Here is a 57,671-nt window from a genome sequence, read left to right as displayed (position 1 = left end):
GATCGCTTCCCAGAGACCGTTCTCATTGGGCAGATCGCCCGCTACCAGAATCCAGGCCAGCATCAGGATGCCACCCACACCAAAGGCGATTCCTATGGCGCCGATCAGTGCAATAAAGCCTCGCCAGCCATACCAGCGATCCACCGACAGCAGGCTGTTGGAATTCATCTTCACGACGCAGAGCTGCGCCAGCAGCGGCACATCGAGACGCTTCTTTTGCAGCAAGCGATGCTCGCGGTCGAACTCCGAAAGCGGACGATCGTTAGGGAACCTGGACATCAGTCCCGTAAAGTCCATCACGACCCTCCCAAGGCCACGCGCAGGCTGTTCATCTCTTGCTGCACCCCATAGTAGTAATCGGCCCCGGCCTGTCCCTGCAGTTTCCCCCACAGACAGCGCTTCAGCCATTCATCGATCTTGTTGCCCTTGAACTTCTCTATCAATATCGCCACGATGATCAGGAGCACCGCCGCGATCAGGCCCACGACCGTGGCCGACAGGGCGAACGCTCCGATGACAACCAGGCTGAGGATACCCGAGGCAAGGTAAAGCCCGCCCATCAAGCCGTTCTTTTCAATCGTGAATTGGTCCGCGGCAGATTTGAAATCGAACACGGCCATGATGACGCCAGTGACGACGCCTATGCGGCCGCCCCATCGCACCAGCAGAGAACCGGTGGTTTCAAGTCCCACCCCAATCCCCAGCCGCATACCCGCGGCCTGCCGGCTCTTGAGCGCCACGCCCAGTACGTCGGCCACCGAGCCGCCCGCCGACGCGATGCCGACCACGAACTTCCAGCTCGCGTCGCTGCGTTCGTGAGGCATGGCCGATTCCAGGTCGCTCCAGAGCTTGTACACCGCCACAGTCTGGAACAGGCAGCCGACGACGCCGACACGGACGTCCGTGTTGATCGCGGTGCGCCAGCGCGACAGTTCCCGGGCTTCGTATTCCTCGACCGTCATGGTGGTCTGCGCCAAGGCCCTGGCCCTATCCGCGGCCCGCAGGTCCGTTGACACATTGGCGGCAGCGTCCCTGTCCACCAGCATGAACCAGCGCTTCTTGTCGGTGCCCTCCAGCTGTTCGCCGCGCACCTCCAACCGCCGCAGCTCGTCCGCCACCGCCTGCTCCATCTGGCGCATGCTCACCTGGCTGCCATGCTGGCGCAGTACCTCGCGGATCAGCGCGGCGCGGAAAGCCTTCTTGCCGCCCTCGACTTCCACGATCGCCACGTTCTGCCGCGCCAGCAGGCCCACGTACATCGCCAGCTTGCGCGCGATGCCGCTATCCACGCCCAGCCTGAGCACATGCACAACCGGCCCCATGACCTGCTCCAGCAGGCGCGCGGTCTTGTCCATCTGACCTTCGCTCAGCACCTTGAGCCCGGTCTTGTAGGCCTCGTGCAGATTGCCCCAGGGGATGGCCTTCCAGTCGAGCGCCGCTTCGTGCGCCTCGACCACCTTCTTGACCACGAAATCCTGGTTGTGGAACATGGCGCGCAGCAACAGGTTGCGCGTGTCGTCCGGTTCCCCCTGTAGCCAGTCCGCGTACTGCTTGAAGCAAATGCGCTTGTCCTGGGTTCCGTCGATGCACAACGCAAGGACCGTCTGGTAAACCGCACCGCTATCCGCGTTATTGGAGTCGTAGTTGCATTCGAACGAATCGAGCGTTTTCTGGCAGGTGATCCACGCCACGTGCGCCTTCGCCAAGGGCACGATGGTCGCCGCGTCGAATTGCGCCAAGCGCTCGTCGAATCCCTTCTGCCATGCCCTGCGCGCGTTCTCGTCGTAATTGTCGAAGTACTTCGACCAGGCTTCCCAGCGCACCTTGCCGCGCTCGGCCTCGGTCGGATGGCGATAGTCCTCCGCCTCGGCCATGCGCTGCTTCTTGTTCTCCGGCATCAGCCAGTCCGCCAGCATCTGGCCTACCGCCAGCCCCCCGGCCCCCGACCCTCCCGGGCCGGCTCCCATACTCGGAGTCGTGGTCCCATAGACCGTATGGTTGGTGGCATCCCGGCCTCTTTGCTCCAGGAACTCGCTCTCGGCCGACTGCATGATGATTTCGCTAAGAGACTCGATGGACTTCGACACGGTCAGGGGACGCAGGTCCTCCTTGTTCGATACGAAGTCGTCGAAGCGTATGCGCATCAGCCGCGCGAGATCCTGCAGGATTCCGGTGCTGTCCGGCAGCGCCAGCATCAGGCCCTTGCCGGGCAGGAAGGCCTCCGCGGCGTTCTCGATCATTTCCCCCATCCAGCCCTTCACGTCGTAATAGCCGACGGTGCTCCAACCCAGCAACTGCTGCTTCTGATGTTGATCCAGGTCGCGCTTGCGATGCACCTGGTAGTCCGCGGCCGTATCCTTCAGGGTGTTGATGCTCTTGGCATTGGCGTGCTTGCCGCTGCTGAGCCAGGCCTGCACATCGAACTTGAACATGTGCCGCTCGCGCATATCGGCGCCCTTCTTGCCCTTGTGCGCCTTGCACACGTCCTTGGTCCACTGCACGTCCGAAAACGCCAACCATACGAATGTCGCTTTTTTGGCGTTCGGAATAGTCAGCAGCGAAGCCTTGGCTTCGTGGTCCATCGTGCAAGTAAAGGTCCGGTCGCAGTCCTGCACCGGCTTGTCGAGATCAAAGTTGTACAGCGTGGCGTTTTCGTTGACGTAGTAGCCCTTCAGCTCAGAGCGCGCCTCGTCATAGACGTACAGATAGCCCGGACGCAGCAGCCGCACGCCATAGCGCGCGCTGTCACCCAGGGGCCGCTCTGCCAGCTGCGGCGTGTTCAGGTCGCCGTCCAGCGCCGCAAAGGCACCGTCGTTCTTCAGCACCGCGTAGCGCAGCGGCATGATGGGCAGGCCGATCCGGTGAAACGGGCAATCCTCTCCGCAATCCAGCGACGAGCGCTTCTTCCCGCAGTTCTTTGCATCATCGGCCATCGGGCTCTCCAGTTCGTTCCATATCCGCGCGCACGCTGGACCAGTCCTCATCGGACAGGTCCTGGACCGCAGCAAGGTAGGGGTAATCATCTTCGGGCTGCATTGCTGCCAGGCAGGCGCGGACCCGCTCGTGGCGGTGGAAGGCGGGGTGCACGTCCAGGGCATGCCGTGCAAACGCCTTGCGTTCCAGCGCGGTCGCCAGGCCCAGTTCGCGGGCCGTGCGGAAATGCGCCATCACCTTCTGGCCCAAGGCGACGCGCCCTTCGGGCTCCAGCGTATCCAGGTCCGACAGCACTTCATTCAGGGCCTGCACCTGGGTCAAGGCGAAGGACTGATCCACGCTCAGCTTCGGACGCGCCGCCCCCTCGGCGTCGGGGCGCGCCACCGCACGCCATGCGCCATCCAGGTGGAACACGAAGCGCTGCACCGGCCCGCAAAGCCAGACCAGCTGCGCCGGGTCCAACATCCATGGCAGCTGGACCAAAACGCGCGGATCAAAAAAGCGGAAAAAGCACGGCCCCTGTCCCGCGATGTCGACGATCATCCGCGAGCGCAGATGCGCGGCGACGGCATCGGCGGGCTGATCGGACTGCAACAGCAGCCCCAGCCAGAGATCCTCGCCATCGAGCAAGGCCTGGTTCAGGCTAGCCAGCGCCTGCGCCTTGTCCGCCGCTGGCATTGCGGTCAGGTCCACCAACCGGGGCATGAGTCCCGGCATTTTCCGTAGCGCCGGCGGCACCAGGGCTTCGGCCTGGACGCAGGCCGGCACGCCGGCCGTCCGCTCGTCCTGGATGAGGCCAAAGCCATGGGCGCTGAAAGCCTGGTAATCGAGCATGCCGCCTTCCTCCCGCCTCAACCCAGCGGCACCACGGCGCCGCCGCGCTGGGCCGCGCCGCGCACGCGCGCTTCGCACAAGGGGCTGGCTTCGTTGAAGACCAGGTTCGCCTGGCTGCTTTCCGGGCCGACCCAGTTATGCACGCCGGCCTTCAGCTCGACCTTCCCCGGCGCATGGAGCTGAATGCCGCCGCCTTCCACCCGCACATAGGCGCCGCCGGCCGTCGCCAGCACGCGCTTGGCGGCCTGCACCGTCACGCCGGCCTGCGCCGACGCGAAGGTCACCGCCTTTTCCGCGGACAGAGTCATCTTGGCATCCTGGCTGTGCAGGCGCAGCTTGCCGCCCGCCGCATGCAGCAGCAGCCCCTGGCCCTGCACCGGGCTGCCGCCGGACGCCTTGCGGCCAAGCGTGAACAGCACCGCGCCGCCGGCCACGCCCATCGCCAGGTTGGCGCTGCTGACCCAGTTCACGTCCGGCGCCACCTGCGCCAACGACGCCCCGGCCGCCAGGAAGGCGTCGGCCGGCGTGTATTGGCCGATGCCGCTGGGCGCGCTCACCTGCAACTGTGGTTCGCTATAGGCGGCAACGGGCTCGCCCTCGGGCGCGTCCTGCTTCGCGTCGATCACCTCCAGGACGTGCTTCAATGCATCCTGCGCCGGCAGTGTTTCCGGATCGTCTTCCAGCACCGCCTTCTGTCGCGCTGCCGCCTGCGCCAACTCCTCCGCTGAACGCGCCGCCCGCTCGATCTGCTTGGCCGCTTCCGAGCTGTCCAGCAACGCACCCTCGGCGTTCCCGCGCAGGTCCGCGCTGATCAGCAGACCGGAGCCGCCGCGCAGCGCCACCGCCTCTCGGGTCGACAGTTCCGCGCCGTGGCCCAGGTCCTGCAGTCTTTCGTTGTCGCGCTGCTGCTTGATATGGCCCAGGTTCAGGCGGCTCTCGGCCTGCGTGGTCGAAGCCGTCAGACGCGACTGTCCGGGCGTGTCGTCGTGCACCAGCTGGTTGTAGCCGCCGGTGCCCTGGCCGCTGCTGGCCAGCGCCTGCGTCTTGAAACCGGACATCACCACGTTGTGCGCATGACCGTCGGCGCCGCCCGCGAACCAGGCGGGCGCGTTGCCGGTGGCGTTGGCGGCGCCGCCTTGCACCTGGTTATGCGCGGCGTCCTCGGCGCCTGCGCCGTTGTAGAGCGCGCCCACCACCACGGGGCGGTCGATGTCGCCGTGCAGGAACTCGACCAGCACTTCCTGGCCGACGCGCGGCACGAAGTTCCCGCCCCAGTCACCGCCCGCCACGGACTCCGCCACCCGCACCCACGTGCCAAGTTCGTCCTTGGCCGGCGCGTTCTCGTCGCCCGAAGGATGCTCCAGGCGGCTGCTGGAAGCCTTGCCGCGTTGCCAATGGAACTGCACCTTGACGCGGTGATCGCGGTCGGTGTGCACCGGCGCCTCGGCGCCCACCACCAGCGCGGTCTGCGCGCCGTACACGGTGGGCCGCGGATGCAGGCGTTCGCCGTGCCCGTCGCGCGTGGCCTTGCGGAATTCCGTATCGATGCCGATGCAGGTAAAGGTATTGCGGTAGAAGTCGGCCTCGGCTGCCTGCGGACCGGTCTCGCCCAGCGCCTCGCGCACGGCGCGGCCCAGGTCCTCGTCGAAGTTGTTGCGGGCCTCGTGCCGCACGGCGATCGCCACATAGGCGGCCCCGCCCTGCTGATAATGCCCGGTCAGCTCAAAGCGCTGGCCCGGCGCCAGCGTGCGCACCGTGCCCGCGCCTTCGCAGCTGTCCTGGCCCACGCGCAGCGCGGCCAGCGCGATGTGCGCCAGGCGTTCGCCCTGCGCGCTGTCCTCGTAGGCGTACTGGCCGGGATAGTCGTTGACGACCAGATCCATTGCGCCCTTCGCGCCGCCTGCATCGACCTGCGCTGCCACCGGCCTGGCCTGGGCGCTGCGGTAGTCCCAGCTGGCCATGCGCACCGCATTGGTTTGCCAGCGTGCGCGCCGGCTCCATTGCTGGATGCTGTCCTCGGTCTCCGTCACGTCGGCGCGCGCGAAGCGCACGCTGGCCTGCGGGCCGGGCTGAAAGGCGCCGTTGTGGTCGGCAATGATCAGCGTGTGGCTGCCCTCGCCTTCGCCGGCCTCATGCTCCACCCAGTAGAACAGGCCTTCTTCGGCCAGCAGGCGCTCGACGAAGGCATGATCGGTTTCGCGATACTGCACGGTGAGGCTGCGCTTGGGGTAGGCGGCGCGGTCCTTCACCACCCAGCGCCATTGCGGCGCCAGCCCCCCCTGGTCCTTGTAATCGCCGAAGATGCTGTCGACGATTTCAATGACTGTCTTGTCCTGATAGGCAAAGCTGTCGCGGCGCGCGCGCAGAAACGCGAGCCAGGGCTCCAGCGTCAATCCATAGCGCGCCAGCCCGCCGTTGGCGCCCTGGAACTCGGCCGCCATGATGTAGCCATTCCAGACACGGGGCTGTTCGCGGCCCAGCGCGGTCTGCAGGCGCAGCGTCGCCGGCTTGCCCAGCAGTTCGGACAAGGGGATGCCGGCATCGTCCGACAGCGCAGTCAGTTCCAGCCGGAACGCGCCGTCCGACAGGGTCTCCGTGGCGGACAGCGTTTCCGCGACGAGCCGGTTGGCGCCCAGCGGCGTGCGCAGGTCCAGCAAACGGTTGGCCTGGTCGACCGACGCGATCGACATTCGGGAAAGGCCGGCATTATCCATCGGCATGTCAGGCTCCGGCGTCAGGCAAGGCGGTAACGGAAATCGCCGTTCTTGCCGGCGGTAACGCGGATGCGGGCGATGGCCTCGCCCTGCGCCATGCGGCCCAGCACCTGCTCCGCGATTTGCGGCAACAGCGTGCCATTCAGGATGTGGTCGACGTTGCGCGCCCCCGTATCCACCTCGGTGCAGCGCGCCAGCACGGCCTCCACCAGCGCCTCGTCCCATTCGAAGACGGCGCGGTGATTGGCCTGGACCCGCTGCGCGATGCGGCCGAGCTTCAGCCCGATGATGCGGGCCAGCGCGTCGTCGTCCACCGGGTAATAGGCGATGGTCTTCATGCGGCCCAGGAAGGCGGGCTTGAAGGCCTTGTACAGCTGCGGCGCCAACAGTTCCTGCAAGGCCTCGGGATCGGGCCGTTCCTCCGCGCTCTTGTTCAGGCACGCCTGCATGATGGCCGAGGACCCGACATTGGAGGTCAGGATGATGAGCGTGTTGCGGAAATCGATTTCGCGGCCTTCGGCGTCGTCCATCACGCCCTTGTCGAACACCTGGAAAAACAGCTCCAGCACGTCGGGATGGGCTTTTTCGATCTCGTCCAGCAGCACCACGCTGTAGGGCTGGCGGCGCACCGCCTCGGTCAGCACCCCGCCCTCGCCGTAGCCCACGTAGCCCGGCGGCGAGCCCTTCAGGCCCGATACGCTGTGGGCTTCCTGGTACTCGCTCATGTTGATGGTGACCAGCTTGCGTTCGCCGCCATACAGCACGTCGGCCACGGCCAGCGCGGTCTCGGTCTTGCCCACGCCCGAGGGGCCAATGAAGAGGAACACGCCCTTGGGTTTGTTCGGGTCCTCCAGGCCGGCGCGCGCGGTGCGCACGCGCTGCGCGATGGCGTGCAAGGCATGGTCCTGGCCGATGACGCGTTCGGCCAGCAGGGGCTGCAGTTCCAGCACCGTGCGGATTTCGTCGTTGACCATACGGCCCAGCGGAATGCCAGTCCAGGCCGACACGATCTCGGCGATGACCTGCGCGTCCACGAAGGCCGGCACCAACGGCGCCTCGCCCTGCAAGGCGCGCAGTTGCTGCTGCAGTTCGGCCAGTTGTGCCTGGCCGGGCGTGACGGGTTCGGCCGCCTTGCCCGAGCGGCGCTTGCCGGCGGGCTCCGGCGTCACGTCCGTTCCCGCCGCTTCCAGTTCCTCGCGCAGCGCGTGGATCTGCCTGACCAGCTCGCTTTCCTGCTCCAGCCGCGCTTCCGCGTCCGTCAACGCGGCGCGCGTGGCGTCCATTTCCTGATCCAGTTCGCGCAGGCGCGCGGATTGCGCCGCGCCCGCCGCGGCTTCGCGGCGCAGGGCGGCGCGTTCGGTCTCCAGGCGCGCCAGGCGGTGGCGCGCGTCATCGATCAGTGCCGGCGTGGCGCTGCGGCCCAAGGCCACGCGCGCGCAGGCCGTGTCCAGCACACTGACGGCCTTGTCCGGCAGCTGGCGGCCGCTGATATAGCGGTGCGACAGACGCGCGGCGGCCACGATGGCCTCGTCCAGCACGCGCACGCCGAAGTGCTGCTCCATCAGCGGCGCCATGCCGCGCAGCATGCTGGCGGCCAGTTCCTCGCTGGGTTCTTCCACCTTCACGACCTGGAAGCGGCGCGCCAGCGCGGCGTCCTTCTCAAAGTACTTCTTGTATTCGCTCCAGGTGGTGGCGGCGATGGTGCGCAGTTCACCGCGCGCCAGCGCCGGCTTGAGCAGGTTGGCTGCGTCGTTCTGTCCGGCCTGCCCGCCCGCGCCTATCATGGTGTGGGCTTCGTCGATGAACAGGATGATGGGCGTGGAGCTTTGCTTGACCTCGTCGATCACATTCTTCAGACGGTTCTCGAATTCGCCCTTGACGCTGGCGCCGGCCTGCAACAGGCCCATGTCCAGCGTGCGCAGGGCCACGCCCGCCAGCGCCGGCGGCACGTCGCCCGCCACGATGCGCAGCGCCAGCCCCTCGACCACCGCGGTCTTGCCCACGCCGGCCTCGCCGGTCAGGATGGGATTGTTCTGGCGGCGACGCGTCAGGATGTCGATCATCTGGCGGATTTCGGCATCGCGCCCGATCACCGGATCGATCTTGCCTTCGCGCGCGCGCTCGGTCAGGTTGGCGGTGTATTGGTCGAGCGCCGGCGTCTTGGACAGGCCGGCAGCAGGGGCCGCGCCGTCCTGGGCAGCGTCCGCCGCCGGACTGTCGCCCAGCGCCACCGACTGGCCCGCCTCTTCGGAGCCCGCCGTCAGCGCGGCGAAATCGTGCTTCAGTTCATCCAGCCTGAACGATTCGAACAGGCGCGAACCGCGGCGCGCCAACTGGGCCAGGTCGGGCTCGGTCAGCAAGGCCAGCAGCAGATGGCCGGAGCGGATGCGCGTGGTCTGCGTGTCCAGCGACGCGATCAGCCAGGCATGTTCGAACAGCCGCGGCAGATGCGGCGAAAACACCGGCGTGCGCGTGTTGCCATTCTTGAAGCCGCGGATCTCGGCATTCAGGTCCGCTTCCAGCACCGAAGCCTCGATACCGCTGCGCCGCGCCACGATGCTGAAATCGCTGGCCGGCTTTTCCAGCAGCGCCAAAAACAGGTGTTCCAGGTCCACCTCATAGTGCCCCTGGGCCATGCACAGGCTGGCGGCGCGCTCGGCCGCCTGGCGGCAGGTCTGGTTGAGCTTTCCAATCAGGGTCTTCAAGGGTGTGGCCATATTCCAGGTCGTCTAGTCTCAATGTATGGTGTGCAATTCGTAGCTGGCGTCATCGCGGTCCGATGCCACCGCTTCGGTGCAAAGAAAGGAGTTCCAGCCCAGACGCGCGCCGCCGCCTTCGCCCAGCACGCTGCCGCCCACGTCTTCCTTGGCCATCACCAGCCGCACTTCGTATTCGAAGCTCATGCCGCCGAACATGGTCAGGAGTTTCTCCAGCGCCTGGGCACGCGCGCCGCCGGGCAGGAAGTCGGTGAACGCGCCCTTGGACAAGGGGCCGATCCACAGCCGGATGCGCATGTCGCGCTGCCAGATGCGGTCGCCGGCCATGGCCGACACGCCCAGCACCGCGCCAGGCATGCCCAGCTGCGTGCGGTTCTGCGGCGGCACGTGATACCAGCGCCCGACGAACTGCTCCACCCGCAGCGGCACCTGGAAGTAGTCCGCCAGTACCCGTTGCAGGTAGGCCGCCGATACCGGCCGTTGGCGCGCGGCCGCGGCGTAGTGCGCCAGCGATTCGTCGAACACCCGACCCTGCCCCGACTGCAGGCGGTCGCGCAGCGCCGGATGGCCGATGCCGCCCAGCGCCAGCAGCAGCGGCAGGTAATGGTGGTCCTGTTCGGTCTCGTGCCGCACCGGCATGCGGTACTTCTTCCAGGCCGCGTAGAACAGCGCCGCCGCCCGGTTGGAGAAGATATCGAAGAAGGCGCGGGCGCCGCGGTCGCGCCGCGAGCTCTCGCGCGTGCTCAGGATCTCGGTGTAATGCAGCGGCATGGCGCCCTGTGCGCCCAACAGGCCAAAGAAGGCCGGTTCGATCTCCACTCGTCCCAGGTTGCCCGCTGCCAGCGCCGCCAGCCGCGCTTCGGTGTCTTCCAGCGCCTGGCCCTGCTTGTCATAGGCTGTCAGCGCGGCGATCTCGCTGGCGGGAAAGCCCAGCGAAGACGAGTTCAGGAAGCGCAGGTGCGCGGGCACAGCGTTGCGCGCGCGGCTGCCTTCCTGCCGCGCGAACCACGACTCCAGCACGCGCACGGCCTGGAAAAACTTGAAGCGCTGCGGCTCGGCCAGCAGCGATTCGATTACGCTAGGATCGCGTCGCCGTTGCATGGAGCGCACCGTAGGATTTCTTCCGCGCCGCGGCGCGACAGCACAACCAGCTGCACGAAGCTGTTGGCATGCACGTATAGGCCGAAAAAGCGGTTGATCACCGCCACGAAGGCATGCAGGCTGGTGCCGACGAAGTTGTCTTCGTTGATCGTCAGCCGGATCTCGATGCCGCGCACGAAGGTCGCGAACGGCTCGCCGGGCATCCAGTGCGTGGCAGGCTTGTAGTCCAGGCCGACCAGCCCTTCTATCTGGCGCGCCGCCACCGCGGAGTGCGACAGGTCATACAGCCGCAGCGTCTCTTTCAACGCAGGCAGGCCGCTGTGGACCAGCGACAGGTGGTTCAGAGCCAGATGCGAAATAAGGCGCCAGTGCGCCGCCCGCCCCTGCTGGAAACGATGCGTGTGCGTCGGCCGGCGCAACATGCGGATCTCACGCGCGATCGAGCCGCCCTCCAGGAACAGGTCCCCGCCCGGCTGCCCCACCGCCAGATGCGCGGGCAGGTCACGGTTGGTGCAGGTCAGTTCCAGGCTGAGGGTCTCGGTCTGCGGCAGCGAGGGATCGAAATCGATGTCGACGATGGACAACTCCATTTCGTAGCCCGGACTGCGCTCGGCCACCATGGCATTGCGTCGCGCCGTCCAGTAGTGACCGGCGCCCTCGGGCGTTTCGCCATGATGCAGCGAATAGAAGGGCCGGAATTCCACCACCGAATCGCCCTGCATGTTCTGCCGCACCTGGCGCACGCGGTCGATCGAATAGATCTCGTAGCCATAGGCGCGGCGCGCGTCGGCCACCACCGGATAGGACGCCTGCGCATGGGTGACGCGGATGGGATCGGCGCGTTGCGCGAACAGGTTGACCACGGGCGTGCAGCCCAGCCGGAAATTGTCCGCGGAGGCCGACTCCAGCAGGCGCGCCGTGTTCGAATCCGCGCGCACGCCCTTCAATGCCAGATGCAGGGTGATTTCACGCACCGGCCCTGCCGCGCGCCTGAGCGCCGCGAGGTCGATGTCCACGAAGTTGAATTTCTCGGAGAACGCGAAGTACTCCGCCAGCAGCCGGTAGGCGGGATGCGAGCTGGCCGGGAAGTCGATCAGGGCTTCGTCCTCGGACAGCCCCACCTCCGCCAGCGGCACGTCCTGCATGCGGTTCCAGCGGCCCGGCTGCGTTTCAAGATAGGCCGCGGCGGTGCGCAGGAACAGGCAGTCCCGCAGCGCGGCTACGAATGAGGGCTCGCCATGCAGGTATACGCGCAGGCGGTCCACCGCCAGGGTGGAAAAATTCTGGGTTTCTGCCAGGCAGGCCAGCGTCAGCGACAACCGGCCCGTCACGCCCGCCGGCAGGCTGGCTGCAGACGGTGCATTGGCCGTGGCCGCGAACACCGCCTGGCGTACGCTCACCGGCGCCAGGGTCACGTCATACGCCGTGCGGAAACGGCACGCCACGCCGCGCACGGGATGCGACTTCAATTCCGTGCCGCGCGCCATGCGCACCGGCGCGGTCAGCTGCGAGACCATGCCGCCCATGTCGAACTGCGCCACCGAGCACGAAGGGAACGGGCGCAGGTAATGCGGGTACATGACCTCGAACAACGCTTCCGTGAATTCCGGATAGTCGTCGTCCAGTTTCTTGTTGATGCGTGCGCCCAGCAGCGCGAACGATTCGATCATCCGCTCGACGTGCGGATCCTCGCAAGTTTCGCCGGATAGCCCGAGCCGCGCGGCGATCTTGGGATAGCGCTGCGCAAAATCGCGCGACGAACCGCGCAGAAAGCCCAGTTCGCGTTCGTAGTAAGGCAGCAGTTCTTCCATCTTTCCCTTCTTCGCCGGCGGCTTGCCGCCGGCGCCCGCGTGCATGGTTTGTTATCAGGCGGCCGCCGCGGCCTTGGCCCGGCCCTTGCTCACCGAGTACTGCAAGGTGGACGGCTGCAGCGTCGCGTCGAACGTGACCGGCTCATGCGCAGGCCCCACGTCCAGCATCGCGGTAATCGCGAAATACAGCACCGAGGTCGCGCGGCTGTCCACCTGCAGCAACACCCGCACATGCGTCAGGCGCGGCTCATGGCGGGCGATCGCCTGCTCCAGCGACCGGCAGATGAACTCGCGGTCGTAGTGACTGGCCAGGCTCAGGCCGGAAAAATCCGACAAGCCATAGGTCAGGATGGACCGCTGGCAGTTCGGAAAGCGCTTGAGCGCGTCTTCTGTGAAGACCATGCGCGTATTGAGCAGGGCCTCGATGTCGCGCGCGACCGTTTCCTTGATTTCTTCCACCGACAGGCGTCGCAACGCATGCGGTGTCTGCCCGTCGCCGTCGAACAACTTGTCGAACAGGCTGGGTTCGAATCCCTTCATCGCGGCCTCATTGAGCAAAGGCGCCGGGCCGGCCGGGGCCTTTGCCGTTCATGCGGTCAGGTTCAGACCGAGTACGTCTTGTCGTTCTTGGTGAGGCTCCATGCGCCCTGGGCGTTGCCGCCCTGGTTGCCGCCCACCTTCTGCTGCGTGTACTTCCACTGCACGGCGGCGTACTTCAGCGAGAACGATTCGTGCGGCAGGCCTTCGCTGACGACTTCCGGCGCCACGCGCGAGATGATCACGTACTTGAGCTTGATCTCCAGGTACTTGACGCGGTTGCCTTCGCCGTCGGCGCGCAGGAAATCGATGGTCACTTCGTCGAACGTCGTGCCGCCGGAAGCGTGCTGATACAGCAGCGGGCTGACCACGTCCAGGTCCTTGGTGAAGACCATCTCGCCATGCTCGGTGCGCTCGGCGGTGTGGCCGCCGGACGTGGAGGCGGTAGCCGAACGCGGCTGGATGATTTCATGGCGCCACGATCCGACTTCGATCCAGTCCGGATGGTCCTTGTCCTGCGACTCTCCCTTGAGTGCGGGGTTGCCGAATTTGACGTAGATGTCCTTCATTAATAGCCTCTCTGGTTAAAAATCGTCGAATCCGACGGTGGTCACGACTTCTGGGCTTGGGCGGGGAGTTCCGCGACCAGGCGCAACGAAATCGAAAGCTCATCGAGCTGGAAGTGAGGCCGTAGGAACGCCACGGCCCGGAACACGCCGGGACGCCCCGGCACCTCGGCAACCTGCACCGATGCTTCCCGCAAGGGGAACTGCGCCTTCTGCTCCTGGCTCGCGTTGTCGTCCAGCAGCACGTACTGCGAGACCCAGCGGTTCAGGAAGCTCTCGACAGATTGCGCGGAGGCAAAGCTGCCGATCTTGTCTCGCATCATGGCCTTCAGGTAGTGCGCCACGCGCGATACCGAAAAGATGTATTGCAGCTGGGCCGACAGCACCGCGTTGGCGTTGGCGCTGTCGGTGTTGTACTTCTTGGCCTTCTGCACCGACTGCGCGCCGAAGAACGCGGCGTAGTCCGAGTTCTTGCAATGCACCAGCGGAATCAGGCCCAGGTCGCTCAATTCCTTTTCGCGCCGGTCGGTGATGGCGATCTCCGTCGGGCACTTCAGGGCGATTTCGCCGTCGTCGGTCTTGAAAGTGTGGGTCGGCAGGTTCTCGACCAGGCCGCCGCCTTCCACGCCGCGGATCGCCGCGCACCAGCCGAAGTCGGCAAAGGCCGCAGTCAGGCGCGCGCCGAAGGCCCAGGCGGCGTTGCACCACAGGTACTTGGCATGGTCGGTGCCGTCCACTTCCTCGACGAAATTGAAGCCCTCTACCGAAGTGCCTTCCTTCGGGTCATAGGGCAGGCGGCCCAGGAAGCGCGGCATGGTCAGGCCCACGTAACGCGAGTCTTCCGAATCGCGGAAGCTGCGCCACTTGGTGTATTCCACGGTATCGAACACCTTGGCCAGGTCGCGCGGGCGGCCCAGGTCGGCAAAGCTGTCCAGGCCCAGCAGCTCGGGCGAGGCCGAGGCGATGAAGGGCGCATGCGAGGCCGCGGCCACGTGCGACATCTGTTCGATGAAGTACATGTCCTCGGGCTGGCGCGTGATCTCGAAGTTGCCCAGCAGCGCGCCGAACGGCGAACCGCCGAAGGTCCCGAACTCTTCTTCGTAGACCTTCTTGAACATCAGGCTCTGGTCGAAGTCGATGGCGGTCTGGAAGTCCCGCACCAGATCGCGCTTGGTGACGTTGAGCACCTTGATCTTCAGCATCGGGCCGGTGTTGCTCTCCTGGCACAGGTAATGCAGGCCGCGCCAGGTGCTTTCCAGCTTCTGGAACTCGGCGCCGTGCATTACTTCGCTCAGCTGGGCCGAGATCAGGCGGTCCAGCTCGGCCACGCGGGCGTCGAGCATCGCGGACAGGTTGTCCGAGACCACGACGGTGCCCTTCATGACTTCACGGGCCAGCTCGCCGATGAGATCCTTGGCGCGGTCGTGCTCGGCCGTGGACTTGGCCACGCGGCTCTGTTCGACGATCTGGTCCAGCAGGCCCGAGTCGGCCTCGGCGGCGGGCGCGGATACGTTCTGCGCGGCGGCGGAATTACTCATTGCTGCCTCCCTTGCCGTTCTTGCCGGCTTCGCTGGTCAGTTGCTGCAGTTTTTCAGTGCTGCTGAGCACTTCGCCCAACAGGTCTTCCAGCTTGTCGTTGCCCGCCAGCTTGTTGCGCAGGTCGGCCAGCTTGGTGCGGATGTCCAGCAACTCCTTGAGCGGCTCGATCTGCTGCACCACGGCCTCGGGCCGGAAGTCCTCGACCGAGCGGAACTTCAGGTCCACGCCGAAGGTGCCGCCTTCGTCGGTCAGGCGGTTCTTCACGCGGTACGCGGCGCGCGGCTCCAGGCCGCGCATCACGTCGTCGAAGTTGTCGACGTCGATGTTGACGAACTTGCGGTCTTTCAGGCGCGGCAGCTCGGCTTCGGACTGCGCGCTGAAGTCGCCGACCACGCCCACGACAAACGGCAGTTCCTTCTGCTCGATCGCGTCGCCCTTCTCGACGTCATAGGTCAGCTGCACGCGCGGCGGACGTACTTTCTGGAGTCTTTTCTGAACGCTTTCTTTCTTAGCCATGGGGGCTCCAAGCGAAGTGCATAGTGAAGAGGCCGTGGGGCCCGATCAGGGTTTGAGGAGGTTGCCGAACGGATCCGGCGCGCGGCCGGCCGGCGCGGCGCCGGAAGCAGCCGGGGCCACAGGCGGCTTTGCGGCGGGAGCCGCAGCGGAATTCGCCGCGGGGGCCGCAGGCGTAGCGGGCGGCGTCGCCGCCGCCGCGTTGGCGGCAGGCTTGGCCTGTTGCGCGGCGGCCGCGCCCTGCGCATCGTTGCGCCGCGGCTGGCGCGGGCGCGGGGGCTTGTAACCCTCGGGGAACAGCACGTCCTGGCCCAGGGTTTCACGCATGGCGGCAGCCAGCGCCACCGCATCAGTGCGGGCGTTGCCCGCCAACAGCGCGTTGGCGCGCAGATCGGCCAGCGATTGCATGGCCACGCGCAGGCCGCCCACGGCCCGCACGGTCTTGGCGGTGAAGTCTTCGGGGTCGCGGTTCAGCGCTTCATCGGCCGCGACGATGGCCTCGCCGTACTTCTGCTCGTCGAAGCGGATCTTGGCGATGTACGACCACGGCTCGCCGCGCGCGGGATTGAGCTGGGCTATTTCCTGGAACTCGGCAACCGCCTGATCGTTGCCCTTGGCAGCCAGCGTCTGCGTGGCGTGCGTCATCGACTGCTTGTACTCGGCGTCGGTCTGCGGCTTGGGGGACGTGGCGCAGCCCGCGAGGAAGGCCATCATTGCGCCGATGAGGAGAACCCGGGATATGTGCATTTTTTTGGTATGTAGGAGGGTGTAACCAAGGCCGCGTATTTCAACAACCTTTTGTTAGCGCAGCACTACAGTGCATTACTTCATGTAACTCACGCAGAAACTTCGCTCATCGTGCCGTGATCTGTATGTTGTCGCAGGCTTCCGGTATAAAGAGCCATGTCAAAACATCTCTATTTTTCTCGGTGCATGGCAGCAGCGGCCATCATCGCGGCAAGCCCCGTAATCAGCGGTTGCGCAGCGGTTTCAGCGATCGGAGCGGTGGCCGGAATGACCGGCGGCATGATGGATATGGCGGGCCTGAAAAAAGACCCGAATGCGCCAATCGATGTGAAATTGGCGATACATGCCGGAGAAAATTTGAATGCGAGTAGCGGACAGCCAATGGCTGTGGTTACGAAAATATACTATTTGAAGAATGCCGAGGCATTTCAGCGCGCACCGCTCACGCAATTGGTTGATACTGACGCCGAAAAGGCGGCGTTGGGTGACAGCATCATCGCTGCACGCGAAGTCACACTGACGCCGGGACAGCGCTACGAACACCTGGAAAAAGTGCCTAAAACCGCTGCCTACATCGCTGTCGCGGGCTTGTTCTACGCGCCCGCGCCGCAGCGTTGGAAATACGTATTCGAAGTGAAGACCGCCGAGGACACCGGCATCGTCATGGGCGCCCATGCCTGCGCGATGACCGTGGTCACCGGACAGATAGTGTTGCCACCGGGCGTGCCCGGCTTCGATCCGGCCCGCCTCGGCTCGGTGCAATGCCCGAACTGAACGCAAGCCGCGCCTAGCCGCCGTCATCGACGCCCTCTATATATAAGAAGCAAGAGCCAGCAAACGTGAGCCATTCAGCGAAGATACTGTGGGGAGAGGGGCTGTTCCTGCGGCCCCAACATTTTCAACGCCAAGACGCGTACCACGAGGCCCGCCTCGCGGAAATGAGCCGCGCGCTGCATCCCTATGCATGGGGCCTGCGCGCGGCGCGCTTCGACGCGGCGGCGCTTGCCAACGGCATGCTGCGCGCCACCGAGCTCTCCGCGATATTTCCCGACGGCGAAATCTACAGCGCCCCCCATAACGACGACCTGCCGCCCGCCGTCGCGCTGGACGGCCTGGACGGCGCCAGCACGGCGGTGTTCTACCTGGCGCTGCACCCGATGAAGGACATCGGGGGCAACTATCGGGACACGCGCCAGGAACAGGGCTTCGATGCGCGCTATGCGCACCAGGACAGCCCCGCGCCGGATCTGTACACCAACGCCAGCACGGCCGAACTTGCCTTCCTGCGCAAGAACGTGCGCCTGCTGTCGCAACACGAGCCACGCGACGCGCTGCTGACCATTCCCGTAGCGCGCGTGCGCCGCACGGCCAGCGCCGGCTACGAGCTGGACACCAGCTTCATCGCCCCCAGCGTCACGGTGCAGGCGTGCAGCGCGCTGTTCGAACAGCTGCGCCGGCTGCTGGACGCGCTGCAGGCCAAGGTCAACGCGCTCTATGGCTTTCACCGCGAACCGAACAAGAACATCATCGAGTTCCGCTCGGGCGATGTGGCCTCGTTCTGGCTGCTGCACACCTGCAACGAAGCCTATTCCGCGCTGTCGCACCTGTTCCACAACCCGCAGCTGCATCCCGAGCGCCTGTTCCAGGAAATGCTGCGGCTGGCCGGCGCGCTCATGACCTTCTCCAAGGTGCACACCCTGGCGGACCTGCCGGCCTACCAGCACGACGCGCCGGGCGCGGCCTTCGCGCAACTGGACGAAATCCTGCGCGACCTGCTCGACACCGTCATCTCCACCCGCTACTTCTCCATCGTGCTGGAAGAGCTGCGCCCCTCGTTCCACGTCGGCCGGCTGGATTCCGGCAAGCTCGACGAGACCACCGCGCTCTACCTGTCGGTATCCGCCGCCACGCCGGCCAGCGAACTGGCCGAGACCGTGCCGTTGCGCTTCAAGGTGGGCGCGCCCGACGACGTGGAAAAGCTGGTGCTCTCGGCCATGCCCGGCGTGCAGCTCGTCTACACGCCGCAGGTTCCGCCCGCCGTGCCCGTCAAGCCGGGCGCTTGCTACTTCACCCTGCAAACACGCGGCTCGCTGTATGACCGCATGCTGCAGGCACGCAGCATCGCCATCTATGCCCCCTCGGGCATACCTGAACTGAAACTGGACCTCATCGCCGTCACCCGCTAGAGCCTGCCCATGACCGCCGCCGCGCCTACCCTGATGCCCGGAGCCTCGCTCCCTCCCCGAGCCGCCGATTTCTATGGCTCGCGCCCCGCGAAGTCCCTGCTGGACCTGCTGTACGACGGCTTCCTGATGCTGTTCCTGCTGAAAAGCGGCCAGGAACCCGTGGACGCCGCCTCGTTCTCGGCGCGCGTGCAGCAGTTCCTGGCAGACTTCGAGCGCAGCGCGAAGAAGATGGACATTCCGGCCGAGGACGTCTACGCCACCAAGTACGCATTTTGCGCCGCGGTGGACGAGACCGTGCTGAATTCGGGCTTTTCCATCCGCGACGCCTGGATGCTGCAGCCGCTGCAGCTGACCCTGTTTGGCGAACAGCTTGCGGGCGAGAATTTCTTCGCGCGCCTGGAAGACCTGCGCGCGCAGGGCGCGCCGCGCCTGCAATCGCTGGAAGTGTTCTACATGTGCCTGCTGCTGGGCTTCCAGGGCAAGTACATGATCGAAGGCCAGGAGAAGCTGGGCTATCTCACGGCGCGGCTTGGCGATGAAATCACGTTGCTGCGCGGCAAGCGCGCGGGCTTCGCGCCGCACTGGCCCCTGCCCGACAAGATCGCCCACACGCTCAAGCGCGACGTGCCGCTGTGGAGCATCGGCGCGTTGTTCGCGCTGCTGGGGCTGCTGGCCTATCTGGGCATGAGCCACTTCCTGAACCGCGACATGCAGACCGCCATGGCTCCGTACCATGACATCGTCAAGATCGGCCCGCGCGCCGCGCACCTGACCATCTCGCTACCCTGAAGGCCTCAGGCCACCGCTCAGCACCATGACCGACCGTTCCCAAGCGCCCGCCGGATTCAGCAGCCTGGATGTTGCCGCCCTCTCCCAGAACGCCCGCATGCTACAGGTGCGCACGCCCCTGGATGCGGCGCTGGCGGTAGAACGGATGGTCCTGCGCGAAGGCGTGTCTGAACTGTTTGCCCTGACGCTGGACTGCCTGGCGTCCTCGGCCGAACTGGATGTGCAAGCCCTGCTGGGCCGCGAGATCAGCGTCAGCCTGCTGCTGGCAGACGGCAACAGGCGCCAATGGCATGCAGTGGTGGAAGGCGTGGACGCGCTGGGCGCAGACGGCGGCCTGGCGCGCTACCGGCTGCACGCCGCGCCCTGGCTGGCAGCCCTGGGCTTGCGCCGCGACAGCTTTCTGTACCAGGACAAGTCGGTCACTGACATCCTGAGCGAGATCTTCGCCGACTATCCGCAGGCGGCCTATTCGTTCGACATCGCCGAACCGCCCGCGCCGCGTCCACTGCGCACGCAGTACCGCGAGACCGACCTGGCCTTCGTACTACGCCTGATGGCCGAAGCCGGCTTGAGCTTCCGCTTCGACCACCAGCAGGGCGAACAGCAGGACGAAGCCTCGGGCGGCGCGCGGCACCGGCTGGTCGTGTTCGACACTCGCGCGGCGCGGCCCGTCTGCCCCGATGCCACGCTGCGCTTTCACCGCAGCGACGCAACGGAAACCGAGGACAGCATCACGCGCTTTGGCGCGTCCCGGGCGGTACGGCCTAATGCCGTGACGCGCCTGGCCTGGGACGACCGCAAGCTGCTCGCGCATGCGGCGCATGCGCAGTCCGACGTCCAGGCCGGCGCGGTGCCGCGCCTTGAAGACTATGACTACGACGGCCACGGCCGCCATGCCGACGGCGACAGCGCGGAGCTTGCCGCCGCGCGCAGCCTGCAGGCGCATGAAGCCCGCATGGTGCGCTTCGACGGCGGCGGCACGGCCCGCCAGATGATGCCCGGCCATGACTTCACGCTGACGCAGCACAGCCGCTACGCCGGGGGCTCGGGCCAGGCCGTCGATGAGATGGGCGGCAACCGCTACACGCTGCTGCACGTCGAACACGAAGCCGCCAACAACCTGGGCAGCCAGGCCGCCCAGGCGCTGGGCGATTCCGATCTGGAACATGGCTCTTACCGCAATACCTTCGGCGCCCTGCCGGCAGCCGCGCCGCTCATGCCCGGCTGGCGCGCCAAGCCCACGGCGCCCGAAGGCCTGGCGGCCGTCGTGGTGGCTGCGCAGGACGCGCCCATTTCCTCGGGCCGCGACCTGCGCATCAAGGTGCAGTTCCCCTGGCAGCGCGGCGCGCGTCCGCTACCGGGTGGCCTGGCGCACCGCAGCCATGGCGACGACACCGGCAATGCGCCGGGCGACGACAGTTCCGGCACCTGGCTGCGCGTTGCGGGCGCGCAGGCCGGTCCCAATTGGGGCGCGCACCATCTGCCGCGCAAAGGCACCGAGGTCCTGGTCGAATTCCTGGACGGCGACATCGACCAGCCCGTGGCCTCGGCCCAGCTGTACAACGACGCCGACCTGCCGCCCTGGTCCGCCGGCGAGGACGCTGAAGCCAATCATCCCGGCAGGCTCAGCGGCTGGCACAGCAAGGGCCTGGACGGCGAGGGCCACAGCCAATGGCTGTTCGACGACACGCCGCGGCAGATGCGCACGCGCCTGTCGAGTTCCATCGGCGCCACGCAGCTGGGCCTGGGCTATCTGGTCGAACAGGGCGCGGATGAATCCAGTCGCGGCGCATGGCGCGGCACCGGCTTCGAGCTGCGCTCGGATGCCTGGACCGTGGTGCGCTCAGGACAAGGCATGCTGCTGTCCGCCAACGCACGCGAGGACGCGCGCTCCACCCAGGCCGACGCGCAGGAAGCGCTGGCGCTGCTGCGCGGGGCGCAGAATGCGGCGCAACGCCTGGATGCCGCCGGCACGCAGCGCCAGGCGCGCGCGCTCGCGGCCACCAGCCAATACGACACGCTGACCCGCGCCATCGATCCCAAGGGCGATGGCCGCTATCCGGGCAGCGTAGGCGGCCAGCAGGCGGTCAAGGCCAGCGGCGGCGAACGCACCGGCACGGACGCAGTGGAGCGCATCGACGGCGCCCGCATGCTGATCGACGCGCCGTCCTCCCTGAACTTCGCCACGCCCGCCTCGGCCATCCTGCACGCCAGCGAAAACCTGCACGTCACCGCGCAGGCCGACGGCCACGTGGCCGCGCGCCAGACCTTTGCCACGGCCTCCGGCCGCTCCACCAGCCTGTTCGTGCAGGACGGCGGCATCCGCGCCGTCGCCGCCGAATCGCCTGTGTCGATCCACGCGCATACCGACATGCTGGAAATGCTGGCCGGCCAGGACATCACCGTCACCTCCACTACCGACAGCATCGAGATCCTGGCGAACCAGAGCATCACCCTGCAGGCCGCCGGCGCCAGCATCGTCATGAATGGCGGCGACATCCTGTTCAAGGGGCCGGGGATGTTCTCGGTCAAGGGCGCATCCCACAACCTGATCGGGCCTGCCAGCGACGCGGCCGCGCTGCCCGCGCTGCCGTCCTCGCAAGTGGGCGATCCGATGCTGGTCACGGCCGAACTGGTGCACCGCCCCAAGGCCAAGCTGCAGGCGCAAGCCGGCTCCGGCCAGGCGCTGAATGCGGCCGGCGCGACGGGCGCGGTCGCCTCGGCTCCAGCGGCTGGAGGCCCCACAGCAGCTGCAGCCAGCGGATCGCAAAGCTCGCTGCTGGGCAGCGCGGGCGCGGCGCTTGCGAGCGGCGCAACCGCCGTATCCAAGGGCCTGTCCGCCGCGGCCGATGGCGCCTCCGGCATGCTGGACCAGGCCAAGAGCATGGCCGGCGAAGCGCTCAAGCCCGTGCAGGAATTGGGCGCGATGGCCGGCAAGACCATGCAGGCAGCAGGCAAGGCGGGCTCGGAACTGATGTCGGGCGCCATGGCAAAGGCCGGCGGCATGGCGCAAACGGCCATGCAGAATGTAGCTCCGTCGCTGACTGGCGGCGCCACGTCCTCACTGGCTAACGGCGCCACGCAATCCTTGGCCAGCATGGCAACGCCGTCGCTGATGGACGGCGGCCTCTCCACCATGAAGATTCCACAGGGCGCTGGCGACGCGCTGGCCGGCGCGGTTTCCATGCCCCAGGCGCTGACTGACGCGGCAGGCGCCGTGTCCAAGGCCGGCGGCATGGCTACGCAGGCGTCGGCCTTGGCCTCGCAGGCATCCACCGTCGCCTCGCCGGCCGCTGGCGCCGGCCCGTCGGCCTCGGGCATGCTGTCGGGCGCTTCCAGCGCCGCCACGGCAATGGGCAACGCCACGGCGGCATCCGCCCTGGGCGCCGCCTCCAACCTGACCGCCGCCGGCAGCGGTGGCGTGGGGTCCGCCATCGGCCCGGTCATGACCCAGGCCATGGGCGCCATGGGCGGCCGCCCCGCCGCGCTGAGCTCGGCGGTGAACACGCTGCTGACCATGCCCGACGTCAACCAGGGCAATCTGCCCGCGGTGGCGGGCGCCATACTCAGCACGCCGGGCCTGACCGACTCCGCGATTCCGTCCGTGGTCGGCGCCATCCTGCAATCGCCCACGATATCCAACGTCACGCTGCCCAAGGTGGCGGAGGCGATCATGAACATTCCCGCGGTGGCGAACTCGCCTTATCCGGCGATGGCCAAGCGGGTCATGGAAATGGCCGGCGTCGGCCTGCCCGGCCCTGTGGCGAGGCCCGCTGGCGCGCCCGGCGGCCAGGACGCGGGCGGCTCCGCAGCGGCCGGGACGCCGGATGCCGGCGCACCCACGCCGTCCGCCTACCGAGCCAGGAGCGGCGCCAAGCTCCAGTACGTCAACCTGAAGGAAGAGGACGAGGTCTGGAACGATGGCCAGGCGCTGGACAGCCTGGACCGCCAGACCAACAAGCCCAGGATCCGCGTGCGCTTCAACAAGGCCGGCCAGCATCGCTTCAGCGTCAAGGTCAGCCCGCGTCCGGGCAACGCGGTGTACTCCGCGCGCGAGCAAAGCCGCCAGCCGCTGTACCGCGAGCCCAACCAGCGCTCCTACAGCTACGTAACCGACGCCGACGGCACCAAGGTGGTCGACAACATCACCCTGCCCGCCGCCGGCCTGAACACCTATACCTTCGAGGTGGTGAACGACAAGAACCAGATCATCTCCACGGAGCAGGTCGAGACCGCAAGGCGGCTATATCTCCAGGAGATCATGCTGCCCGGCCCCGAGGCTCTGGCGCGCCGCCACGGCTTCCAGCCGACCGCTACGGAATACGCGCGGCATGGTGTGGACGTCGTGCAATTGCCGCCGGTCAGCACGCGCGGCGACGCCAACATGGACGTGTTCACGGACGACGGCTATGAACGCCTGCGCCGGCTGGCCGCCTCCGTCTATCCAGGGTCGCAGGGCCCGGATCACGAGCCCTATACGCTCGTCGTCTGCCACATCGACCGGCTGGCCACGATGCTGCCCGTCCAGCCCATTTACGTGCAAGCCTCGGCCGGCCCCGGCGCGGCCGACAAGCAGGTGCAGTTCGTCAACGCCGACGGCACCCTCAGCTTCCTGTGGTATCACATCGAGCCCGGCGTGGACTGGTACGTCGAATGCCTGTTCGAGTACACCGACCCCGCGGCCGGCATCAGGCAGGTCCCCATCCCCAAGGATCGCATGACCCCGGTGCCTTACGACCCTGCGAATCCCAAGGCCTGCGACACCCTGAACATCCGCATGGCGGGCCTGGTGCCCGTGCCGACCTCGGGCAAGATCATCCTGAAGGTCCGGTTGCTGGAAAGCTCCGCGGGCGGCGTGGCGTTCCCTGGCACCAACCTCCTTGGCGTGGCGGCGATGAGCCCCTGGGAGCCCAACACGCTGGATTATCTGCAGCAGACGCTGGTGCACGAGATCGGCCACCTGATCGGCATGACGCCCAGCGGACCCGAGTGGGTACGCGCCCATCCCGATGAAGCCGACATGGACTCGTCCAAACTCGACAAGGGTCCGTATTTCTACTCCCAGTTCGGCAACCACTGCCACTTCGGCCTGCCCGCCAGCCAGGCCGATCCCAGCCACACCGGCTCCTGCGTCATGTTCGGCGGCGACTGCGTCAGCATCCGCTTCTGCGCCAGCTGCGCCCAGGCCGTACGCAAGACGGACATGTCCAATGGCTGGCCCTCGTTCTGACGCGCGGCGCCGCGTGGCGCCGGCGCTGGCCCTGCTGCTCGCGGCCGCGATGGCCATGGCCGCGCCTGGCGCCGCCACCGCCGCGCGCCCCACCCCACATCCCCAGAAGACCACGATGAACACCGACTGGATCGACCCGCCCTCGTTCGCCACCGCCCCCATCGGCACGGTGCGCGACCATGCCTGCATTCCGCCCAACCATGGCAGCGACGACCAGCTCAACATCGCCGCGCCCGCGCGCGTGCGTCCGCAGGCGTCCGGCGCGCTGGTGATCCCGGTCTGCGCGCAAGGCATCATTCCCGTATCGCAGAACCAGAAGCTGCCGCGCTTCGTCGCCGTCAATACGCAGACCAAGGCGGTTTATGAAGGCGTGGCCTACGAATACAAGCCGCGCAAACGCCCCGGCATGGAAGTGGACGAGATCCCCAGCTCGCGTCCGCCCAAGGGCATCCCCATCAGCCCGGGCATCAGCGTCGGCACGCAGTTCAGCACCGACCTTGCGGCGCAGGTGCAGCTGCCCAAGGATCCGGCGGTCTACGAGGTGTATATCGAATCGAACGGCGTGCGCTCGAACACGGTGAAGATCGAAGTGCAGGCGGCGAAGTAGGCGCCCTGCTTGCAGCGGCCGCCTCAGCCGCCAGGCCGGCGATTCCATATCGCGCCACCCCATATCCAGCCCGCAAGGGCCAGCGCCAGCATCGCGATCATGAATTCAACCCGGTGCTCCTGCGGCACAGGATTAAGGTGGGACAAGGTCAGAAAGGGTTCCACGGACAGCAGTTCGGTAGCCGCCAGCGAACTGAAAAGCATCGCCAGAACCAGCCCCGTAAAGCGCGGGCGCGCGCCGCGCGTCTCCTTGTCGCCCGTGATGAACCACAGCAGGCGGATCAGCTGTATCCCCGTCGCGGCGAACGGCACGCAGATGGCCAATGCCAGGGCGCCCAACGCAAGAAGACCGTAGATCGACATCATGCGTCCACCCTGGCGGCCGCTAAGAGGCGCGGGCCCCGATCATGCGCAGCACGCGGTCCCGGATCGACCGCCCATAGGCCCAGCACCAGACGGCCAGCGCCAGCATCGCAACAGTGAAGTAGGCCCTGGCCTCGATCGGCACTGGATTCATCGCCGAGATCGTCAGAAAGGGTTCATAGCCCACGAAATCGCTGGCGGCCAGGGTGCTGAAGATCAGCGCCAGCACCGGCCCCGTGAAATGCGGCCGATCGCCGCGCGTGATCTTGTCGGCCCAGAAGGACCAATGGATGAAACGGCTCAGCTGGATCGTCACCGCGAACAGCGGAATGACGACGGCAAGCATCAGGACGATGAGGGCGACGAGGACTTGAGGCGGAAGCATGGCGGGATTTTAGCGGCTGCGGGAAACGGCGCCGCGCCCGATACGGGCGCGTAGCGCCAGCCCGAACACCGCCATTCCCATCGACAGCGACAGCAAGCGCAAGGCTTCCAGCGCCTTGTCGAAATAGGCCGGCTGATCGAACTGGACGGCGACGCCATAGCCGAAGACGGCGTAAGCAATGCAGGCCAGCAGAAACACCGCCATCAGCGCGATCGTGACGTCACGCATCGCGCGCCAGGCCTTGGCCGAAAGCCCCGGCAGATTGGACTCCAGGCACAGCAGGATTCCAGCGCCCCACCAGAGCGGAACTATCTGGAATATCCCCCAGGCCAGCAATTCGCCGGACTGCAGGACATTGGCGGGATACACCTCATTCATGGCCGCGCTCTTGCTTCGCCATTCGCCGATGGACCAGCAGGACGATCAGGGCGGTAAGTAGAGACGGGCTCATGTACGGCATCAGCCCAAGCAGCGGAAACTCGTAGCCGCTGTCATGGTTGGTCGCCAGCCAATAGAACATGCCCAGCAGGACCAGCGCAAAAATCCAGACGGCCAGCATTCCAGCCGATATCCCGCGCCTGAAGGAGCGCGTCCCCAGCCGGCCAAAATGCTGGGGCCACCGGCAGATGATCAGCGCCAGGACGCCCGCCGCCGGCACCAGGTAGGCCGTCGACTGGGCGATCAACATGCCAGACTCGGCAATCGCAGCAAGGACCGCAAGCAAATTCTTCTCCCAGGGCTAGAACCGACGCTCTCGGCGCAATCTGTGGCGCAGTGTCGGGCCGATCCGAGGCAGGATCAGCGATGGCCCCAGATAGTAGGGCAAGCGGGGCAGAAAAGTAACCGTACTGCCGGTCATAAGTCGAACGACGACATGGATGGTTCGAATGGGGTGGCCATTCAGGCCCTGCCGGCGCCATCAAAGATTCGACTCCCGACCCATTCCCGGAAGCCCTGGCGCCACGTTGTCAACCATTGCCCCTTTCCGCTCGGCGCATCTTGTATCGGACAATCCCCCCAATGAGCGACAAGATCATTGACGGCCCCAGATAAACCAGGAAGGAGAGCAAGAGGAAACCATAAGACCGCGAATAGTTCTCGGTGACATGATTGAGCAGCAATGCGCCCGCGATAGCGAAGAGCCAGACCGCAATCATGACAAAGGAAAATGCCCTGCGTGACGCTGAAGATCCCAAAACCCCAAATTTGCCAGGCCAGGCCTGGACAGCGACTCCGAAAAGGCAGACTAGTGGCAGCGCGTACATCGACGCCTGCGCCGTCCGAAACGCCTTTTCGGCGGACCAGAGCATCAGGTCGTCCAATACCGTCTCCCAAGACATTCAGAGAAACTGAGCTGACGCTCTAACAGAGCAGTCCGGCCAGGCGGTCCGAATGCTGAACGAGCATCGAGAGTGCCGCATCGCCGGCTGACTAGCGATCCGATTTGGGCCGGCGAATGAACCACAACACCACTCCTGTCGCCGCCAGTGCTATCGACAGCCACATTCTGGACAACGCGTGGCTAGCCAGATTCGCGAATCCAACATGATCGAAATGGGCGGCCGCCCAAAATCCGTATATGCCGTAAGCGACTGCAAGCATCAGAAAGATCGCCATCGCCGCCGCCATAAGATTGCGCAAAAGACGCCATGCCGCCCGAGACAATCCGGGCCAGTCATGATCAATACATAGCAACAAGCCTATGACCCATATCGCAGGCAAAACTTGCTGCCAGTTCGTGGCGAAAGTCTCTCCCACAACTAGCAACAATGCACGCTGGTCATCCATTCTCCTTTTTCCTCCCGTACATCTTGTGCTGGATTACCAGCCAGACCAGCGACAGAATCATTGAGGGCCCTAGATAGCCAACAAGAAAGAAGAACCCGAAACCTTCTAATCGAGAATGGTATTTCCAAACGTAGTAGAGCAGCAGGACATTGACGGCTGCAAACATCCAAACAGCCACCATGGCCACAGCCCAGTACCTTTGCGCGGCTGGAGATCCCAATATCCCGAACCGGCTTGGCCATATTTGAACCCCAATTCCGACAAGGCAGAGCAGCGGCAGTGCGTACGTCAAGTCGCGCGCTAGTTGAAACGTCACCCCTTCGATCCCGACGATCACTTCATGCACGCACACCTCTTAAGGAATTGTGAGACACCGACGCTCAGCACATTGAACAAGACTCTCGTCCCAAACGCGGCCAGGCCACACGTGAGCGACGATTCCGAAGACCGGTGGCATCACGTATTTCAAGGGTTCCGTGATGCGAGGCCCCGCTGCAGCAATGCCCTCAAAAAAGCAATCTAGACGACGGGCCGAATACGCGCACGCAGCACCAGTCCGAGCATCGCCATCCCGATGGATAGCGACAATGCCCACAAGGTATCCCCGGTCATACGAAAATATCCGGGCTTATCGAAAATGGCAGCAACGCTGTATCCGAAGATGGCATAGACACCGCACACCAACAGAAAAACAGCCATCATGACGGCCACGATATCCCGTACCCTACGCCAAACTTTCGGCGACAGCCCAGGAAGAGCGGACTCGACGCATAAAAGAAATCCTACACCCCAAACAACTGGAAGAAGCTGAAAGACGCTTACGGCCAGGGACTTGCCAGAAAGAAGAATATTGACGGGAAACTCATACATATTCGCGATCCCTCCGCGCCAATCGCCAATGGATCAATAGCGCAACGAGAGAAATGATGAGCGATGGAATCATGTAAGTCATCAGCCCAGGCATCGCGTAGCCGTATCCATTGTCATATCGGCTAGCAACCCAATAAAGCAGCAAGAGCAATGACAGCGCGAACACCCAAATCGCTGCCATTCCTCCCGAAATCCAACGCCTGGAAGCCACCGTTCCCAGCTTGCCAAAGCGCTGTGGCCAAAGATTGATGATCACCGCCAACACGCATGCGAGCGGCAATACGTGGCAGGAAGACCAGGCAATCAAAATTCCGAGCTCCGCGAGCGCCATCAAGATTTCCCGCAAAGCAGTCTCCGTCTTGAGCTAAGTTGCCTAACCAATTTTCCGGATTGCGTCATGCATTTCGATCACGTTTCGGCCCCGGCAGTGCCATCAGGAATTCGACTGCCAGCCCGTTCCCGGATACTCTGACGCCAGGCCGCCGAACTTCGATACCAATAGCAGCGCGACATAGCGAGCGCCGGCATGGCAGCGCGCTCCCCCCTCGGGATAAATGCGCAACTCCAGTACAACCTCGCCAGGGGGTGCCAACTTACCTATGGCCCCCTCCCAGCGCTTCTAGCCTGCAGTCGTTACCCCGGGGCCCTCAGCCGAGCAATCTTTTCTTCAGGCAAGGTCTTCATTGCCCTGGCGAAATCTCCAGGCTGGCGCCCCGGCCTTGCCAGTATCGCTGCGATCTCCGAATCGGCGTCGAAACTCGGCGAGACAGTGAAATACAGGTACATGTACTGCCTCATGTCTTGCTCATCCTCGATGCGATACTTTATCCACGCCGTTTTCGCCACTTTCACCAGGGGCTTATGCAAGTCAGAGATGTCCTCATACTCCTTGAGCGCATCAGGGTGTGTCCTGTACAACCAGCGCGTCGTCTCGACAATCGGAATTCGTGTTTGACCCAGCAACTTGCGACTTAGAGCCATCTCCATATGCTCATCGGGGTAGATATGCAGCTCGAGATTCAGCGGATCATGGCCCGGCGGGATCGCGGTGGAGGGAAAATTCACCGTCGTTTCCTTGTCGATGAACATCTCTTCGAATTTCCCGTCGTACATGTGCTTGCGCAAGGCATCGCCATCAGCGACCCGCCATCTAACCTTGAAGCTCGTTCCCTTCAAGGTATAACAGCACGTCACCGACCCCTCCCCGCCCCCCGGGCGGATGGAACCAGTACCAGCCTGCCCCCCCGATGCGTCCGTAATCTGAATGTAAGCCACATCCCAGGGCGTGTAGTTGTATGCGATCAGGCTGACGCCCTGATACGCGGGCTCGGCCGTGCAACCTGCGAGCAATACTGGCGCTATCAAGGCCATTAGACGCTTGGACATCCCCAATCTCATTCCTTGACGGCCAGTTCCGACGCCTGCCCGCCGGCGACTAGAACGGCAACCCCAATAGCAGTGGATTCGGTGTCGCCATGTTGGAGAAGGTTGCGTCGGCCGCCTTCTTCATTTTTTCCGTAAATGTGGGCTGCCGCGTATCGTCGCCATCGTCTATATAGCGGGACCGGAAAAGCCGTGCATTGTTGGGCAGGCGTTGAATCGCCCAACCATCATCCGGCGGATCCACCGGATCATGCATATAGCCCGAAAAAATACGCATAATCGCCGGCCCCACACGCAGACGCTCGTTCTCCGGCAACGACGACACCTCCATGCAGGCACGTTGATAGTCGTCGGGAGGCGAGATGCGGGATCCCCCGTAGAACGTCACCTTGCCGGGGTGCTTATGCATGATCTCCAGGCGCGCAAAGTCGATCGCGGCCTGCATCGCCGTGATGTACAAATACCCCGGAGCAGCGCCAGTTCGTGCGTCATTGAGCAACATCCGCAGCCAGGCCACGTAAACCATACGATGAAGGTAGAGTTGCCGCGCAAGCGTCTTGTCGCCTTCCATACCATCGATCGCGTCCTGGGCATGCCGTAGCCCCAGCAGCTGTTGGGAAGGCCGCGCCAGCTGTTGCTGATAGCTGCGCAGATCATTACGTACCCTGGAGGTCGCGGCAATATCGAAATCAACGCCGAGCTTGCCGGCGTTCACCCTGGTTTGTTCCAGCCCATCGAAAGGCACGCCGGAAAGCCTGGCTATCCGCCACATTTCCTGTAGCGTGACGCGGCCGATACCGGGATCGCGCTGCTGAAATCCGGGCGGGTAGCACCCCGACAGGTCGGCGCCCAAACCTGGATATATACGTTCTTGGCGAGCGGGAGGCGACATAGGCGTTTCCATCAATGGCAGCAACGTCGCACCGCCCAGCGTATGTACACGCCATCTCAGCTCATGCGCAGAGATAAAATGCGCCGCCTTCGCGAGCGCTCGCGGCAGCTCCTGGTCCTTGGCGGCGGTGTTGCTCAAGAATCCCCATGATGCTTTCGAAGCCAAGAATCCAACGACAGAGTTGTCGCGATACCCTACAGCGTCAAAAAATCCAGCAAACACCATCTTGAGCGGGACCTTGCGCTTATCCGCCAGTGTCCATTCCAGCTTGTCGCTATTGGCATCGCCGTCGCATTCCTTGCACAGCTCATTGAGAAAAGCCCGAGCCAGCGCCGCGCCCCAATCGCAGCCAAAAACCGAGACCTGAATTTCCTCAAGCCTTATCTGAGACGAATCGATGATCGCCTTGAACCCCGTCACGCCTTGGGAAATGCGGGGTTCCACTCCCGAATTTATTGCCTCGAACATGAATCTAGAATCGCGTACCGGATCAAGTTGATCCAGGATTGCTCGCGTAATGTTCCCGGCCGCATCCTTGATTACCTTGACTCCAGTCCTGCCTGGATTTCGCACGGCTTCCCCGACATCCCGCCGCACCTTTCCCGGCAGCCCTTTCAACGTGTCGCCGATCGCGTCTCCTACGCGCTTGCCCTTCAGGATTTCCATGCCGACGTCCTTGGCGGCATCTGTGGGAACTCCCTTCGCCGGATCCAGGGTCACGCTTTTCAGCATATCGCCCGAGATCGATCCGGCCCGGTCTTTCGCGAATTCATAGGCATTCAGATTCATTTCCGTGCCGAGCCCCGGAATGTATATCCGCCGACGCAAAATTGCTCCGAGAGCCCCCTGCCCAAAGCCCCTGGACAATCGACCTACGTTGGACGGAGGTAGAGAAGATTCTTCGATACTCAGACCGACTCCGTCAAAAAACACGGCAATATGCATCTTGCCGTGGCATCTGACTCCGTTGACGGGCTCACATTGGAGGGCTCGTGCAGCCTCCCGCTCCTCATCTACCGATATTTCCCTCCAGCTGTCGCGATCCGTCATTGGTTTGTCACCCAGTCATTCCCCGGAAGAGCGGGGTCCACATCGCTGAATTCCGATACCAGCGGGCGCGTGACATAGCGCGCGGCAGCCTTGCCATCGGGATAGATGCGCAATTCCAGCACCACCGCGCCCGCTGGCCGCCGAGGCTGCGGCAGCGTCACTACAAAGGGGTAATCTTCCTCTGCCGTTTCCTGAGGGCCGGAGTCATAGCGCCACGATATTTGCATCGGAGCATCGGGCGCGGCGGGCTTATACCCGAACAACTGCATATTGTCTCCCCTGGCGGAATTCGCTCTTGCGAACCACCGACGACCAGGCATCAACGAATACGCCACGTCGTACTGCGTAAAGTTGTACGCGTAGACCGCCACCGATCCTTCCAACGCGCTTCGCTGAAAATTTTGCGTCTGGCTTCGCTCTACGTAGACATAAGCCCCAGCCGCCACGGCGATCACCGCCAGCACGCCCAGCGCGACCCACCGTCCCAGTTTCGAACGCCCCGACTTTCCCTGACCCCGCTCAGACATCCCCGACATCCCTCTATCCCTAGTTGATCATTGACTGACCCAGTCGCCGCTATTCCACACCGATTCCGGCGCATCCATGGGCTCTGGCATTTCTTTTTCCGTCGCAAAGCGGGCCTGTACCCGGTCCGCTGCGGTAAAGCGCAGCAACAGCACCGCGGCATTTCCCGGACGTGGAACCTTCAATTCGGCGCTGTGCGGATACTGCTTCTCGCTGCCGTTGATGGCCCCCCACACGACCTGCACAGGTTTGCGGCGGCTGTCCGGGCCATAAAAGCACGCACCCGAAAGAGGCCCGCCAGGAGCTCCCGACGCTCTCGCGACCCGATCGCCCGGGAATGCGCCGGACGAGTCCTCCAAGCGATAGCCGATATCGACCTCCGTGTCGTTGCGGGCTTCGCAGATCAGCAATGGCGGCAAGAGTGCGACGTAGGCCCAGCGATAGAATGGCGGACCTGCGATGGCGCCAATGGCAACCAGGGCCAATATCAGTACCGTCCATGGCCACAGACGTTTGGACTTCATGCAACTCTCCTATGTGCGGACTCTGTTGGCAGCGGCTCAATGGCATAGCCTGCCGGAGCCTCAAACTCCGGCGCGCCATCCTGCATGGCCAACTCCGCCCTGACAGCGGCGCGCTCTTCGGAGGCAAGACGCTCCAACGCACTATCCAGTGCTTCCCCACCCCGTAAACGAGCCTGGACCACCGAGCTGCGGTGCGCCATGGGATGCAGATCCAGCGCATCCAGCGCGTAGCAGAACTGGCGCTCGAAGGTCGTCAGCCCATGTGCCGCCGCCACCCGCGAAAGATGGCAAGCCAAGGCGTACGGCGTGGGGCGCGTCCAGGGGGCCAGCATGGCTGGCACCCGCTGCATCAGCGCGTCGAGCAGAGGGCCGGGTTCGCACAAGCGCATCAGGGCCTCCGTCTGCGGCTGCGTCAGAATCCAGGGCGGCGAGCTTGGTCTCTCTGCCGGCCCGTCCGACGCCGGCGTCAGGGAGCAGCCCCGGTTCCAGGGATCGACCCAGGACCAACTTTCGCCCGGATTCAACATGCCGCGCAGCACGTCTACTCCCATCAGCGTCAGCATGGGTTCCGCATGGCGCGGATCGTAGTAGCGCAGCAGGAAGTCCAGGCCATCGTCGGTCCGCGCATCCAGCCAAACCGCCAGATGCCGGGCCATCTCTTCCAGAGGCCGTTCGGTCCATATCCACGATACGGCATGATGCGCCTGTCCGACCCGCCACAGCCACTCCGCCTGCGCGAGATCGGGCTGCGCCAGCATCGGGCCTATCGATGCCGCCACAGCCTCGTGGCGCCGCGCGTATAGCGATGCATCGCCAGGTTCCCTGAAATGCCGCAGCAATTCGGCGGGCGCGGGATCCCGGCAGCCATCCAACATGCCGGGTTCGACCAGGGCATAGAGATTGAGGTCCGATACCTGGACGCGAGCGCTGGCCAGGACCTTGGCGTGCAGGCCGTCGAGATCGGAATGCAAGACCAGCGGACGAACCTGATTGCTCATGTGCGAAACACCGCTGGCAATGCCTGCTTCATGGCGTTCTTCAGGCATTCGACGCAAACCTGGCCAGGCATGGCGGGAAACTGATAGGGCATCTGGTCCGGCCCCGCAAACTGCTTGTTCCCCGTCTTCACATCGATGCGCCCCGGCGCGGTCACCGTGATGTTGCCGCCTTCCAGCACGATGCTGGCGCCGGCCGCGGTGGCGATGCGGATGCGTTTGGGCGCGGCATACTCGACGTTGGTCTGCGCGCTGCCGATGGTGATGTCCTTCTGCGCCTGCACGCGCAGGATGTCGTGCTGGGCCTGGACGTGCACGTCGCCGGTGGCGGAGATCAGGTCCAGGCCGGAGTCCGCGCCGCCCTGCTGCAGGCCGGCGACGATGCCCAGGCCCTGTCCGGTGTGCACGCGCAGCGCGCCCATCACGGCCAGGTTCTGGTCCTTGCCGGCCGACCAGTGCACGGTCTCGCCGGCGGTGTATTGCATGTGTTGGCCGGCGACCTGCGCCAGTCCCGCGCGCGCGGCCATGAACACGACCGGATCGGTCAGGTGCGGCACCTTGCCCTCGGCCGCCTGGGTGTGCTTGGCCGAAGCGTCGCTACGCGCACCATCCAGGCTTTCGCCTGCGACGGTGCCGGACACGGCGCGATGCATGGCGGCCAAGGGCGCCTTGCCGTCATCCAGCACGCTCGCTTCCGCTCCCTTGGAGCCCAGCGCGCTCGCCAGACGCAGACCCTGGTGCGCGCCGACCACGCCATCCAGCGAACGCGCCATCTGGTCGGCCTGGCTGGCCAGCGCCTGCAAGCCCGCAGCCTCGCCTGTGGGGCCGGCGCTGGCGCCAGTGCCGGCGTAGGTGCTGAGCAGCACGCCCGCGCCGCCGCGCACGGCGCCGTAGGCGTCGGTGCGCAGCTCGGCGCCCAGGCCGCGCAGTCCGCCGCGGTAGTTGCCGGCCTGATGAATCAGGTGGCCCAGGTTCAGTTCGCTGGCTTCCTGGCTGCTCTTGATCTGCAGGCGCAGTTGTCCGTCGCTGTCGTCGAACACGATCTGGTTGTAGCCCGAGCCGCCGAACTCCTTGCTCTTGAAGCCGCTCAGCGCGGCGGCGTTGCGGTGGTTCTCGTCGCCGCCCGCGGCGCCATGCCAGGCAGGCGCGTTGCCTCCCGCCAGGTTGGCCTGGGCGCTGGGTGCGGCATCGCGCGCGGCGGTGTAGACCTGGGTGTCGGCTTTACCGCCGTCCCGGCCGCCCGGCGTGGCGGGCGTGCCGCCCTCGCCGCGGCCGTTGTACAGCGCGCCCACGACGATGGGCTGGTCAACGTCGTCGTCCAGGAAGCGCACCAGCACCTCCTGGCCGATGCGCGGCACGAAACTCATGCCCATGCCTGCGCCCGATTGGCGCTGCGCCACGCGGGCCCAGCGGCTCTTGGCCACCCCCTCGGCATCGTCTGCCTGCCAATGGAATCGGATGCGCACGTCGCCGCGCTTGTTGCGCAGGATCTCGTCCTCGCCCTGCGCCTGCACTGCGCCGTCGGCGCCCGTGACGATGGCCGTGTGCACGCCATGGACCGAAGGCGCGCCGCTCAGGCGCGCGCCGCGTGTCTGCGGCAAGGCTGGCCGCCAGGGGCGGTCGCAACGCACCGCCTGGAAGCGGTTGGCGTAGCCGACCTCGCGCGCTTTCGCCAACACCGCGGCGTCGGGCCGCGACGGATCGGCGTTCGAACCCGCCGCGCCAGGCGCCGCGGGCGCCTCGGTATCCAAGGCCAAATGTGCGTCCAGCCCACCCAAGCGCTGCGACAGCGAGGCTCGGGTTTCTGGCGGCAGGTTGTTGATGCCGACGTGCTCGACCCGGTCCAGCGCAAAGGCGGGCTCGAAGCCTTCTTCGTCGGCAGGCCCCAGTGGAGACATGTTCTGCAGCGTGAAACGCGTGCCGGAACGGAAGGTACGCACCCCGCCCTGGCCGACAAAAGTCTCAGCGCCGGCTTGTACGGCTTCCATCGCGAGCGTGGCCTGGCGCCGCGCCTCGGCCTCATCAGCAAAGCTGCCGTGGCCTGCCACCTCGTACCATTCCAGGCCCGCGTCGTCAGTGCTGTCTGCCGGACGCGCCAGCGCCTCTGCCGCCACGGCGCGCTTGCCGCCGCCGTGCCAGCCCAGGACGGTGACGCGGTCAGGACCGCGCCGCCACTGGCGCGACATGGCCTGCACGGTGTCGCGCGACTCGGTCGCGCCGGCGCGGTGAAAGCGCACGCCGCCGCCTGCCGACTCGGCATCCTCGGCCAGGCCGCGGCTGTCGGCGAAGATCAGCGCGACGTGGCGCGCGGGAACCTCCGGATCTTCGACCGTCGTCCAGCCCAGGCCTGCTTCGGCCAGCAGGCGGCTGATGAAGTCATAGTCGGTCTCGCGGTACTGCGTGGTGTAGGGGCGCGGCGCCACGCCGGCCTGCGCTTCGGCCGCATCGGGAGCCACGCGATGCACATAGCCTTCGTAGCCGCCCAACACATGGCTGACGATGTCCAGCACGGAACGCGCTTCGAACACGCGGCTGTTGCGCTGCTGCGTGGCCAGCCACAGCCAGGGCGCGACCGTCAGGCGGTAGCGAGCCAGACCCGCGTCGCCCGACAGCAGCTCGGCTTCGCGCACCAGGCCGCTGCGGCTCGCGCGGCTGCCGTCGGCGCGCGTGGTCCACAGTGTCACGGGGCGGCCGATCATGTCGCGCAATTCCAGGCCGGCGTCGTCGGACAGCGCGACCACGCGCGTCTGCGAAACGCCCGACAAGGCTTCGCGCGCGATCCAGCCCTCGACCTGCAGCGAGGCGAGCGCGCCCTCGCCTTCCAGGCTGTAGAGGCGGGCGTCGGAACTGAACAGGCCAGGCGTTGCAGTCGGATCCATTGCGGAAAAAAACCTTCTCTGAAGACTCAGGGTTCGACCTGGGCTTGCGGATTGGGGCATTCGGGCGCCGTGCCCCAATAGCCCGAACACACCCGCAAGCGGCATTGCTCGCTTTCCAGGAAGCCCAGCTTGCGGCATTGCTCCAACCGGGCCGCCAGGGGCGAGCCCGGCAGTTCGCGGACGAAGACGCCGTCGTTCTTGTAGACCTTGGTACCGGGCGGCGACGCCGGCGGCAGGCCATAGGACATCAGTGCGGCCAGCAATGCCGCGTCGGAATCGTTGCGCGGCGTCTTGGCGCGCTGCGGCGCGGCCTGGGGCGACGCTTTGGGCGAGCCTTGCGAAGTGATCGCGCGCGGCACCGTGGGCCCGGCTGCCTTGGGCGCAGCGGCCTGCGCCTGCAACGCAGCGCGAGGCTGCGGCGGCGCGGCGGTGACGGCCAACGCAGACAAGGGGTTCTCGGGCGCGCGGTCCTCATCGGCATTGGGAAGTCCCAATTGCGCGAGAGGATGGTCTTCGATGACGGCCGCGGAAGAAGGCTGCGGGTCGGGATCGGCAGCGGCCACGCGCGCACCCGCTGTTGGAGCGGCTGGCGCGGCGGCGGGCTGCGCTGGCGGCGTAACCGGAGGAGTCGATTCAGCAACCACAGGCAGCGGCGGCGTATCGAACACGCTATATAGCACCGCGCCCGCAGCGCCCGTCAGCAATAGCAGCAGCAAGGCCAGCGGCAAGCGGGAACGGCGCTTGGGCGCCAGGTGTTTGACTTCGGCGTCCGGCACTCGCCCCTCTAGCGCGGCGAGGATGCGCGACGCTGCGCGTTCATCCGGTGACGGTGAGCGTCCTGCGAGCAAGCTGGGAACAGAGGTCGGTGATCGCGATCTTTTTTCGTCTTCTGCCATGCGAAGTCCCGTGTCTGCAGAGGTCGTCTAAACCCCTGTAACCAAGGGGTTCGAGAATACCTGATGACTTCTTTCGCATCATCGATTCTTGTTACGAGTTCTAAGTCACAGACGCGTTTTGCAACGTCCAAGCGCTTGCCTGAATCCCGAATAGAACAAAAGATTACGCCTTCGTAACTGAGGGACCTCCTTGCTTCTCCTGCTGCCTCTCTACTTTCTGCTCGCCATCGGCGTTTCCGCGTTGCTTGTCTTTCCGTCCTTGCGGGAGGCCACGGCAAGGGGAGCGCGCGCGCTTGCACAGGGAATACGCCAGGGCATGGCGCGCGGCGCGGGACACGCAGGAGGGGCGATGGGCGACTCCGCGCAGGCGCTGCGCACGGGCTTTGGAAAGGCTGGCGGCGCGTTTTCGGCATACCGCTGGCACATCGCTGCGGGCCTGCTGGTTGTGTTGCTTCCGTCACTTTTCGCTTTCGTCATGCGACACAATCACACATTTGTTTACGAGGATCGGACCGCGGGTCCGGACCCTCGCATCCAGGCTTTGCTGACCGGCGAAAGACTGGTCCCGCCGCCTCCGCTGCCGCCCGAAGCGTTCACCACGCGCGAAGTGGAATTGGTGCGTCCCAACCTGGGCGGCGCCAGCCGCGACTGGAACCTGCTGGACGCCGATTACCGCCAGCGCCTGCTGGCCGCGTACCGCGTGATGCGTGAAGAGCACGGCTACGAGATGGTGCTGATCGAAGGCTATCGCAGCCCCGACCGCCAGGCGGAGCTTGCCAAGATGGGCTCGCACGTGACCAATGCCGGCGCCTACCAGAGCTATCACCAGTTCGGCCTGGCCGCGGACAGCGCCTTCCTGCGCGACGGCAAGGTGGTCGTGTCCGAAAAGGATCCCTGGGCCATGCGCGGCTACGAACTGTTCGGCGAAACCGCCGAGCGCGTCGGCCTGACCTGGGGTGGCCGCTGGAAGATGATGGACTTCGGCCACACCGAGCTGCGCCGCCCCGGCGTCATGCGGCGCAATGGCGGAGCCGCGCAATGATCAACTCCGAAAGCGTCATATCGCATCCATGAGCCGCATACTCAAAACCGGGCTGTTGCTGGCCCTCGTCTTCGGCGTGGTCTGGCTCGCCGTCATCATCTGGTGGCAGGAGTCGCGCACGCTGCCTACGGGCGTGGACATCGGCCTTTATCTGTTCGCGCTGCCGCTGGCGTTGATCGCCGCCGCCTGGAGCGGCGCGCGCATCGTGCGTGCGCGCCGCGAGGCCCGCGCCGCGCCGGCGCAGCCCGCGCAGGACGACGCCGCCCAGACCGCCGAACCCGCTCCCCAGGCCGCGAGTCTGCGCGTGCTGGCCAGCGCTGCCAGCGCCGCCGTAGGCAGCGAGGCCATCGCGATCCATGCCGCACTGGCCGCGCAGCAGCGTCCGGATCTGGACCCTTCCTTCAAGAACACGCAAGGCTTTCCTGTCTTCAGCGCGCGCGCGCCGCAGCTCGATACCGATGCGCTGCGCGCCGCGGCGCGCGAGGCCCGCGCCCCGGCCGCCGCGCTCGAAGAAGAACCCGTGCGCGCAACCGCCCTGCTGGCAGAGGTGGTGGAGGCGCTGGCGCTGGAAGCGCGCGCCATCGTGCTGAAGCAAGGCGAACCGCAACATGACGAAGCATGGCCGCTGCTGCAGCTGGAACTGCTGCTGCCCGCCGACTGGTCCGACGCCGTGCGCGACCATGCCGTGGACCAGGCACTCGCGGCGGCGGCGTGGCCTGCCAGCCGCATGATCCCGCGCCTGCACGCCGCGCCAGACGCGCTCACCAGCGATGGACTGCTGCGCCAGCTGGCGCAGGAACCCCTGACCGCGCGCAGCGCCACGCTACGCCTGGTTGCTGTCGCCGACTCCCACATCGATGCGACGCGCGTCGAGCAATGGGACGCCGCCGGCCGGCTCATGTCGAACGCCAATCCCCAAGGCCAGGTGCCTGGCGAAGCCGCGGCGGGCCTGTTGCTGGACCTGGGCGCCCATGCGCCTGGCGGCGAGCCCGCACGCAGCGACTCCGCGCTGACCCTGACCCTGTCCGCACAAACACAGCGCGCGGTCGACGCCGACGCGCGCGGCGCGCTGCATGAGCCACGCGTGACCGAGTTGGCCACGCAATTCCTGGCCGAACAAGGCCAACCCGCCGATGGCGTGGCCGCGCTGATCAGCGATGCCGACCACCGCGGCAGCCGCCCGCTGGAGACCGCCGGCCTGGCTGCTGCGCTGTTTCCGGCGCTGGACCCCAACCAGGACTGCCTGGCAGTAGGTTCCGGCTGCGGCCATACCGGCGCGGCCGCGCATCTGCTGACCGTGGCCGTCGCGGGCGCCGCCTGCGCCCAGGCCGGCGCGCCCGTGCTCGCCCTCATGACCCAGGACCCGGCGCTGCGGACGCTGGCGCTGGTGTCGCCTTCCGAAACCCTCCCCGCCTGACCCACAAGAACATAGCTCAAACCATGCGCAGCCCCTCCGATCTCCTATCCGGCGCCTCCCGCGCCATCAGCGAAGGCCGACATTGGTCCTCGCGCGCGCTGGCCAATCCGCGCACCTTCATGGCGCTCGGGCTGCTGGCCCTGGTGGTCTTCCTGTTCCTGTTCGCCGACACGGTGGAGATCGGCCTGGTCTGGGCGGGCATCGCCCTGGGCGTATGCGTGCTGCTGTGGCTGTGCGCCTATCTGTGGCGCCGGCGGCGTACCCGCAAGGCCAACAAGAACCTGGGCGACATGCTGGAGCAGCAGGTGCAGACGGGCGCCGCCGCCAACCGCAACGACGTGGAAGCGCTGCGCACGCGGCTGATCCAGGCGGTGCGCACCATCAAGACCTCGAAGATCGGCCAGACCTCGGGCAACGAGGCCCTGTACGAGCTGCCCTGGTACATCGTCATCGGCAACCCCGCGGCCGGCAAGAGCAGCGCCGTGATCAATTCCGGCCTGCAGTTCCCCTTTGCGGACAAGAACGGCGCGGCGGTCCGCGGCGTGGGCGGCACGCGCAACTGCGACTGGTTCTTCACCACCGAAGGCATCCTGCTGGACACCGCCGGACGCTACTCGGTGCATGAAGAGGACCGCAACGAATGGATGGGCTTCCTGGACCTGCTCAAGCGGCACCGTCCCAAGGCGCCCATCAACGGCATCATCGTGGCCGCCAGCATCGACGAGCTGACGGGCGCGGGTCCGGAGTTCGCGATCAACCTGGCCAAGAACCTGCGCCAGCGCGTGCAGGAGCTGACCGACCGCCTGGAAGTGTTCGCGCCGGTCTACATCATCTTCACCAAGGCCGACCTGATCTCGGGCTTCAGCGAGTTCTTCTCCGACAGCGACCAGAGCGAGCGCGACCGTGTCTGGGGCGCGACCCTGCCCTACGGCGCCGAGGAAAACCGCGACGTGCTGGCGCTGTTCGACAGCCGCTTCGACGAACTGTATGAAGGCCTGAAGGAAATGGGCACGGCGCAGATCTCCCTGCGCAACAGTCGCGACCTGCCGCCAGGCCTGCTGACGTTCCCGCTGGAATTCGCCGGCATCAAGCCGGCGCTGCGCACGTTCCTGTCCACGCTGTTCGAGACCAATCCGTTCCAGTACAAGCCGGTGTTCCGCGGCTTCTACTTCACCAGCGCGCTGCAGGAAGGCATCACGCAAAGCACTTCCACCGAGCGCCTGGCCGAACGCTTCGAACTGCGTCCCGCCGCGCGCGCGCAGTCGCGCAGCGTCACCTCCAACAATGGCTTCTTCCTGCGCGACCTGTTCTCCAGCGTGATCTTCGCGGACAAGAAACTGGTGCGCCAGCACGCCAGTCCCGCCAAGACGCGCATGCGCTACCTGGCCTTCTTCGGCCTGGTGCTGGCGCTGGGGCTGGTACTGGGCGGCTGGAGCTGGTCCTACCTGGGCAACCGGCAACTGGCGCAGAACGTGCAAGCCGACCTGGACAAGGTGGTGCGCCTGCAAAGCGAGCGCACCGACCTGCAAAGCAGGCTCGAAGCAATGGAAATCCTGCAGGACCGCATCGAACAGCTGGATCGCTATTCCTCCAGCCGTCCGTGGTCCCTGGGGCTGGGCCTGTACCAGGGCGATGTGCTGAAGGAGCGGCTGCTGGCCGAGTACTACAACGGCGCGCGCCAGTTCATGCTGACGCCGGTGAAGGCCAGCCTGGAAGACTTCCTGGCCAAGGTCGACACCTCCGCCGCAGCAGCCAGCGGCAACGCGCCGCAACCGGCGCCGCAGCAGGCCCGCGCCGCGCACGCGGGCAATGGCGACACGCTGTTCCAGGACGCCTCGCCCACCAACGCGGACGACGCCTACAACGCGCTCAAGACCTACCTGATGATGGCCAACCATCAGCACGTGGACCCCACGCACCTGTCAGACCAGATCACGCGCTTCTGGCGCGGTTGGCTGGAAACCAACCGCGGCGCCATGCCGCGCGACCAGTTGATCCGCAGCGCCGAGCGGCTGATTTCGTTCTATGTCGGCCGCGCGCAGGACGAAGGCTGGCCGCAGATCGACACCAATCTGGCGCTGGTCGAAAAGACCCGCGGCAGCCTGCGCGCCGTGATGCAGGGCATGCCGGCGCGCGAACGCGCCTATGCCACGCTCAAGGCGCGCGCCGCGACGCGCTTCCAGGCCATGACGGTGGCGCGCATCGTGGGCGAGAACGACGCGGGCGTGGTCGCCGGCAGCTACGCCATCCCCGGCACGTTCACGCGCGAAGCCTGGGAACAGTACATTCAGCCCGCCATCGGCGAGGCCGCCAAGAAGGAAGTGCAGACCAGCGACTGGGTGCTGGGCGTGAACGCGCGCGACGACCTGACGCTGGAAGGCAGCCCGGAGCAGATCCAGAAAAGCCTGGCGACGATGTACAAGACCGAGTACGCCGAGGAGTGGCAGAAATTCCTGCGCGGCGTGACGATCAAGCCCTTCACCAGCTTCGAGCAATCGGTGGGCGCGATGAACCGCCTGGGCGATCCGCAGACCTCGCCCATCGCCAAGCTCATCAATACCACCTATGAGCAAACCTCCTGGGACAACCCTTCGCTGATCAACGCCGGGCTGCAGCAGGCCCAGAGCGGCGTGGTCGGCTGGTTCAAGCGCGTCATCCTGCGCCAGACGCCGCCGTCCGCCGCGCCCGCCACCGCCGCCAACGGCGAGGCGATTCCGATGGGTCCGGTGGGACGCGAATTCTCCGACGTGGCGCGCCTGGTGGTCACGCGCGACAACCAGTCGCTGCTGGGCAACTACATGGGCGCGCTGTCCAAGATCCGCACCCGCTTCAACCTGCTGAACAACCAGGGCGATCCCGGCCCCGGCGCGCTGACGCTGATGCGCCAGACCCTGGAAGGCAAGGACTCGGAACTGGCCGACGCGTTGAAGCTGGTGGACGAGCAGATGCTGGCAGGCATGTCGGCGACGCAGCGCGAGACCCTGCGCCCGTTGCTGGTGCGCCCGCTGATCCAGGCCTACGCCGTGACCATGCAGCCGGCGGAATCCGAGTTGAACAAGGTCTGGAACGCGCAGGTCTACCGCCCGTTCAACCAGACCCTGGCGGAGAAGTACCCCTTTGCCAGCCGCGCCAGCGTCGAAGCCAGCAGCGATGAGATCGGCCAGGTGTTCGGCCCGCAGGGCAGCATCGCCAAGTACGTCAACGACACGCTGGGTCCGCTGACGGTGCGCCGCGGCGACATCCTCACGGCACGCACCTGGGGCGACATGGGCGTGAGCCTGCAGCCCACCTTCACGGCCAATTTCGCGCAGTGGGTGGCGCCGCTCTCGGGAGGCGCGGCCGGCAGCGGCGCGGCCAGCCAGCCGCAGACGCTGTTCCAGATCCAGCCCAAGCCCGCGGCCGGCGTGACCGAGTACACCATCGAGATCGACGGCCAGCAGCTGCGCTACCGCAATACCCCGCCGCAGTGGGTCAATTTCGTGTGGCCCAACGCCCAGGGCGCCCCCGGCGCGCGCATCACCGCCACCACCTTCGACGGCAGCGTGGTCGAGATCGTCAACGAACCCGGCCGCTTCGGCCTGGAACGCCTGATCTCCACGGCCCAGCGCACCGCCAACGCCGACGGCAGCTTCAACATGAGTTGGGGCAAATCCAACGTGACGGTGCCGGTGAAGCTGCGCATCATCAGCAACGCCCAGGCGCCCGGCGCCGGCGGCAGCGAGCCCGGCGGCAGCCAGGGCCTGCGCAACCTGCGCCTGCCCTCGTCCGTGATCGGCGCCTCTCCCGAATCCTCCGCCCAGACGCAACCCGGAGCGCCGCAATGAGCAGCCCGCAGTCCCCCTTGTTCCGCACGGCCTACTTCGGCAAGATTCCCAGCCGCGGTGATTTCGTGAAGAACACTTCACATCCGCAGCTGATGGCCACGCTGGATGCCTGGGTCGCCAGCACCATGGAGATGCTGGCGCAGGAACCGCACTGGAAGGCGCTTTACGACGAAGCCGAGCCCATGCCGTTCGCCATCCTGGGGTCGCGCGGCAAACTGGCCATCGCGGGGCATCTGCAGCCCAGCCAGGACCTGTCGGGCCGCCGCTACCCTTTCCTTTCCGCCACCTCGGTGGAAGTGCAGAAGCCGTTGGCCTTCATTGCCCGCAGCCCCATTGCCTTCAGCCGCATGTGGAACCGCATGAGCGGCGCCGCCGCCCTGCTGATGCAGGACGGCGATCCCGCCTCGGCGCTGCAAACGCTCAACGAACTGGAAGGTGAAATCCGCACAGCGGCCGACGACGGCTTCGACGCCTTCGTCGACCTGCAGACCGTGGAGCGGCTGGAGGCGATGCTGCGCGGCAACGGACACGCCGCGCGCGTGCACGACATCATCCTGGCGCTGGGCATCCTGCTCGAGCCGGTGATGTCCAGCGGCTCTTCGCAGCTGGACAAGGGATTGTCGCTGCCGCTGCCGGACGACCCGCTCTACATCAACCTGGTGGCCGCCTACTGGATGACGCTGATCTCGCCCTTCCTGTCGCGCGCGGACTTCGAGATCACCCTCTTCATCGGCCGCATCGCCGGCAAGCACCGGCTGGCCGTGGATTTCCGCGGCGCCTCGCCGCAGACGCTGGCCAGCCTGCTGTCCACGCCGCAGGCGTATGCCGAACAGCACATCGTGCTGGAGGACGCGCCCTGGGTCCGCAACCACGTATCGGCCAGCCACGGCCTGGCCAAGCTGTCCAGCTACCTGGACCAGCCGCGCCTGTCCTTGCGCCTGGCGCTCGACACCTTTCTTGAAGTCTTTACCGGAGCCTGACCATGCGCCTTTCCTTCATGCTCATGGCGGCGCTGTATGCCTGCACGGCCGCAGCCCAGGACGCGGCCACGGTGGTGCCCGCCAACGTCATCCCCCAGCCCGGCCAGGTCGTGGCCAGCGGCGCCGTGCCGGACGAAGCCGCCAAGGCCGATGTGCTGGCCCGGCTGCAGCAGGTGTATGGCGTGGGCAACGTGATCGACCAGATCGATGTGGGCGGCGTGGTCGCGCCGCCGAACTGGTCGGAGCACGTCGGCAAGCTCATCGGCCAGCCATTGAAACAGATCAACCGCGGCCAGCTGGAGATCGACGGCACCCAGATCCGCCTGCGCGGCGAGGTGCAGAATGAAGCCTCGCGCCAGCAGATAGCCAGCGCCTTCGCGACCTCGCTCAATCCCACCTACAAGATCGTCAACGGCCTGCGCGTATCCGCCAGCAAGGACGAACAGGGCTTGCTGGACCAGGTACTGACCAACCGTGTGGTGGAATTCGAGACCGGCAGCGCCACGCTCACCCCGCGCGGCCGCGAGCTGCTGGACAAGGTGGCGGACGTGGTGCCCAAGCTGCATAGCGACAAGGTGCAGATCATCGGCCACACCGACAGCTCCGGCAGCCGCAGCACCAACCTGGCGCTGAGCCAGGCGCGCGCCGATGCCGTCAAAACCTACCTGGTGGACAAGGGCCTGCCGCCCGCGCGCTTTGAGACGCTGGGCGCGGGGCCTGACCAGCCGGTCGCCACCAACGCCACGGCCGAAGGCCGCGCCAAGAACCGCCGCATCGAGTTCCGCGCCAGCCGCTAGGCGCCTGGCGCTTGGCCGGCCCGCGCGGGCCGGCTTGTGCAAACAGTGACTTTGCGTTCAGCCGTTGTGGTCCGGCGGCTTGGGCACGCCCAGCAGCTCTTCCAGGCCGGACAGCGCATCGCCGTTCTTGAGGACGGTGCGCAGCCACAGGTGCAGCGACATCTCGCCCCAGCTGGCGGCCTTGTCGGCCAGATAGGCCACGGGGCTGTGAGGCTCGGTGCGGCGGAAGAACTCCGCCACTTCCCGCAGCTGCGCCAGCGCCTGCTCGCGCGTTTGCAGCGGGCCGCGCGCGGCTGCGGGCGCGGCGGAAACAGGGTCGGCAGCGGACAAGGTCGGCTCCATCCGGGCAGCTGCGGGCGCAGCGGTGGGAGCGGCCGGCGCCGCGGTATCCGCGCGCACCAGCAGCCCGGCGTCGCGGGCGAAGCGGCGGGTCAGCTCGGTCACGTCGCGCAGCGCGTCACGCACCGGCGAGAAGGCCGGGCCCTCGTCGCCCAGGCGTTGCGCCAGGGTCTGTTCCAGCGTATCCAGCGCCGCGAAGCAGCTTTGCAGATTGCCTTCCAGTTCGGAATAGAAAGCGGGCGGCGTGTCGCGCCGCGCCGCGTCGAACTGGTCCAGCGTGAGCTTGCCGCGCGTGATCTCGGCCGCGTTCTGCGGCGCGCGCTTGGCCGCGTTGGCCAGTTGCGAGGCGCTGTCCCACAGCGCCGCGCCATAGCGCCCGCCCTCCGACTGGGTCAGCGGCAGCTCGCGGATCAGCTGTTGCGAGCGTGCCAGCAGCCAGGCCAGGTTGCCCACGCGCTGCTGCACGTCGCCCTCGTCCGGCACGGGGTGCAGGCCGTCCCAGTAGTGGCGGCACAGGCCGTCCACCAGCAGATAGCCGTCGCGCAGGCCGGCGAAGCCGCGCGTCTTGGCCCAGGCCTCGGCCAGCCAGGCGGCCACGCGCACGTCCTTGCTCTGTTCGCGCAGCACCGTGGTGCAAATGCGGATGACTTCCGGCCAGTCGGCCTCCTTGATGTCGATAACCCAGTCGCCCTGGTCCAGGTTCGGATCATCGTGGCGGCGGGCTTCGCGGATGGCGTCAAATTCGGCTGAAAACACCATGTCGACGCCGCAGGGCGCCTCGCCCGCAATGGGCTGCAGCAATGTGTCGATATCGCTCATATAGATCTGGTCGGATGGCAGGATCGCGGCCGCCGGGCCAGCGGCGGGCAGCGACAAGAGGACCGATCCTCCCATATCTGTAACGACGGCGCGTTTGAAGATGACACGTCCTATTACAAAACGCATCACGGACCCTGGATATCATGCGGGTTCCCCAGGACAAGGATGCGCGATGAACAAGTCATTCCACATGATGCCCGACGGCCGCTTCATCATTGGCAAGCCGCGCCGTTGCCCCGACGGCACCTACGTCGGCGACGGCGGACCCATCACCCGCGCGCCGGATGGCACTTACGTTGCCGGCAAGCCGCAGCGCGCGCCTGACGGCCGCTATCTGGGCGGCGACGGTCCGGTGCGCATGGCGCCCGACGGCAGCTTCGTCACCGGCACGCCGCGGCAGGCGCCGGACGGCACCTATCTGTAAGCACACATAACCAAACTGACAGGGCAACAGGCAGCCATGGCGCAGCTATCGGTGATACGCAAGGGCGACCGCACCTCGCATGGCGGAGTGGTCGTCACGGGCGACGAAACAGTAATGATCTTCGGCCAGCCCATGGCCCGGCTTGGCGACCGCGTCACCTGCCCCAAGTGCAGCGGCACGCATACCATCGTCGAAGGCGCGGCCGCCGTCAGTTCGGACCGACGCACCGCGCTGGAAGGCATGAAGACATCCTGCGGCGCCACGCTGATCGCAAGCCAGCAGTTCTACCGGCTGGAGCAGGGCTAGACCCCGGACCGCGCAAGCAGGCGCCTCAATCCCAGGCGCAGCGCCAGCACGGTGAACGCAATAGGCAGCACCATGCGCCACTGCGCCACGAACAATTCCATCGTGGCCTCGGGCGGCGCCAGATAGAGCGCAACCAGCGCGGCGGCCAGCGTCGCCGCGGCCCGCCATGCGGCCGAACGGCGCACCCGCGCCGCGCGCTCGGCCAGCGCCAGCGCCAGCAGGCCGGCCAGCCCCGCCAAGGCGGCATCGACGTAGAAGTCGAACGGCCCGTACATGAACGGCGCATCCGGAATCATCCAGCCGTAGGCATCGGTCTTCAGCACTGAAGTCAGGCAAGCGCCGAACAGCGCCGCCGCAGCAGAGAGCAGCAGGAAATCACAGAACCGCAGGAAGAATTTCGGCATCATGGAACGGGAATGCGCCGCGTGCGGCGGCGGGGTGCGGGCGCAAGAATGCCACAGGAGGAATCCCGCTGCATCCGATACGCACCGCCCGGTGCGATTGCTCGCCAGGCAGCGGCGCGCCGCGTTCTCTGAGAGAATGCCGCCTGTCTCTCAGGCTCCACCGCTCAGACCTCAAGCAGCACCCATGACGCTTCCGCAATCCAGGCTGTACCCGTTGCTGTTGTCCGGCGCGCTCGCGCTTGCCCAGGCGGCTTTGCCGGCATATGCCTCCGCCGGCTCGTCCTCCCGGAAAGCCGCCACCCGCAACACGCCCGCGACGCCGCCCCAAGGCATGCCGCAGTACGGCAAGGGTGAACATGGCCGCTACCTGATCCTGAGGCTGGACAACAGCCGCGGCGGCGGCATCGCTCCCAATACGCCATACCGCCTGTTCCTGACAGGCGCGGACAAGGCCATCGAGGGTACGCCCGACCACGACGGCATCGTGCACGGCGTCACCGACGCGCTGGGCCGCAGCGCCTGGATCTGGACCCGCGAGGCGCATTCCGCCGAAGACTTCACCTTGATCCGGCGCATAGGGAGCGGCGCCTGGGGCAGTGTTTTCCAGCTGCAGAGCGGCGGGGATAATGGTCCGCTGGGGGGGTGGCCTTACATCACCACCATGCATGTGCGCTGGGGTGAGCAATGGGTAGACCTTGGGTACAGCACCGCGCAGGGCAATACCGCCTACTTCAGCCACGCCCGGCCGGCGGCCTCCCTTTCGATCTCGGTCGAGGCCAATGCGGCAGAGAACCGCCGCTGCTTCGACGAGCTGGACGCCATCAACCGCAAGTTCAGCCAGGGCGATGCCGAGGGCGCGCTGCAACTGGTGGATACCGCCGCCTGCGGCGCAGAGCCGCAGCAACAGCTGGACATGGCCAACCTGCTGCTGATGGCCGGCCGCGCCGACCTGGCGCGCCTATGGCTGGAACGCGCCCGCTCAGGATCCGAGCCCGTGGATCATGACGTGCTGCGCGCAAGATTCAAGCTGGAACGCCTGCTGGGCCTGCCCGCCCTGGCGCTGGAAGACGCGCTGGAATTGCAGCGGCGCCAAGCCGACGTCCCCCTGCGGGACGATCCCGACTGGGCCAACAGCATCGCCTACTATCTGGCGGATTTTCCCGACTACCTGGCGCAAGCCGAGGCGCAAGCGCACAAATCGATAGCCACGGCCGGCGCCCTTCCCTACAACCTGGGAACGCTGGGCTGGATCCTCGTCCTGAGGGGCGAGGTCGACGGCGGGCTGGACCTGCTGAAGCAGCCCTACCGCGAGATTCCGCGCGACGAGGAAATCGTGGCCGATTACGGCCTGGCGCTGTGGCGCCACGGCCAAAAAGGCCTGGCCACTGGGCTTTGGAAACAAGCCGAGGCCCAATGCGTGTGGGGCGGGCGCATGTACGACGCGCTGCGCGAGGCCGGTCATCCGCACCCCTACTTCCAGGCCGCGAATTCCCGAGCGGTGCAGGCCTATCAGCAGCGCTGCGCGGCGCCGCAGACCAAACGCAAGATCAGGACTGGCGCTGCCGTCAAAGCGTAAAATAACGAAGACAGACCAGCAGCGCCCCGCAGCAGCGGTACGCGCAGGAGACCACCATGAAATCCGCCCTGATCCGCTTGCTTACTCTCATGGCCACGGCCCTGGTCCTGGCCGGTTGCGCGCAGGGCAATGGCGGCCCGCCCCATCCCGGCGCGGTCAATCCCTACAGCCAGGGCGGCTTCCACGACGCCGGCCCCAACTACCCCGACACCGGCCGCTGACCAGCGCCGGCCTCAGGCTTCCCGCAGCGCGCCCGACTTCAGCAGGGGCGCCAGGATGCCGGCGGTGTAGACCCGCGCCAGGTTCACCAGGAAGTCAGTGAAGTCCGCCTTCGCGGCATGATCGGCCTGATCCGAAATCACCCTCAGCACAGCGAAGGGCACGCCGAATTCGTAGCAGACCTGCGCCATCGCCCCGCCTTCCATTTCCAGGCAGAGCGCATCGGGCAGGCGCTGGCGTAGCTGGCGCGCATAGTCGTTGCTGTTGACGAAGACGTCGCCGGTGGCGATGAGCCCGTGGTGCACCCGCGGCGGCTGTCCGCCTGGCCCCACCGGCAAGCCGCCCTGGCGCACGAACTGTCCCGCGCTTTCCAGCAGCCGTTCGCTCAGGACCGGATCCGCATCGAAGCGTTCGCGCCCCAACAGGGGAATCTCATGCTGTCCAAACAGCGGGCGCGCGTCCATGTCGTGCTGCATCAACGCACTGGCCACGACCACATCGCCCACCGCCACATCCTCATGCAAGCCGCCCGCCAGTCCGGTGAAGACCACCCGCGACGCCTTGAATTCCTGGATCACAATGGATGCCGTCGCAGCCGCGGCCACCTTGCCAATCCGGCTCAACGCAATCACGCAAGGCGTGCCCCACAAGGTGCCGACGTGGAAGTCGCGCATGGCAATGCGGTGAATGGCGGCGCCCGGATCCATCGCCGCCAGCAGGTCGGCGATCTCTTCGTGCAAGGCGCCCAATATGGCTAAACGTCCCATGTACATCTACTCGATTGATGCGCGGCCCGCGGCCGCCCTGCCCCGCAACATACTCCATGCCCGGCGCGGCCGCCAACGCGTGCGGGCCTCCCCGCGCTTGCCTGGAGGATTGCTACTTTTGATGTAGTGAAGTTTTCCTCCTGCGCCCGCGCCGCCGTGCGAACCCAGACAATGCGCTGGATTGCGACCAATTAGCTAGTCAAAAAAGCGGTGTACGTCCATGCAGCAGGGAAACCATGCACCCGGCGGCGTCCGAACGCCGTGCTAGCTTACCGTCGCGCACGACGCGGACCATGCCAGCAAACAGATTCATTGCAAGACTCAATCTGTGGAGAACGATCATGGTGAAGAATCTGGCCGTATTCTTCGACGGGACCTGGAACGAACCCAATGACCGCACCAACGTCTACGAACTCTACAAGGCGGCGCCCGAGACCTCCACGCAAGAGACGTTCTACATCGAAGGCGTAGGCACGCAGGGCCAGGGCCTGTGGGCGGCCATCGACAAGTTCGCCGGCGGCGCCTTTGGGGCGGGGCTGTCGGCCAATATCCGCACGGGCTACCGCTGGCTTTGCCAGCGCTACCAACCGCGCGACCGCATCTTCCTGTTCGGGTTCAGCCGTGGCGCCTACTCCGCCCGCAGCCTGGCCGGCATGGTGCGCAAATGCGGCCTGCTGAACGATCCCTCCGACAACAACGTGGAGCAAGCCTATGCGCTCTACCGCGACGACTGCATCCCTTCCTCGCTGGAAGCCGCGACCTTCCGCGTGAATTTCTCGCGCGAGACCGACGTGCATTTCGTCGGCGTCTGGGACACGGTCGGCAGCCTGGGCATACCGGTAGGCGGCATCCCTTTTCCGGGTTTCTCCAGGTTCTACAACTTCCACGACACCGAACTCAGCAACCACGTCCATCACGCCTATCACGCCATCGCCACCAACGAATTCCGCGAACCGTATGCGCCTACCCTGTGGACCCGGCTGGCTGACTCCGAGCCTCGTCCAGCCGACCATCCGGTCGAGCAGCGCTGGTTCATCGGCGCCCATTCGGACGTCGGCGGCGGCTACCGGGACGGCAGCCTGCAGACGCTGCCCGCCTCGTGGCTGCAGGAGAAGGCGCGCCAGGTCGGCCTGGAGGCCGGACTGGCGCAACGCGTCGCCACGGACTACGACCAATGCGAGCCGCACGACTCCTACCGCGAGTTCACGGAGAAGGTGCTGATCCATGTAAAAAAACGCCCCAGGCTGTGGGATGGCGCGACCGTGCTCAATCTGACGGTGGACGACCAACTCCTGAAGCGGTTCGGGCGCAGCCTGGATTTCCTGAAGGAGTATCCCGACTTCAAGGACGCGCTGGAAAAGCTGCCCGTCTCACGGCCATGATGGGCCCGCCGCGCATGTTGGAAGAAGCCCTGAAAGCGCTCGCAATAGAGTGATGCAATGCGCTGGCAAATGAGACTTTACGACTTAAAGCGATACAAACTTCGTTCCGTCGGACTGTGGCGGGAAAACCATGCATTGGGCGGCCCATTTCAAGTAACCTCCGGCCACCAGTCATTGTTCCGAGCCGATGTTTACGCATGTTCCGCAATGTCTTTGCTCTCAAATCCCTTGAAAGGTATTTCCTGACACTGGCAGCCGGCGTAGCGCTGCCGGTTTCCATGCTGACCGTGATCGTGGTGCAGCAGAACTGGCGGTCGCTGGCCGCCACCGACGACGCCATGCGGGGCTTCATCGTGGTCCGCACGACCCTGATGACGATGGAAGCGGTATCCGCCGAACGCGGCCCAATGAACTCGGCGCTGGGCTCCGACCTGCCGGTCCCCGAAAACATCCTGCGCGCGCTGGCCGAAGCCCGCCAGCGCACCAATGCGCAAGTCGCCGACCTGCTTGCGCTCTACCGCGCACCTCTCAATCCCAACGGCGCCCGCGAATTCACCAACATCCAGCGCATCCGCGAGTCCCTGTTGAACGCCCGCGCCAGCGCCGACGCGGCCATCGCCGCGCCCCGCGCCAACACGTCCGGCCACAACCTGTGGACAGTGGTCGGCGACATGGTGGCGGTGGTTCCCGAACTGCGCGCCGCGATGTCCGACGGCATCGGCCTGGTCGCCCGGAACCAGGGCGAAGACTTCGACCTGCTGTCCCTGGCGCTGCTGGCCGGCGAACTGCGCGAACAGGCGGGACTGGTCGGCTCCACGTTCGCGCCGGCCCTCAGCAAGCGCCGCACGCTGACCGCCAGCGATCAGCTGAGGATAGAACGCGTGATCGGCCGCATCGACGAACTGCGCGCCCTGATCGACGCCAACATCGCCAGCATGCCGCGATACGCATCCTCCCTCGCCTACCGCGAGCTGCAGCAGCAGTACTTCGGCGATGGCATGAGCTACCTCGACAGCGTGCGCGCCATTGCCGAACGGGCGCCCGAGGAGTCATTGGTGTCGATGTACGAACTCGGCGCGAACTATGTGCCGCGCATGAAGTCCATCGTCCGGTTTCGCGACCTGATGCTCAACGAAGTGGAACGGCGCATCGGAGAAAACCGCCAGGCCGCGATCCGCGTGCTGCTGACCACCCTGGCGGCCGCGGCGATGCTCACGGCCGCGTTGATAATCGGCCTGACCATGTTCCGCAAGCGCGTCATCCGGCCTTTCGTCCGCGCCACGAACATCATCGGCGCGATCGCGAAAGGCGGCGATGTGCCGCCCATTCCCGCCGACCAGTACCGGGGCGAAGTCAACGGCATGTTCAAGGCGCTGAACGTGCTCAACGACAACGCCACCGCCGTCCGTAAGCTGGAACTCGAACGCGACCGCCTGATTCAAGACCTCGCCATCATGGCCGAAACGGATTTCCTGACCGGCCTGCTGAACCGCCGCGCCTTCGAAAAGCGCCTGGAAGCTTCGCTGGACGATATCCGCAACGATCCGCAGAGCGGTCTGGGCTTCATCCTGTTCGACATCGACCACTTCAAGTCCATCAATGACACGCACGGCCACGCTACAGGCGACGAAGCGCTGAAGACCGTGGCCGATCTGTGCCGCAAGACCTTCCGCGAATCCGACGTGGTCGCGCGCGTGGGCGGCGAAGAGTTCGCGGTGCTGTGCCGCAGCCGCAACCCCGACCGCGTCCGGGACATCGCGGAACGCATGCGGCTGAGCATCGCGCAAACGCGGCTCAGTGCCGGCGCAGGCGCCAGCTTCAGCATGACCGCCAGTTTCGGCGTGGCCCACGCCCGCGGCAGCGATACGGCAGCGCTGGAAAACCTGTCGCGTCGCGCCGACGAATTGCTATATAAGGCCAAGCTGACCGGCCGCAACTGCGTGCTGCTCGAACAGATGGCTTGACGCCACGAGCCCCTCAAGCCGCCAGCGTTTCCCGCGCCGGCGCGCGGTATTGCTCCCACAGCCCGGCTTCCCGCGCGCGCGCCCGTTCGACGTTCTGCTCCTTGACATGGCCATAGCCGCGGATCGTGTCAGGCAGCGCGGCCAGTTCCAGCGCCGTGGCGCGATTGGCCGCGTCCAGCGTGCGGGAGAACTCCTCGGCCAGCGCCAGGTAGTCGGCCGCCAGTTGTCGCTCCATGCGGCGTTCGGCGGTCTTGCCGAACACGTCCAGCCAGGTGCCGCGCCACCGCTTCATGGGCGCCAGCGCGCGAAACGCCAGTCCCATCCACGAACCGTAGGCGCGCTTCTGCACGCGTCCGCGCGCGTCGCGGCGCGCCAGCGCGGGTGGCGCCAAGTGATAGCGCAGCCGGTAGTCGCGGCCGGGTTCTCCTTCGAACTGCTCGCGCAGCCGGGCCTTGAAGGCCGGATCCACGTACAGGCGCGCCACCTCGTACTCGTCCTTGTAAGTCATGAGTTTGGCGAGGTTTCGCGCGACCGCCTGCGTGACCTCGAAACGCTGCGGATCCGCCAGCGCGGCTTCGCGCGCCCGCACCGCTGCCACCGCATCCTGGAAGCGCGCGGCGTAGGCCTCGTCCTGATAGGCGCGTACGTGTTGCGCCAGCCGCTGGATCTGGCCGTCCAGGGACTCCGGCAAGGCCATCACCTGCGCCCGCGGCGCCGGCTTGAGCGCGGCGGCGCCATGATGCGCGGCTTGCCGGCCCAGTTCAAAGGCGGCCAGGTTCTTTTCGACCGAGACGCCGTTCAGCTCGATGGCGCGCCGCAGGCTGTCCAGCGCCAGCGGCAGGCCGCCCTGCTGCCAGGCATAGCCCAGCAGCAGCGGATTGGCGTAGATGGTGTCGCCGAGCAGGGCCTCGGCCAGCGGGCCGGCGTCGATGAAATCGCAGTTGCCGCCCGTGCTGCGCGCCAGCGCGGCTTCGGCTTGCGCGCCGGGGAAGCGCCAGCTCGGCTGCGACAGGAAGGCTGCCGTCGGCGCGGCGCTGCTATTCACGACGGCGCGGCCATGGTCCGGGCGCAGGCGCGACAGCACTTCGGGCGACGCCGACACCAGCGCGTCACAGCCGATGACCAGGTCGGCCTCGCCCAGCGCCACGCGCGTGGCATGCAGGTCCGCGGGGCGATTGGCCAGCTGCACGTGGCTGAGCACGGCGCCGCCTTTCTGCGCCAGCCCGGCCATGTCCAGCACGGTCACGCCCTTGCCTTCAAGATGCGCGGCCGCGCCCAGCAGCGCGCCTATGGTCACGACGCCGGTTCCGCCCACGCCCGCGATCACCACGCGGTAGGCCCCAAGCGGACGGATCCCTGCCAGGTCGGGCTGCGGCGGTTCGGCCAACGCGGGGAGATCCCTGCCCGTGCCCGGCTTGCGCAGCGTCGCGCCTTCCGCCGTGACGAAGCTGGGGCAAAAGCCCTCCACGCAGGAAAAGTCCTTGTTGCAGGACGACTGGTTGATGCGGCGTTTCGTGCCCAGCGGCGTATCCAGCGGCTCGACCGACAGGCAATTGGATTGCACCGAGCAGTCGCCGCAACCTTCGCAGACCGACTCGTTGATGAAGGCGCGGCGCGGCGGATCGGGATACTCGCCGCGCTTGCGGCGGCGGCGCTTCTCGGTGGCGCAGGTCTGGTCGTAGATCAGCACCGTCGTGCCAGCGATGTCGCGCAAGGCGCGCTGCACGTCGTCGAGCGCCTTGCGGTGGTGCACCTCCACGCCCTGCGGCAACGCGGTAGCGCCGGCGTACTTTTCCGGCTCGTCGGTCACCACCACGGTCTTGACCACGCCTTCGGCCTGCATCTGGGCGGCGATCTGCGGCACCGTGAGCACGCCATCCACCGGCTGCCCGCCCGTCATCGCGACGGCGTCGTTGTAGAGAATCTTGTAGGTGATGCTGGCGTGCGCGGCGACTGCCGCGCGTATGGCCAGCAACCCCGAATGGAAATAGGTGCCGTCGCCCAGGTTGGCGAAGATGTGACGCTCAGCGGTGAAATCCTTCTGCCCCAGCCAGGCGACGCCCTCGCCGCCCATCTGGCTGAAGGTGTCGGTCTTGCGGTCCATCCACATCGCCATGTAATGGCAACCTATGCCGGCCACGGCGCGCGAGCCTTCGGGCACGCGGGTGGAGGTGTTGTGCGGACAGCCGGAACAGAACCAGGGTTTGCGCTCTTCCACCAGCGTGGGACGGGAAGCCTCGCGCTCCTTGGCGTCGATGACAGCCAGCCGCGCCGCGATGCGCGCTCTCAGCGCATCCGACAGGTCGGCCTTTTCCAGCCGCGCGGCGATGGCGCGGGCGATCAGCGCGGGCGACAGCTCGTGACGCGCGGGCAGCAGCCAGCCGCCGCGCGGCGTGGACCATTCGCCGCCGCCGTTGTCGCGTTCGTCGAACTTGCCGTAGACGCGTGGCCGTACATCGTCGCGCCAGTTGTAGAGTTCTTCCTTCAGCGCGTATTCCAGGATCTGGCGCTTTTCCTCCACCACCAGGATCTCTTTCAGGCCGGTGGCGAACTCGCGCGCATCCTGCGCGTCCAGCGGCCAGATGCAGCCCACCTTCAGCACGCGTATGCCGGCCTCGCTACAGGCCGCCTCGTCCAGGCCCAGGTCGTTGAGCGCCTGGCGCACGTCCAGATACGCCTTGCCCGCGGTCATGATGCCGAAATGCGCTTGCGGGGAATCCAGCACCACGCGGTTCAGCTTGTTGGCGCGCACATAGGCCAGCGCCGCATACCACTTGTGGTCCAGCAGCCGCGCCTCCTGCGCCAGCGGCGTGTCGGGCCAGCGGATGTTCAGGCCGCCTTCGGGCAAGACGTCTTCGGGCAGCACCACCTGCACCCGGTCCGGATCCACTTCCACCGAAGCGCTGGACTCGACCACGTCGGTCACGCATTTCATCGCCACCCACAGGCCGGTGTAGCGGCTCATGGCCCAGCCATGCAGGCCGTAGTCCAGGTACTCCTGCACGTTGGACGGATACAGCACTGGTATGCCGCTGGCGATCAGCACGTGCTCGGACTGGTGCGCCACCGACGAGGACTTGGCGGCATGGTCGTCGCCCGCCAGCATCAGCACGCCGCCATGCGCCGAACTGCCGGCGGAATTGGCATGCTTGAGTACGTCCACCGACCGGTCCACGCCCGGCCCCTTGCCGTACCACATGCCGAATACGCCGTCGCGCGCCGCCCCCGGAAACAGGTTCAGCTGCTGCGAGCCCCATACCGCCGTGGCGGCCAGGTCTTCGTTCACGCCGGGCTGGAACACCACGTCGTTGGCCTGCAGGTGGCGCTTGGCCTTCCACAGGGCCTGGTCCAGCCCGCCCAGCGGCGAGCCGCGGTAGCCAGAGATGTAGCCGCCGGTGTTCAGGCCGGCCTGCAGGTCGCGCTGCTTTTGTAACAGCGGCAGCCGCACCAGGGCCTGGGTGCCACTCAGATAGATGCGCCCGTGGCTGCGGGTGTACTTGTCGTCCAGCGTCAGGCCATGGGTATCGGCCGCGCCTGCGGAAAGGGGGGTGTCCACGCTAGTCTCCTGCGTTCCGGTTCTTGGTGTTTTGCCGCAGTGTAGGAAGCAGGCTGGTTATCGTATATTCATATATTCAGGTATCAGGTATGCGCTAAACAGATGGCTAACGATGTCACCCTGCGCCAACTGCGCTACTTCGCGGCTGCCGCCCGGACCGGCCGGTTTTCCATGGCCGCCGCCGACGAGCATGTCTCCCAATCCGCGGTCACCAACGCCGTCCTGGCGCTGGAGGCGCAACTGGGCGTGCGGCTGTTCGACCGCCATCCGCATGGCGTCACCCTGACGCCCGAAGGGCATAACTTCCACCAGCGGGCGCGTGAAGTGCTCGACTCGCTGGACGACGCCCTGCGCGAGCCCGGCTTCCAGCGCTATGCGCTGCGCGGCGCAGTGAGGATCGCCGCGTCCTACACGGTGCTGGGCTACTTCCTGCCCGACCTGCTGGCGCGCTTCCGGCGGCGCTATCCCGACGTGGAGCTGG

Annotated in this window: 49 protein-coding genes (2 of these 49 running past the window's edge); 17 read left to right on the top strand and 32 right to left on the bottom strand. The window is 66.2% G+C overall.

What is annotated here, in order from left to right; translation table 11 throughout:
- The 12 genes from AC1RHV_RS17050 to AC1RHV_RS16995 all read right to left on the bottom strand — a co-directional run.
- Nucleotides 1–279, bottom strand: the start of a protein-coding gene (locus tag AC1RHV_RS17050; protein WP_225588882.1) for a DUF6708 domain-containing protein. Its footprint begins 633 nt before the window's first position; the window shows 279 of its 912 coding nt (coding positions 1–279); its start codon is at nt 277–279; its stop codon lies off the left edge, out of view.
- Nucleotides 280–296: 17 nt separating this feature from the next.
- Nucleotides 297–2,933, bottom strand: a complete 2,637-nt coding sequence (locus tag AC1RHV_RS17045) for a T6SS effector BTH_I2691 family protein (protein WP_054452035.1) — start codon at nt 2,931–2,933, stop codon at nt 297–299.
- A complete protein-coding gene (locus AC1RHV_RS17040) occupies nt 2,923–3,768 on the bottom strand; it encodes a DUF4123 domain-containing protein (RefSeq protein WP_492301448.1) in 846 nt (281 codons plus the stop codon). Before AC1RHV_RS17040 ends, AC1RHV_RS17045 begins: the two co-directional genes overlap by 11 nt.
- Nucleotides 3,769–3,785: 17 nt before the next feature.
- Complete coding sequence (locus tag AC1RHV_RS17035) at nt 3,786–6,488, bottom strand: type VI secretion system Vgr family protein (RefSeq protein ID WP_492301446.1); 2,703 nt, start codon at nt 6,486–6,488, stop codon at nt 3,786–3,788.
- A 14-nt stretch (nt 6,489–6,502) separates the two neighbouring features.
- Entirely contained in the window at nt 6,503–9,199 is a 2,697-nt protein-coding gene (gene tssH, locus AC1RHV_RS17030) for a type VI secretion system ATPase TssH (protein WP_492301445.1), read from the bottom strand.
- A gap of 18 nt (nt 9,200–9,217) precedes the next feature.
- A complete protein-coding gene (gene tssG, locus AC1RHV_RS17025) occupies nt 9,218–10,309 on the bottom strand; it encodes a type VI secretion system baseplate subunit TssG (protein WP_492301443.1) in 1,092 nt (363 codons plus the stop codon).
- Nucleotides 10,273–12,111, bottom strand: coding sequence for a type VI secretion system baseplate subunit TssF (tssF, locus tag AC1RHV_RS17020; RefSeq protein ID WP_492301774.1), 1,839 nt, complete (start codon nt 12,109–12,111; stop codon nt 10,273–10,275). The genes tssG and tssF overlap by 37 nt, the downstream gene beginning before the upstream one ends.
- A gap of 54 nt (nt 12,112–12,165) precedes the next feature.
- Nucleotides 12,166–12,651: a type VI secretion system baseplate subunit TssE gene (gene tssE, locus AC1RHV_RS17015; protein WP_192353900.1), complete on the bottom strand. Its 486-nt coding sequence runs from the start codon at nt 12,649–12,651 to the stop codon at nt 12,166–12,168.
- Between the two features lie 62 nt (nt 12,652–12,713).
- A complete protein-coding gene (locus AC1RHV_RS17010; protein ID WP_006395404.1) occupies nt 12,714–13,217 on the bottom strand; it encodes an Hcp family type VI secretion system effector in 504 nt (167 codons plus the stop codon).
- Nucleotides 13,218–13,258: 41 nt separating this feature from the next.
- The gene (tssC, locus tag AC1RHV_RS17005; RefSeq protein WP_059371264.1) at nt 13,259–14,752 is read right to left on the bottom strand and encodes a type VI secretion system contractile sheath large subunit; all 1,494 of its coding nucleotides are present in this window, start codon (nt 14,750–14,752) and stop codon (nt 13,259–13,261) included.
- Nucleotides 14,745–15,269 (bottom strand): type VI secretion system contractile sheath small subunit, encoded by a 525-nt coding sequence (gene tssB / locus AC1RHV_RS17000; RefSeq protein ID WP_013396290.1) that lies wholly within the window; start codon nt 15,267–15,269, stop codon nt 14,745–14,747. The genes tssC and tssB overlap by 8 nt, the downstream gene beginning before the upstream one ends.
- Nucleotides 15,270–15,314: 45 nt before the next feature.
- Nucleotides 15,315–15,980: a hypothetical protein gene (locus AC1RHV_RS16995; protein ID WP_492301441.1), complete on the bottom strand. Its 666-nt coding sequence runs from the start codon at nt 15,978–15,980 to the stop codon at nt 15,315–15,317.
- A gap of 189 nt (nt 15,981–16,169) precedes the next feature.
- Here AC1RHV_RS16995 and tssJ point away from each other — a divergent pair, with 189 nt between their 5' ends.
- The 5 genes from tssJ (at nt 16,170) to AC1RHV_RS16970 (ending at nt 24,825) form a co-directional block, all read left to right on the top strand.
- Entirely contained in the window at nt 16,170–16,787 is a 618-nt protein-coding gene (tssJ, locus tag AC1RHV_RS16990; protein WP_225588881.1) for a type VI secretion system lipoprotein TssJ, read from the top strand.
- A gap of 65 nt (nt 16,788–16,852) precedes the next feature.
- On the top strand, nt 16,853–18,199 hold the full coding sequence (gene tssK, locus AC1RHV_RS16985; RefSeq protein ID WP_492301439.1) for a type VI secretion system baseplate subunit TssK: 1,347 nt from the start codon (nt 16,853–16,855) through the stop codon (nt 18,197–18,199).
- 33 nt (nt 18,200–18,232) lie between these two features.
- A complete protein-coding gene (icmH, locus tag AC1RHV_RS16980; protein WP_223283522.1) occupies nt 18,233–18,988 on the top strand; it encodes a type IVB secretion system protein IcmH/DotU in 756 nt (251 codons plus the stop codon).
- A gap of 25 nt (nt 18,989–19,013) precedes the next feature.
- Nucleotides 19,014–24,218: a type VI secretion system tip protein TssI/VgrG gene (tssI, locus tag AC1RHV_RS16975; protein ID WP_492301437.1), complete on the top strand. Its 5,205-nt coding sequence runs from the start codon at nt 19,014–19,016 to the stop codon at nt 24,216–24,218.
- Nucleotides 24,199–24,825 (top strand): hypothetical protein, encoded by a 627-nt coding sequence (locus AC1RHV_RS16970; protein ID WP_054452045.1) that lies wholly within the window; start codon nt 24,199–24,201, stop codon nt 24,823–24,825. Before tssI ends, AC1RHV_RS16970 begins: the two co-directional genes overlap by 20 nt.
- A gap of 23 nt (nt 24,826–24,848) precedes the next feature.
- Here AC1RHV_RS16970 and AC1RHV_RS16965 read toward each other — a convergent pair whose 3' ends face one another.
- From AC1RHV_RS16965 to AC1RHV_RS16890, 16 genes are all read right to left on the bottom strand, one after another.
- Nucleotides 24,849–25,190, bottom strand: coding sequence for a hypothetical protein (locus tag AC1RHV_RS16965; RefSeq protein ID WP_492301435.1), 342 nt, complete (start codon nt 25,188–25,190; stop codon nt 24,849–24,851).
- 19 nt (nt 25,191–25,209) lie between these two features.
- A complete protein-coding gene (locus AC1RHV_RS16960) occupies nt 25,210–25,572 on the bottom strand; it encodes a hypothetical protein (RefSeq protein ID WP_088157421.1) in 363 nt (120 codons plus the stop codon).
- Nucleotides 25,573–25,581: 9 nt separating this feature from the next.
- The gene (locus tag AC1RHV_RS16955; RefSeq protein WP_192352789.1) at nt 25,582–25,950 is read right to left on the bottom strand and encodes a hypothetical protein; all 369 of its coding nucleotides are present in this window, start codon (nt 25,948–25,950) and stop codon (nt 25,582–25,584) included.
- Nucleotides 25,943–26,260, bottom strand: coding sequence for a hypothetical protein (locus tag AC1RHV_RS16950; RefSeq protein WP_175164333.1), 318 nt, complete (start codon nt 26,258–26,260; stop codon nt 25,943–25,945). Before AC1RHV_RS16950 ends, AC1RHV_RS16955 begins: the two co-directional genes overlap by 8 nt.
- A gap of 280 nt (nt 26,261–26,540) precedes the next feature.
- A complete protein-coding gene (locus tag AC1RHV_RS16945) occupies nt 26,541–26,894 on the bottom strand; it encodes a hypothetical protein (RefSeq protein WP_125470145.1) in 354 nt (117 codons plus the stop codon).
- 109 nt (nt 26,895–27,003) lie between these two features.
- Nucleotides 27,004–27,360 carry a hypothetical protein gene (locus AC1RHV_RS16940; protein ID WP_125470146.1) on the bottom strand — a complete coding sequence of 119 codons (357 nt, stop codon included), beginning with the start codon at nt 27,358–27,360 and terminating at the stop codon, nt 27,004–27,006.
- Nucleotides 27,353–27,706: a hypothetical protein gene (locus AC1RHV_RS16935; protein WP_492301432.1), complete on the bottom strand. Its 354-nt coding sequence runs from the start codon at nt 27,704–27,706 to the stop codon at nt 27,353–27,355. The genes AC1RHV_RS16940 and AC1RHV_RS16935 overlap by 8 nt, the downstream gene beginning before the upstream one ends.
- A gap of 173 nt (nt 27,707–27,879) precedes the next feature.
- Entirely contained in the window at nt 27,880–28,230 is a 351-nt protein-coding gene (locus AC1RHV_RS16930) for a hypothetical protein (RefSeq protein WP_492301430.1), read from the bottom strand.
- Entirely contained in the window at nt 28,223–28,576 is a 354-nt protein-coding gene (locus AC1RHV_RS16925) for a hypothetical protein (RefSeq protein ID WP_492301429.1), read from the bottom strand. The genes AC1RHV_RS16930 and AC1RHV_RS16925 overlap by 8 nt, the downstream gene beginning before the upstream one ends.
- 287 nt (nt 28,577–28,863) lie before the next feature.
- The gene (locus AC1RHV_RS16920; RefSeq protein ID WP_492301427.1) at nt 28,864–29,616 is read right to left on the bottom strand and encodes a DUF3304 domain-containing protein; all 753 of its coding nucleotides are present in this window, start codon (nt 29,614–29,616) and stop codon (nt 28,864–28,866) included.
- 49 nt (nt 29,617–29,665) lie between these two features.
- On the bottom strand, nt 29,666–31,294 hold the full coding sequence (locus AC1RHV_RS16915; protein WP_492301425.1) for a hypothetical protein: 1,629 nt from the start codon (nt 31,292–31,294) through the stop codon (nt 29,666–29,668).
- Between the two features lie 257 nt (nt 31,295–31,551).
- Nucleotides 31,552–32,019, bottom strand: coding sequence for a hypothetical protein (locus AC1RHV_RS16910; protein WP_175212634.1), 468 nt, complete (start codon nt 32,017–32,019; stop codon nt 31,552–31,554).
- Between the two features lie 90 nt (nt 32,020–32,109).
- Nucleotides 32,110–32,604 carry a hypothetical protein gene (locus AC1RHV_RS16905; protein WP_175212635.1) on the bottom strand — a complete coding sequence of 165 codons (495 nt, stop codon included), beginning with the start codon at nt 32,602–32,604 and terminating at the stop codon, nt 32,110–32,112.
- Entirely contained in the window at nt 32,601–33,650 is a 1,050-nt protein-coding gene (locus AC1RHV_RS16900) for a DUF4123 domain-containing protein (protein WP_492301423.1), read from the bottom strand. The genes AC1RHV_RS16905 and AC1RHV_RS16900 overlap by 4 nt, the downstream gene beginning before the upstream one ends.
- Nucleotides 33,599–36,478 (bottom strand): type VI secretion system Vgr family protein, encoded by a 2,880-nt coding sequence (locus tag AC1RHV_RS16895; protein WP_492301422.1) that lies wholly within the window; start codon nt 36,476–36,478, stop codon nt 33,599–33,601. Before AC1RHV_RS16895 ends, AC1RHV_RS16900 begins: the two co-directional genes overlap by 52 nt.
- Before the next feature lie 26 nt (nt 36,479–36,504).
- Entirely contained in the window at nt 36,505–37,254 is a 750-nt protein-coding gene (locus tag AC1RHV_RS16890; RefSeq protein WP_054452052.1) for a hypothetical protein, read from the bottom strand.
- A 310-nt stretch (nt 37,255–37,564) separates the two neighbouring features.
- Between AC1RHV_RS16890 and AC1RHV_RS16885 the strand changes: the two genes are divergently transcribed.
- The 5 genes from AC1RHV_RS16885 (at nt 37,565) to AC1RHV_RS16865 (ending at nt 45,434) form a co-directional block, all read left to right on the top strand.
- Nucleotides 37,565–38,416, top strand: a complete 852-nt coding sequence (locus AC1RHV_RS16885) for a M15 family metallopeptidase (protein ID WP_054452053.1) — start codon at nt 37,565–37,567, stop codon at nt 38,414–38,416.
- Nucleotides 38,417–38,444: 28 nt separating this feature from the next.
- On the top strand, nt 38,445–39,833 hold the full coding sequence (locus AC1RHV_RS16880) for a hypothetical protein (protein ID WP_492301420.1): 1,389 nt from the start codon (nt 38,445–38,447) through the stop codon (nt 39,831–39,833).
- Nucleotides 39,834–39,952: 119 nt separating this feature from the next.
- Complete coding sequence (gene tssM / locus AC1RHV_RS16875; protein ID WP_225588949.1) at nt 39,953–43,657, top strand: type VI secretion system membrane subunit TssM; 3,705 nt, start codon at nt 39,953–39,955, stop codon at nt 43,655–43,657.
- Nucleotides 43,654–44,637: a type VI secretion system-associated protein TagF gene (gene tagF / locus AC1RHV_RS16870; RefSeq protein WP_054452055.1), complete on the top strand. Its 984-nt coding sequence runs from the start codon at nt 43,654–43,656 to the stop codon at nt 44,635–44,637. The genes tssM and tagF overlap by 4 nt, the downstream gene beginning before the upstream one ends.
- 2 nt (nt 44,638–44,639) lie before the next feature.
- Nucleotides 44,640–45,434 (top strand): OmpA family protein, encoded by a 795-nt coding sequence (locus AC1RHV_RS16865; RefSeq protein WP_492301419.1) that lies wholly within the window; start codon nt 44,640–44,642, stop codon nt 45,432–45,434.
- A 57-nt stretch (nt 45,435–45,491) separates the two neighbouring features.
- Here AC1RHV_RS16865 and tssA read toward each other — a convergent pair whose 3' ends face one another.
- Entirely contained in the window at nt 45,492–46,592 is a 1,101-nt protein-coding gene (gene tssA / locus AC1RHV_RS16860) for a type VI secretion system protein TssA (protein ID WP_492301771.1), read from the bottom strand.
- 172 nt (nt 46,593–46,764) lie between these two features.
- Between tssA and AC1RHV_RS16855 the strand changes: the two genes are divergently transcribed.
- Both AC1RHV_RS16855 and AC1RHV_RS16850 read left to right on the top strand, forming a co-directional pair.
- A complete protein-coding gene (locus tag AC1RHV_RS16855) occupies nt 46,765–47,016 on the top strand; it encodes a hypothetical protein (RefSeq protein ID WP_054452057.1) in 252 nt (83 codons plus the stop codon).
- 36 nt (nt 47,017–47,052) lie between these two features.
- Complete coding sequence (locus tag AC1RHV_RS16850; RefSeq protein WP_042795237.1) at nt 47,053–47,322, top strand: PAAR domain-containing protein; 270 nt, start codon at nt 47,053–47,055, stop codon at nt 47,320–47,322.
- Here AC1RHV_RS16850 and AC1RHV_RS16845 read toward each other — a convergent pair.
- Nucleotides 47,319–47,729, bottom strand: a complete 411-nt coding sequence (locus AC1RHV_RS16845; RefSeq protein WP_492301418.1) for a hypothetical protein — start codon at nt 47,727–47,729, stop codon at nt 47,319–47,321. The two genes, AC1RHV_RS16850 and AC1RHV_RS16845, sit on opposite strands and share 4 nt — an antisense overlap.
- 181 nt (nt 47,730–47,910) lie before the next feature.
- Here AC1RHV_RS16845 and AC1RHV_RS16840 point away from each other — a divergent pair, with 181 nt between their 5' ends.
- Together AC1RHV_RS16840 and AC1RHV_RS16835 are read left to right on the top strand one after the other, a co-directional pair.
- Nucleotides 47,911–49,302 carry a tetratricopeptide repeat protein gene (locus tag AC1RHV_RS16840; protein WP_492301417.1) on the top strand — a complete coding sequence of 464 codons (1,392 nt, stop codon included), beginning with the start codon at nt 47,911–47,913 and terminating at the stop codon, nt 49,300–49,302.
- 56 nt (nt 49,303–49,358) lie between these two features.
- Entirely contained in the window at nt 49,359–49,523 is a 165-nt protein-coding gene (locus AC1RHV_RS16835) for a hypothetical protein (RefSeq protein ID WP_166738255.1), read from the top strand.
- Between the two features lie 12 nt (nt 49,524–49,535).
- Here AC1RHV_RS16835 and AC1RHV_RS16830 read toward each other — a convergent pair whose 3' ends face one another.
- Nucleotides 49,536–50,288 (bottom strand): 5'-methylthioadenosine/adenosylhomocysteine nucleosidase, encoded by a 753-nt coding sequence (locus tag AC1RHV_RS16830; RefSeq protein ID WP_192353892.1) that lies wholly within the window; start codon nt 50,286–50,288, stop codon nt 49,536–49,538.
- 341 nt (nt 50,289–50,629) lie between these two features.
- Here AC1RHV_RS16830 and AC1RHV_RS16825 point away from each other — a divergent pair, with 341 nt between their 5' ends.
- Together AC1RHV_RS16825 and AC1RHV_RS16820 are read left to right on the top strand one after the other, a co-directional pair.
- On the top strand, nt 50,630–51,670 hold the full coding sequence (locus AC1RHV_RS16825; RefSeq protein WP_125470159.1) for a T6SS phospholipase effector Tle1-like catalytic domain-containing protein: 1,041 nt from the start codon (nt 50,630–50,632) through the stop codon (nt 51,668–51,670).
- A gap of 278 nt (nt 51,671–51,948) precedes the next feature.
- A complete protein-coding gene (locus AC1RHV_RS16820; RefSeq protein WP_492301415.1) occupies nt 51,949–53,634 on the top strand; it encodes a GGDEF domain-containing protein in 1,686 nt (561 codons plus the stop codon).
- Between the two features lie 13 nt (nt 53,635–53,647).
- Here AC1RHV_RS16820 and AC1RHV_RS16815 read toward each other — a convergent pair whose 3' ends face one another.
- Nucleotides 53,648–57,190 (bottom strand): indolepyruvate ferredoxin oxidoreductase family protein, encoded by a 3,543-nt coding sequence (locus AC1RHV_RS16815; protein ID WP_492301414.1) that lies wholly within the window; start codon nt 57,188–57,190, stop codon nt 53,648–53,650.
- A 102-nt stretch (nt 57,191–57,292) separates the two neighbouring features.
- Between AC1RHV_RS16815 and AC1RHV_RS16810 the strand changes: the two genes are divergently transcribed.
- On the top strand, nt 57,293–57,671 hold the 5' portion of the coding sequence (locus AC1RHV_RS16810; RefSeq protein ID WP_054452074.1) for a LysR substrate-binding domain-containing protein. The gene runs 527 nt beyond the window's last position; only the first 379 of its 906 coding nucleotides appear in the window; its start codon is at nt 57,293–57,295; the stop codon falls past the right edge of the window.

It is taken from the genome of Achromobacter sp. GW823-FHT04E03 (assembly GCF_058796095.1).
Note: the sequence above shows the minus strand (reverse complement) of the source record. Positions and strands in the feature narration are given on the sequence as shown.

What these genes read in the sequence shown, in the direction of transcription:
- AC1RHV_RS17045 (WP_054452035.1), bottom strand. Translation starts at nt 2,933, where the DNA reads ATGGCCGATGATGCAAAGAACTGCGGGAAGAAGCGCTCGTCGCTGGAT.
- AC1RHV_RS17040 (WP_492301448.1), bottom strand. Translation starts at nt 3,768, where the DNA reads ATGCTCGATTACCAGGCTTTCAGCGCCCATGGCTTTGGCCTCATCCAG.
- AC1RHV_RS17035 (WP_492301446.1), bottom strand. Translation starts at nt 6,488, where the DNA reads ATGCCGATGGATAATGCCGGCCTTTCCCGAATGTCGATCGCGTCGGTC.
- tssH (WP_492301445.1), bottom strand. Translation starts at nt 9,199, where the DNA reads ATGGCCACACCCTTGAAGACCCTGATTGGAAAGCTCAACCAGACCTGC.
- tssF (WP_492301774.1), bottom strand. Translation starts at nt 12,111, where the DNA reads ATGGAAGAACTGCTGCCTTACTACGAACGCGAACTGGGCTTTCTGCGC.
- tssE (WP_192353900.1), bottom strand. Translation starts at nt 12,651, where the DNA reads ATGAAGGGATTCGAACCCAGCCTGTTCGACAAGTTGTTCGACGGCGAC.
- AC1RHV_RS17010 (WP_006395404.1), bottom strand. Translation starts at nt 13,217, where the DNA reads ATGAAGGACATCTACGTCAAATTCGGCAACCCCGCACTCAAGGGAGAG.
- tssC (WP_059371264.1), bottom strand. Translation starts at nt 14,752, where the DNA reads ATGAGTAATTCCGCCGCCGCGCAGAACGTATCCGCGCCCGCCGCCGAG.
- tssB (WP_013396290.1), bottom strand. Translation starts at nt 15,269, where the DNA reads ATGGCTAAGAAAGAAAGCGTTCAGAAAAGACTCCAGAAAGTACGTCCG.
- AC1RHV_RS16995 (WP_492301441.1), bottom strand. Translation starts at nt 15,980, where the DNA reads ATGATGGCCTTCCTCGCGGGCTGCGCCACGTCCCCCAAGCCGCAGACC.
- tssJ (WP_225588881.1), top strand. Translation starts at nt 16,170, where the DNA reads ATGTCAAAACATCTCTATTTTTCTCGGTGCATGGCAGCAGCGGCCATC.
- icmH (WP_223283522.1), top strand. Translation starts at nt 18,233, where the DNA reads ATGCCCGGAGCCTCGCTCCCTCCCCGAGCCGCCGATTTCTATGGCTCG.
- tssI (WP_492301437.1), top strand. Translation starts at nt 19,014, where the DNA reads ATGACCGACCGTTCCCAAGCGCCCGCCGGATTCAGCAGCCTGGATGTT.
- AC1RHV_RS16970 (WP_054452045.1), top strand. Translation starts at nt 24,199, where the DNA reads ATGGCTGGCCCTCGTTCTGACGCGCGGCGCCGCGTGGCGCCGGCGCTG.
- AC1RHV_RS16965 (WP_492301435.1), bottom strand. Translation starts at nt 25,190, where the DNA reads ATGATGTCGATCTACGGTCTTCTTGCGTTGGGCGCCCTGGCATTGGCC.
- AC1RHV_RS16960 (WP_088157421.1), bottom strand. Translation starts at nt 25,572, where the DNA reads ATGCTTCCGCCTCAAGTCCTCGTCGCCCTCATCGTCCTGATGCTTGCC.
- AC1RHV_RS16955 (WP_192352789.1), bottom strand. Translation starts at nt 25,950, where the DNA reads ATGAATGAGGTGTATCCCGCCAATGTCCTGCAGTCCGGCGAATTGCTG.
- AC1RHV_RS16950 (WP_175164333.1), bottom strand. Translation starts at nt 26,260, where the DNA reads ATGTTGATCGCCCAGTCGACGGCCTACCTGGTGCCGGCGGCGGGCGTC.
- AC1RHV_RS16940 (WP_125470146.1), bottom strand. Translation starts at nt 27,360, where the DNA reads ATGGATGACCAGCGTGCATTGTTGCTAGTTGTGGGAGAGACTTTCGCC.
- AC1RHV_RS16930 (WP_492301430.1), bottom strand. Translation starts at nt 28,230, where the DNA reads ATGTATGAGTTTCCCGTCAATATTCTTCTTTCTGGCAAGTCCCTGGCC.
- AC1RHV_RS16920 (WP_492301427.1), bottom strand. Translation starts at nt 29,616, where the DNA reads ATGTCCAAGCGTCTAATGGCCTTGATAGCGCCAGTATTGCTCGCAGGT.
- AC1RHV_RS16915 (WP_492301425.1), bottom strand. Translation starts at nt 31,294, where the DNA reads ATGAATCTGAATGCCTATGAATTCGCGAAAGACCGGGCCGGATCGATC.
- AC1RHV_RS16905 (WP_175212635.1), bottom strand. Translation starts at nt 32,604, where the DNA reads ATGAAGTCCAAACGTCTGTGGCCATGGACGGTACTGATATTGGCCCTG.
- AC1RHV_RS16900 (WP_492301423.1), bottom strand. Translation starts at nt 33,650, where the DNA reads ATGCCTGAAGAACGCCATGAAGCAGGCATTGCCAGCGGTGTTTCGCAC.
- AC1RHV_RS16895 (WP_492301422.1), bottom strand. Translation starts at nt 36,478, where the DNA reads ATGGATCCGACTGCAACGCCTGGCCTGTTCAGTTCCGACGCCCGCCTC.
- AC1RHV_RS16880 (WP_492301420.1), top strand. Translation starts at nt 38,445, where the DNA reads ATGAGCCGCATACTCAAAACCGGGCTGTTGCTGGCCCTCGTCTTCGGC.
- tssM (WP_225588949.1), top strand. Translation starts at nt 39,953, where the DNA reads ATGGCGCTCGGGCTGCTGGCCCTGGTGGTCTTCCTGTTCCTGTTCGCC.
- tagF (WP_054452055.1), top strand. Translation starts at nt 43,654, where the DNA reads ATGAGCAGCCCGCAGTCCCCCTTGTTCCGCACGGCCTACTTCGGCAAG.
- AC1RHV_RS16865 (WP_492301419.1), top strand. Translation starts at nt 44,640, where the DNA reads ATGCGCCTTTCCTTCATGCTCATGGCGGCGCTGTATGCCTGCACGGCC.
- tssA (WP_492301771.1), bottom strand. Translation starts at nt 46,592, where the DNA reads ATGAGCGATATCGACACATTGCTGCAGCCCATTGCGGGCGAGGCGCCC.
- AC1RHV_RS16855 (WP_054452057.1), top strand. Translation starts at nt 46,765, where the DNA reads ATGAACAAGTCATTCCACATGATGCCCGACGGCCGCTTCATCATTGGC.
- AC1RHV_RS16850 (WP_042795237.1), top strand. Translation starts at nt 47,053, where the DNA reads ATGGCGCAGCTATCGGTGATACGCAAGGGCGACCGCACCTCGCATGGC.
- AC1RHV_RS16845 (WP_492301418.1), bottom strand. Translation starts at nt 47,729, where the DNA reads ATGATGCCGAAATTCTTCCTGCGGTTCTGTGATTTCCTGCTGCTCTCT.
- AC1RHV_RS16840 (WP_492301417.1), top strand. Translation starts at nt 47,911, where the DNA reads ATGACGCTTCCGCAATCCAGGCTGTACCCGTTGCTGTTGTCCGGCGCG.
- AC1RHV_RS16835 (WP_166738255.1), top strand. Translation starts at nt 49,359, where the DNA reads ATGAAATCCGCCCTGATCCGCTTGCTTACTCTCATGGCCACGGCCCTG.
- AC1RHV_RS16830 (WP_192353892.1), bottom strand. Translation starts at nt 50,288, where the DNA reads ATGGGACGTTTAGCCATATTGGGCGCCTTGCACGAAGAGATCGCCGAC.
- AC1RHV_RS16825 (WP_125470159.1), top strand. Translation starts at nt 50,630, where the DNA reads ATGGTGAAGAATCTGGCCGTATTCTTCGACGGGACCTGGAACGAACCC.
- AC1RHV_RS16820 (WP_492301415.1), top strand. Translation starts at nt 51,949, where the DNA reads ATGCTGACCGTGATCGTGGTGCAGCAGAACTGGCGGTCGCTGGCCGCC.